Below are 56,999 nucleotides of genomic sequence, written 5' to 3'. Positions count from 1 at the left end.
GCGGACCGCCAAGGTGGTCCTGGCCGCGGTCTTGTCCTATCTGATCGCCGAGGCCCTGCACACGACCGCGGCGCCCGTGCTCGCACCGCTGACCGCGATCCTGGTCGTCCAGCTCACCGTCTACGAGACCGTGGCCCAGGGCTTCCAGCGGATCCTCAGCGTGATGGCCGGTGTGCTGATCGCGGTCGTGCTCGCCACCTTCGTGGGCCTGTCCTGGTGGAGCCTCGGCGCGGTGGTCGCGGTGTCGCTCGTGCTCGGTCAGCTGCTGCGGCTCGGCGCCCATGCCCTGGAGGTGCCGATCAGTGCGATGCTGATCCTCGCCGTCGGCGGCGCGGCTGCTCCCGGGGCCGGCGCCGGCCGGGTGTACGAGACGTTGATCGGTGCCGCGACCGGCGTGGCGGTGAACTTCGCCGTCGCCCCGCCGGTCCACGTGCAGACCGCCGGCGAAGCGATCGGCAAAGTGATCTCCCGCCAGGCCGAGTTCCTCCGCGGCCTCGCGGGCGACCTGCGAGGGGAATGGTCGCGAGCCACCGCGGAACGGTGGCTGGGCGCCGCCCGCACTCTGGCGGCGGAGGTCCCGGCGGCCGACCGGTCGCTGGCCCGGGCCGAGCAGAGCGCACTGCTGAACCCGCGCGGCGCCGAGGTGCGGGCCGCGCAGCCCCGGCTGCGCACGGCCCTCACCGGGATCGAGTACTGCTCCATCGTGCTGCGCACGCTGTGCCGGGAGATCTTCGACCGGACGTTCTACCTGCCTCCCGAGCAGGCCGGCCAGGCGTACGCCCCGGAGGTACGTGGCGTGCTCGCCGGCGTGCTGGACAGCGGCGCCGACGCGTTGTGCGCCGTTGCGGAGGTCACCGCGGGCACCGGACCGGCCGACGAGGCGCGCGCCCGGGTTCACGAGCACCTCGCCGAGCTGCACAACCGGCGCGAGACGCTGGGCGGGCTGCTGCTGGTCGACCCGTACGCCGACGCCGCGGCCTGGCAGCAGCACGGAGCGCTCCTCGCCGCCGTGGACCGGTTACGGGTGGAGATCGAATCGTCCGTACGGCCCGTGTCCGAACAGTGGCGCCCACCGCCCATCGGTGAGGGAACCCGTCAGGCGGTGCGGCGCGTCATCGACACCGCGGCCGACGAGACTTTGCCCCGCATCGCCAACCGGCAGCGCCAGGTCGCCCGCCGGGTGCTGGACGTGGCCGCCGAGGCGGCGGCCGAGGCCGCGGCGAACCTGGCCACCCCGGATCCCCGCGCGCCCGGCCGCCGGACGTCCCCGCCGGATGCCGCCGCCCGGGCCCGCGAGGCAGCGGCCGCCGCAGCGGTCGCGGGCGCCGCGGCGGAGGTGCTCGCGGGCGCCGCGGCGGACGTGCTCGCCGGGGAGGCGATGACCGAGGCCGCCGAGGCCGAGGAGAACCCGCGCGCGACGGAGGCCTGACCGTCGCCGGTCACCTACGCCGTGGTGGCCGGGACGCTCGGGGTGAACGGCCGAAGGTCGTCGCGACCTTCGCTGATGACCACGCAGGTCGCCTCCGGGACCTCCTGCCAGGCGCCCTTGAGATCGCCGAGGGGCTCGGACACCACCAGCCGGGTCCGGTCGGAGAGGCCGTGCAGCACGGGGTTGTCCGGGTACTGGTGGCGCAGGGTGCTGACGTCGGTGTTGTGGAACAGCGAGCGGGACCGGCCCTCGCTGGAGTACCGGAACGCCCAGAGGCGCCTGCCGTCGGTGGTGGCGACGGTCATCTGGATCGGGTGCTCCACGCCGTGGCGCCTGCCCGTCGCCTCGACCAGGCCGACGGCCCGTTCGACGGCCTGGAGCGGGTCGTCCTCCAGCCCGAAGGTGAGCGCCAGGAAGAACAGCAGCTCGGAGTCGGTCGATCCGTCGATCCGGGGATACAGGTCCGGGTCGACCGCCAGGGCGAGGTCGCGCTTGACCGCCGGGAAGTCGCGGATGAGGCCGTTGTGCATCCACAACCAGCGGCCGTGCCGGAACGGATGACAGTTCGTCTGCTGGACCGGGGAGCCGCTGGAGGCGCGGATGTGGGCGAAGATCAACGGCGCGGCGACGTGGGTGGCCAGTTCGCGGAGGTTGCGGTCGTTCCAGGCGGGTTCCACGCCGTGGAAGACTCCGGGCGTGGGCACGGGGCCGTACCATCCGACCCCGAAGCCGTCCCCGTTGGTCGTCTCGGCACCGAGACGCGAGTGGAGGCTCTGCACGATCAGCGAGTACCGGGGCTTGTAGAGCAGCTCGTCGAGCAGGACCGGATCGCCGGTGTACGCGAGCCAGCGGCACATCGGAGCCTCCTTCGCCGGTGCGTCATCCCGGCCGGACGACGCGGTGGACTTGTCAGCGACGGCCGTTGCGCCTGCGGAGCAGAACGACGGTTCCCGCGACCACGAGCAGGAGGGGAAGAACGAGTCCCCACATCAGCAATCCGTTCACTTCAGGACCCCTACGCTCGGCGGACCGGTCACGAGGAAGCGTCCACGCCCCTCGCCCGCGGCGCATCATCCACCCCGGGTGAGGGCGGAAATGGTGGATCCGGCGGGTCCCTCGCCGGCGCGCAAGGGTTTTCCCCGATTCGCTGAGGGTCGTCGATGCATAGCGTCACACCTCAAGTGATCCAGGTGTGGCGGTGTCGTCCCACCGGACGTGGAGCCCGCCTCGTACGTGGGGCGGGGAAGGAGTACCCGCGTGACATATCGCATCCCCCTCGTGGTCGCTCTGGCAGCCGGTACCGCGGCCGCCGGGGCCATGGTGGGCCTCGCCGGACCGGCGACCGCCCAGCCCGGTGACCCGGCACCCGCCCGGGTCGCTGCCCAGTCGGCGTCCGCGCTCGTGGCAAGCCGTCCCCAATACCTCTACGCCGGCGCCGACGACTCGTTCGTGCAGCAGCCGGTGATCTCCACCGGTGACCTGCACTTCGTCCCGTACAAGCGCATGTACAAGGGCCTGCCGGTGGCCGGCGGCGACTTCGTCGTCGTCACCGACGCCGCCGGGCACACCAAGTACACCTCCGTCGCGCAGACCCGGACCATCGGCGACCTCTCCACGACGCCGGCGCTCACCCGGGCCGCCGCGCTCGCGGTGGCCAAGCACCAGCTCACGAAGGTCACCACCGTCGAGGGCTCCGAGCTCGTCGTGGTCGCCACGGCGGGCGCGCCGAAGCTGGCCTGGGAGTCGACCATCAGGGGTACGGGCGCCGAGGGCGTGAGCCGGCTGACCGTCGACGTGGACGCCGCCACCGGCAAGGTGCTGCGTACGCAGGAGCACGTCACCGACGTCACGGGCACCGGCACCGGCTGGATCAACGGCTCGGTGTCGCTCAACACGACGCAGTCGGGCAGCACGTACACCATGAAGGACCCGAGCGTCACCGGCCTGAGCTGCCAGGACGCGGCCAACAACACCACGTTCAGCGGCTCCGACAACGTGTGGGGCAACGGCAGCGGCACCAACAAGGAGACCGGCTGCGTCGACGCCCTGTACGTGGCGCAGCGGCAGACCGCCATGCTGTCGAGCTGGCTGGGACGTAACGGGCAGAACGGCAGTGGCGGCGCCTGGCCGCTGCGGGTCGGCCTGAACGACCAGAACGCGTACTACGACGGCACCCAGGTGCAGATCGGCAAGAACACCGCCGGGCAGTGGATCGCCTCCGCGGACGTGGTCGGCCACGAGCTGGGCCACGGTATCGACGACAACACCCCGGGCGGCATCTCGGGCAACGGCACCCAGGAGTTCGTCGCCGACACCTTCGGCGCGGCGACCGAGTGGTTCGCCAACAACCCGAACGACGCCCCCGACTACCAGGTCGGCGAGGAGGTCAACCTGGTCGGCAGCGGCCCGATCCGGTACATGTACAACCCGTCGCTCGCCGGGGACGACAACTGCTACTCGAGCTCCACGCCGGGCCAGGAGGTCCACGCGGCCGCCGGACCGGGCAACCACTGGTTCTACCTGATGGCCGAGGGCACCAACCCGACCGACGGCCAGCCGACCAGCGCCCGGTGCAGCGGCAGCGGCGCCATCACCGGCCTCGGCATCCAGAACGCGATCAAGATCATGTACAACGCGATGCTGATGAAGACCTCCAGCTCGTCGTACCTGAAGTACCGCACCTGGACGCTCACCGCGGCGAAGAACCTGTTCCCGAACAGCTGCACCGAGTTCAACACGGTCAAGGCGGCCTGGGACGCGGTCAGCGTTCCCGCCCAGTCGGCCGACCCGACCTGCACCGGCGGCCCGACCACGCCGCCGACCACGCCCGCGGGCTGCACCGGCACCAACAGCACGGACGTCACCGTCCCGGACGCCGGCGCGGCGGTCTACAGCGACATCACCATCAGCGGCTGCAACCGCAACGCCTCGGCGAGCTCGACCGTGGCGGTCAACATCGTCCACACCTACCGCGGTGACCTGAAGGTCGACCTGGTGGCCCCGGACGGCACTACGTACAACCTGAAGGCCAGCTCCTCGTCGGACGGCGCGGACAACGTGAACACCACGTACACCAAGAACCTTTCCAGCGAGGCGGCCAACGGCACCTGGCGGCTGAAGGTGCAGGACGTGTACTCGCAGGACACCGGCTACATCAACAGCTGGACGCTGACCGTCTGAGGTCGGCACCACCACCCACTCGGGCCGGCGCCTCGCGCCGGCCCGAGTGCCGTGCGCCCCTATGATCGACCGGTGCGAATCGAGTTCACCTTCAGCCGCGACGGCGACTACTTCCGGAGGCAGCTGACTCCCGGAGCGCGGCAGGCCACCGTGCCGCTCCTGGCGGGCGGGGGCGCGCTGGTGGTGGCGGGAGTTGTCGTGGCGGGCGCGCTGCATTTCACGGCGGCCGTCACGGTGATCGGCCTCGCGCTGACGCTCGCCGGCCTCGCGCTGCTCGTGGTGCGGTCGAGGCGGGTGCGGACCATGGTCACCGTTCCCGGGTCCTGGCATTCCCCGCGGCGATGGCTCCTCACCGACCAAGGACTCGAGTCCAGCACAGCGCTGACCTCCGCCGCGCATGCGTGGTCGACGTTTCGCGGCGGCAAGGTGCGCGACAACGCCTACATTCTTGTTCAGGACGGCCCGGTGATCGTCGACATCCCCCGGCTGCCGCTCACGCGCGAGCAGGACGAGGAACTGTGCGCCTTCCTCACGGCTCGCGGCCTCCTGACAGGCCAACGGTGACCGATGCTGATCGAACTGCAGTCCGGTCGCACGCCGCACTACGGCTACGGACGTCGCCGCCGGTTGCGGACCATGGCCGCGATGCCGTGGTGGCGGCTCGTCGGCGGAACCGTACCGATCGTCCTGGTGGCGTTCGCCGCCTGGTGGTGGGAAAGTACCGGTCTCGCGGTGTTCGCCGCCGCCGGATTCGGCTACGCACTGCTCGGCGGTTGGCTGACCTGGCGTCGCATCGCCGCCGCGATTCCGGCGGCCCGGCCGCTCGACCGGCGTTGGACGATCACCGAGGAGTCCATCCGGGTCGCCGACGGCCGGTCCGCGTACACCTGGCGCTGGGCGGCCGTCGTCGCGGTCGAGGTGCGCCCGGACGTGTATCTACTGCGACAGGACGGCGGGATCGCGCTCGATGTTCCCCGCGCCGCGCTGACGGCTGCGCAGGACGGCGAACTACGGCGGTTCCTCGGTGGACGCGGGCTGGTGGTTTAGCTTCTCCGTCAGGCGGCCACCGGCCTCGGCGTACTCGGCGCCGGTCTCCGGGCACACCCAGGCACCGTCGCCCGTGGCGGTCAGCGGGCGCCCCGCGCGGCCGACCCAGCCGACCCGGCGGGCCGGGACGCCCACGACGAGGGCGAAGTCCGGGACGTCCTTCGTGACGACGGCGCCCGCCGCGACCAGCGCCCAGCGACCCACCGTCACCGGTGCCACACACACGGAGCGTGCGCCGAGGGCCGCGCCTTCGCCGATCGTCACGCCGACGGCGGTCCAGTCGTCGCCGGTCTTGAGGCGGCCGTCGGGGGTGACCGCGCGCGGGTACTCGTCGTTGGTCAGCACGGCGGCCGGGCCGACGAACACGCCGTCGCCGAGGCGGGCCGGTTCGTAGACCAGCGCATGGTTCTGCAGCTTGACGTTGTCGCCCGCGACCACGCCCGGGCCGACGTACGCGCCGCGGCCGACGTTGCAGTTGCGGCCGAGGGTGGCGTGCTCACGGATCTGGGCCAGGTGCCAGATCCGGGTGCCCGCGCCGATCGTGGCTCGGGCGTCGACGTCGGCGGTCGGCGCGACGGTCACGCCGTCGCCGGCGGGGGTTACGTCGGTCATGCCGGTCCTTTCTGGACAGCTCGCCCGCCCTGCAGGGGGCCGGGCCAGGGTAGTGGCCGACGGGCGCGATCCGTGTCGGAATGGCGACCGCGGCGACCAATGTGGCCGAAGGGCGGCGCCGGTGCTGGCCGAGAGGCGTGGCCCGGCAGCCGAAGGTACAGGCTTGCACTCCCGGCTCCGCCGGAATTCCGTCAATGATCTGGCGGCGGCCCCGCCGGAATCGATAGCTTGCCGTCGAACCGGCGTCGGCGCCCGTTCCGCATCCATTCTCGACCGAGCGCCGGCGCGTTCCCGCTTTTCCGGCGAAGCCCCGGCTTCCAGAACGAAACGGATGTTCTGTGACACCCATCGGAATAGCCGTCGTCGGTGCCGGTTACTGGGGCCCGAACCTCGTCCGCAATTTCCAGTCCGCCCCGGCCTTCCGGCTGCGCTGGCTGTGCGACCTCGACGTCGAGCGGGCCGGGCGGGTGCTCGGCAGCTACTCCACCGTGCGGGTCTCCGCCGAGCTGGACGAGATCCTCGCCGACCCCGACGTGCACGCCGTCGCCGTCGCGACCCCGGCCGGCACGCATCTGCCGGTCGCGATGGCCGCCCTGCGGGCCGGCAAGAACGTACTCGTCGAGAAGCCGCTCGCCGCCACCCACGAGCAGGGCCGCCGGCTGGTCGAGGAGGCCGACCGGCGTGGCCTGACGCTGATGTGCGACCACACCTACTGCTACACCCCGGCGGTGCTGCGCATCCGCGAGCTGCTGCATTCCGGCGAGCTGGGGGAGCTGCACTTCCTGGATTCCGTACGGATCAATCTCGGGCTGGTGCAGCGCGACATCGACGTGGTCTGGGACCTGGCGCCGCACGACCTGTCGATTCTCGACTTCGTGCTGCCGCCGGGCGTGACCCCGGTGGCCGTCGCCGCGCACGGTGCCGACGGCATCGGTGCCGGCCGGGCCTGTGTGGCATACCTGACGCTGCAGCTCAACACGGGCGCGATCGCGCACGTCCACGTCAACTGGCTGTCGCCGGTGAAGGTCCGTACGGCCATCTTCGGCGGCTCGAAACGCACCCTGGTGTGGGACGACCTCAACCCGGGTCAGCGGCTCGCCATCTACGACCGGGGCGTCGACGTGGCGTCGCCCGAGGAGCTGGGCGACGAGCAGCGGCGGGACATTCTGGTCTCGTACCGCTCCGGTGACATGGTGGCGCCGGCGCTGACCGAGCGGGAGGCGCTCAGGACGATGGTGGACGAGTTCGCGCGCGCCATCACCACGGGGACGCCCGCGCTGACCGACGGGCGGTCCGGGCTGCGCGTCCTGGAGATTCTGGAGGCTGCGTCGCGCAGCCTGGCCGGGGGAGGAACCATGATCGAACTGGACGAGAGGCGCACGGCGTGACGGGCGTGGACATCGAGGGCGTGCGCGCCCTGGTCACCGGCGGGGCGGGCACGATCGGCTCGCACGTCGTCGACGAACTCATCCGGGGCGGGGCGGCGGAGGTCGTCGTGCTCGACAACTTCGTGCGGGGCCGGCGGCAGAATCTGGCCCAGGCGATCGAGAACGGCCCGGTGCGCCTGGTCGAGGGCGACATCCGGGACCGCGCACTGGTACGCGAGGTGACCGCCGGCAAAGACCTCGTCTTCCACCTGGCGGCCATCCGCATCACCCAGTGCGCGGAGGAGCCCCGGCTGGCCAACGAGGTCCTGGTGGACGGCACGTTCAACGTCCTGGAGGCCGCCGCCGCCGAGAACGTCAGGAAGGTCATCGCCTCGTCGTCGGCGTCGGTGTACGGCCTGGCCGAGGAGTTCCCCACCACGGAGCGGCACCACCCGTACAACAACGACACCTTCTACGGCGCCGCGAAGGCGTTCAACGAGGCCGCGCTGCGCAGCTTCCATTCCATGTACGGTCTCGACTACGTCGCCCTGCGCTACTTCAACGTCTACGGCCCCCGGATGGACATCCACGGCCTGTACACCGAGGTGCTGATCCGCTGGATGGAGCGCATCGAGTCGGGCGCCGCGCCGCTGATCCTGGGCGACGGCCTGCAGACCATGGACTTCGTCCACGTCGCCGACATCGCCCGCGCCAACATCCTGGCGGCCCGGGCCGACGTCACCGACGAGGTGTTCAACATCGCCAGCGGCACCGAGACCAGCCTCAAGGAGCTGGCGCGGGCGCTCAGCGAGGTCATGAAGTCCGACCTGGCCCCGGAGCACGGCCCGGCCCGGGCGGTCAACGGGGTCACCCGCCGCCTGGCCGACACCGCCGCGGCGGAGCGGGAGCTGGGGTTCCGCGCCGAGATCGGCCTGCGGGAGGGCTTGCAGGGACTGGTGGACTGGTGGCGGGCGTCCCGGTGAGCGGGCGCAGGATTCCGGTGATGGTTCCCCTGCTGGGGGAGGAGGAGGCGCAGGCGGCGGCCGACGCCGTCCGGTCCGGCTGGGTCGCGCAGGGCCCCCGCGTCGCCCGCTTCGAGCAGGAGTTCGCGGCGGCCGTGGGCGCCGCGCACGGCGTCGCCGTCAGTTCCTGCACCACGGCACTGCACCTGGCGCTGGTGCTGCTCGGCGTCGGGCCCGGCGACGAGGTCGTCGTGCCGTCGCTGTCGTTCATCGCCACCGCCAACGCGGTCCGCTACGTCGGTGCGACGCCCGTCTTCGCCGACGTCGACCTCGCCACCGGCAACCTCACCGTGGACACGATCGAGGCCGTCCGCACGCCGCGTACGCGGGCGGTCATCGCCGTGCACCAGGGCGGCGTACCGTTCGACACCGCGGCGCTGCGCAAAGCCGCCGACGGCTGGGGTGTGGGCCTGGTCGAGGATGCCGCGTGCGCGGCCGGTTCCACCGCGTACGGCCAGCCGGCCGGCGCCGGCGCCGCGATCGCGGCGTGGTCGTTCCATCCGCGCAAACTCATCACGACCGGCGAGGGCGGCATGGTCACCGTCGACGACGCCGGACACGCCGCGCGGCTGCGCCGGCTGCGCGAGCACGGCATGAACGTCTCGGCCGCCGACCGGCACGCCAGCGCCCAGCCGGTGCTGGAGGCGTACCTGGAGACCGCCTACAACTACCGGATGACCGACATCCAGGCGGCGGTCGGCCTGGTCCAGCTCGGCCGGCTGCCCGGCCTGGTCACGCAGCGCCGGGCGCTCGCCGCCCGCTACCAGGAGCTGCTGGCCGGCGTCGACGGCCTGGTGCCGGTGCGGGACCCGGCGTACGGGCACACCAACTACCAGTCGTTCTGGGTGCTGCTGAACCCCTCGTTCGGTACGAGCCGGGACGAGGCGCTGGCGGAGCTGGCCGCCCGCGGCGTGTCCGCCCGCCGGGGCATCATGGCCGCGCACCTCGAACCGGCGTACGCCGACGTGACGCCCGGGCCGCTGCCGGTGACCGAGCGGCTGACCCGTGACTCGCTGATCCTGCCGCTGCACCACGCGCTGACCGAGGACGACCAGGACCACGTCGTCGGCGTCCTGCGCGACCTGGCCCGCCGGTGAGAGACCTCGTCATCGTCGGTGCCGGCGGCTTCGCCCGCGAGACGGCCGCGGCCGCTGAGGCCACCTGGCGGGTCCGGGGTTTCGTCGACGACGACCCGGCGCTGCACGGCACCGAGCGCTCCGGGCTGCCGATCCTCGGTGCCGTGGACAGCGTGCTCGCCATGCCGGACGCGGCGGTCGTGGTCTGCGTGGGCAATCCGCGTGCCTACGACGTCCGGCAACGCATCGTGCAGCGCCTCGGCCTGCCGGGGGAGCGGTACGCCACGGTCGTGCACCCGGCCGCCGAGATCGGTGCCGGCAGCGTCGTCGGGCCGGGCAGCGTCGTGCTCGCCGGCACGGTGCTGACCGCCGACGTCGCCGTGGGATCGCACGTGGCGGTCATGCCTCAGGCCGTACTGACCCACGACGACCGGGTGGGCGACTACGCGACCGTGGCCTCGGGCGTACGGCTGGGCGGCGGCGTGGTCGTCGCAGCCGGCGCGTACGTGGGAGCCGGTGCCCTCGTCCGCGAGGGAGTGACGGTGGGCGCCCGGTCGCTCGTCGGCATGGGAGCCGTGGTGCTCGAGGACGTACCGCCGGATGAGATCTGGGCCGGCAATCCGGCCCGCAAGCTACGGAGTTGACGACCATGACCCGTATCCCGCTCGTCGACCTGGCCGCCGCGCACGCGGAGGTGGCCGAGGAGGTCGAGGCCGGCTTCAAGCGCGTCCTCGCCGAGACCGCATTCGTCGGGGGTGCGGAGGTGGCCGCGTTCGAGCAGGAGTACGCCGCGTTCTCCGGCGTACCGTTCTGCGTCGGCGTGGCCAACGGCACCGACGCCCTCGAACTGGCCCTGCGGGCCGTCGGTGCCGGCCCCGGCGCCGAGGTGATCCTGCCGGCCAACACGTTCATCGCCACCGCCGAGGCGGTGGCTCGCGCGGGCGCCCGGGTGGTGCTCGTCGACTGTGAACCCGGCACCTACCTGATGGACACCGAGGCGGCGCTCGCCGCCGTCACGCCCGCCACCCGGGCCATCGTGCCCGTGCACCTGTACGGACAGATGGCACCGATCGAGCGGCTACGATCGGGACTCCGCGGGCGCGACGTGGCCGTCGTCGAGGACGCCGCCCAGTGCCAGGGCGCCACCCGGCACGGCAGCGGCGCCGGGTCGGGCGGGATCGCCGCCACCAGCTTCTACCCCGGCAAGAACCTCGGCGCGTACGGCGACGCCGGCGCGGTCGTGACCACGTCGCCGGAGCTGGCCACCACGGTACGCACCCTGGGCAGCCACGGCGGCCTCACCAAGTACACCCACGACCTGATCGGGATGAACAGCCGCCTGGACGGCGTGCAAGCGGTCGTTCTCCGCGCGAAGCTGGCCCGCCTGGCCGGCTGGAACGAGCGCCGCCGCGCGGCCGCGGCCCGCTACGACGAGCTGCTCGCCGGCCTCGACGTGGTTCTCCCGCAGACGCTCGACGGCAACGAACACGTCTGGCACATCTACTGTGTCCGCATTCCGGGCGACGGTACGCCCGCCCGGCGCGACGAGGTGCTGGCGCGCCTCCACGCGGCCGGCGTGGGCGCGGCTGTCCACTACCCGGTGCCCGTGCACCGTACGGGTGCGTTCGCCGCGCTGGGAGGATCGTTCCCCACCGCCGAGGCCGCCGCGCCCGAGCTGTTGTCCCTGCCCATCTACCCGCAGATCACCGCGGCCCAGCAGGAGGCGGTGGCAGCGGCGCTGGCCGTCGCATTGCGCTAGGCGGCGATTGCGCATTTGCCCGACTTCGGCGAATGGACCCGGTCCGTTATCCGACATTCCCCGGACCTGTCTCTGGCCTATCGGTGGAGTACGAGCAATGGGCACCCGATCTATTGTCGGTTGTGGACCGGTCACGTCGGCCGTGCAATTCTGCGACACCTGCCTGAATGGTGGAAACGCACCCTCCGATCGGCGGAGGAAAAGGAATTCCTCAGCGGAGAGGCGCGACATCATGGACATTGCAGGCCCCCTGCGCAGGCTGGTGGCGATGGGCGCCACCTGCGCGCTCATCACGGCCGGCGCCGTCGGCAGCGTGTCCGTGGCCGCGTCGGCGGCCACCTGCTCGCCGAACCCCGTCGTGTGCGAGAACGCCAAGGCCGGCACCGCACCGGACGTCTGGCAGATAACCGGCGCGGGTGACGAGACGCTGCAGGGCTTCGCGACGGACATGAGCGTCAACGCGGGCGGCACCGTGAGCTTCAAGGTGCGGGCGGAGCACGCGTACACCATCGATATCTACCGGCTCGGCTACTACGGCGGCAACGGCGCCCGTAAGGTGACGTCGTTGTCCGGCACGTTCCCGGCCCAGAACCAGAACACCGCCTGCGTGACGGACGTGCCGACGCAGATCTACGACTGCGGCACCTGGGCCGTGTCGGCGAGCTGGCCGGTGCCGGCGACCGCCGTCTCCGGCGTCTACTTCGCCCTGCTGACCCGCACGGACGACGGCGGCGCCAGCCACGTCACGTTCGTGGTTCGCGACGACACCAGCACGTCCGACGTCATCTTCAAGACGTCCGACGCCACCTGGCAGGCGTACAACAACTACGGCGGGGCCAACTTCTACTCCGGGCCCAACGGCCGCGCCACCAAGCTCAGCTACAACCGGCCCTTCGCCACCAGGGGCGCCTTCGACGGGCGCGACTTCCTGTTCAGCACCGAGTACCCGGCGATCCGCTTCCTCGAGCGCAACGGCTACGACGTCACGTACACCACCGACGTCGACGGCGACCGGCACGGCGGCCTCATCGAGAACCACAAGGTCTTTCTCTCCGTCGGCCACGACGAGTACTGGTCGGGCCCGCAGCGCACGGCGGTCGAGGCCGCCCGCGACGCCGGCACCAGCCTCGCCTTTCTCAGCGGCAACGAGGTCTACTGGAAGACCCGGTGGGAGACCAGCAAGGACGGCGCGAACACCGACCACCGCACGCTGGTCTGCTACAAGGAGACGTGGGACAGCCGCAAGAGCGACCCCACCCCGGAGTGGACCGGCACCTGGCGCGATCCGCGCTTCAGCCCGCCGGCCAACGGCGGCCGGCCGGAGAACGCGCTGACCGGCACCGCCTTCATGTCCAACAGCGACGACCTCACGATGCAGGTGCCGGCGGCGCAGGGCAGGAACCGCTTCTGGCGCAACACCTCGGTGGCGAACCTGGCGGCCGGGTCCACCGCCACGCTGGCCCCGCACACCATCGGGTACGAATCGGACGAGGACCTGGACAACGGGTTCCGCCCGGCCGGCCTGATCCGCCTGTCGACGACCACCGGCGACACCCCCGAGTACCTGCGCGACTTCGGCGAGGTCGTCACCCCCGGCACCACCACCCACCACATGACGCTCTACCGGGCACCCAGCGGCGCGCTGGTGTTCGGCGCCGGCACCATCCAGTACGCCTGGGGGCTGGACGCCGATCACGACAGCTCCTTCGACCCGGTCGCGCCCGCCGACATCCGGATGCAGCAAGCCACGCTGAACCTGCTGGCGGACATGAAAGTGCAGCCGGCGACGCGGATGAGCGGGCTCGTCGCCGCCACGGCGTCCACCGACACCGCCGGGCCGGCGGTCACCATCACCTCGCCGGCCTCGGGCGCCTCCGCCGCGAACGGCGCGAAGGTCACCGTGTCGGGCACGGCCACCGACGCCGGCGGCGTGGTGGCGGGCGTCGAGGTCTCGCTGGACAACGGCACCACCTGGCATCCGGCCGCGGGGACCACGAGTTGGTCGTACAGTGGCATCGTCACCGGCGACGGCGGGACGACCATCAAGGTGCGGGCCGCCGACGACAGCGCCAACCTCGGCGCGGCCGCTTCCCGCACGCTCGCGCTGACCGGCTCGACCAGCCTGTTCGGCAACCGGGTCCCCGACACCCCGGCGTCCGGCGACACCTCCGCCGCCGAGCTGGGCGTCAAGGTGGTCCCGCAGACCGACGGATTCGTCAAGGGCGTGCGGTTCTACAAGGGCACCGGCAACACGGGCACCCACACCGGCAGCCTCTGGTCGGAGAACGGCGATCTGCTCGCCGGCGGCACGTTCAGCGGCGAGACGGCGACCGGCTGGCAGACGCTGGTGTTCTCGCCCGCCGTCCCGGTGGTCGCGGGCACGACGTACGTCGCGTCGTACAGCGCGCCGAACGGGCACTACGCGGCGGATCCGTGGGCGTTCTCCTACAACCCGTACGTGGCGTCGCCGCTGAGCTCGCCGCGCAGCCAGGACTCGGCCGGCAACGGTGTGTACGGCGCGCCCGGCGACTTCCCGGTGCGCTCGTACAACGCCACCAACTACTACGTGGACGTGTTGTTCGACTCGTCGGCGCTGACGATGCCGACCGTCACCTCGGTCACCCCGACGCCGAACGCTGTGTACGTACCCGTCTCGGCGCAGCCGACCGCGACCTTCAGCAAGCCGATCAACGCGTCCAGCGTGCAGTTCTCCGTGAAGGGTGCCGGCAACGCCTCGGTCGCCGGGTCGACGGCCTACGACGCCACTACGAGGACGGCCAGGTTCGCCCCGGTGGACCCGCTCGCTGCGGGCCAGCAGTTCACCGCGGAGGTGACCGCCTCGGACACCAACGGCAATGCGATGGCGGCCCCCCAGACCTGGACGTTCACCACCGATCCGGCCTCGACCACGGTCAGCAAGCTCTTCTCCGCCGTCGACACGCCGGCGACGCCGGCGGTGAAGGACTCCGGGGCCATCACGCTGGGCGTGCGGTTCACCCCGAGCGTCAACGGCTCCGTGATCGGCGTGCGGTTCTACAAGGGTACGGGCAACGGCGGCACACACGTCGGCAGCGTGTGGTCGTCGACCGGCACCCGGCTGGCCTCGGCGACGTTCGTCAGCGAGTCGTCGAGCGGCTGGCAGACGGTGTACTTCACCGATCCGGTGCAGGTGACGGCGGGCACGACCTACCTGGCGTCGTACTTCGCCCCCCGCGGCAACTACGCGGCGACCGGTGGCTTCTTCACCTCGAAGTGGACGAACGGCCCGCTGAGCGCCTCCGCCGGCAACAACGGCGTGTACGTGTACGGCTCGGACGCCTTCCCGACGACCTCGTACGGCAGCACCAACTACTGGGTCGATCCGCTGTTCGTCGCCGCCCCGACCGAGCCGCAGCCGCCCCAGCCGACCGTTCCGCCCGGCGCCGTCACCGTGTTCCCCGCCTCGGCCACCCCGGTGAACGCGCAGTGGAACGACCCGGCGGCCATCGAGGTCGGCGTGGCCTTCACCTCCGACGTCGCGGGCACGGTCAACGGGGTGCGGTACTACAAGGGCTCCGACAACAGCGGCACCCACACCGGCTCGCTGTGGTCGAACGCGGGCGTGCTGCTGGCCACCGGCACCTTCGTGAGCGAGTCCGACACCGGCTGGCAGACGATGCTGTTCTCGTCACCGGTCAGCATCACGCCGGGTACGACCTACGTGGTGTCGTACGCCATGACGGACGGCCACTACGCGGTGGATCTGAACGGGCTGTCGTCCGGGGCGAACAACGCACCGCTGCACGTGCCGTCGCAAGGCGGGCGCTACAAGTACGGAGCGGGGTTCCCGTCGGGCACGGCGAATCACAACTTCTGGGTCGACCCGATCTTCATCGCCGCGTGAACAGGTGTCGGCTGTCCGATCCGATCGAGCCCGATGACGGATGGCTGACGCCCCGGTTCGCGGCTAGTGTCGGCCGTAATTCCTGGAGAGACGGTCGGTCGGGCGCGCCCGGCAGAGGGGAACGGCATGGACTTCTGGGACCTCACCAAGCTCCTGGTCCGCCGGTGGTACATCTCGGTAACCCTGCTGCTGCTGACGATCGCCGGAACCGCGTACACCGCGGTGGCGGTCGAACCCGACTACTCGATCACCGCGTACGTGCAGCTGATCCCGCCCACCGCGGTGTCGGACCCCGCCAAGGCGGCCCAGGCGCAGAATCCGTGGCTCGCGCTCGGCATCACGTCGCTGAGCAACGCCGCCATGGTGGCCACACAGGACCAGACGTTCCTCGACCAGCTGAAGGTCCAGGACGACAGCGCGAGCTTCGAGATCACCATCGGTGACCGTAACCCGGTCGCCATCGTGGAGGTCATCGCGCCCACCCTCGAGCAGGCGGAGTCGGCCACCGGGCTGATCACCAGCCACTACGAGCAGTCCGTGGAGATGCTGCAGAAGCAGTACGGCGTCAAGGTCGCCGACATGATCACCGCCTACCGGCTCGACAAGGGCGAGAACGTCAAGCGCCCGGGCGGGAAGGTCAAGCGCGCGGTGGTCGTGGTGTTCGCGATCGGCATCCTGATGACCGGCGGCGTGACCATCCTGTTCGACGCGCTGCTGCGCCGTCGCCGCCGCCCCAAGCCGCCCGCTGCCGGCGGTCCCGCCCCGCAGGTGGTGCGCCAGCGGACCGGCCCGGACGTCTCCGTGCCGGAGGACTGGGAGAAGACCAGGCCACTGACGCCGCACGCCTCGGCCGCGAACGGGAAGAACGGCGGCACCGTCGTGATCTCGTCGTCCGCCATGTCGGCGGACGCGACCATCCTCCTGCCCCGCACGCCCCGCGCAGGTGAGGCGGGGGCCGACGACGACCGCGGCAGATGACGGTGACCGCACCGGCCTTCCACGCGGACCTCGAACCGGCGCTCTTCGGCGAGCAGACCTACGCGACGCGGCGCAGGCCGGTGCGCCTGGACGCGGCGCTCGCGTTCGGGCTGACCATCTGCCTGCTCACCCTGATCCCGTCCCGGCTCATCGTGCCCGGCACGTCGGCCGACGTCGGCCGGCCCGGCACGGTGGTCTGCATGGTGATGTTCTGCTGGTGGGTCGGGACCCGGGGTAATCCCCGGCTCGCCATGCCCGGACCGCAGCCGGTGCGCTGGGCCGTGCTGCTCTACCTGCTGTCCATGCTGATCTCGTACGTGATCGGTTTCGAACGCGGGCTGACGCCGTTGGAGGCCAACGCCGCGGACCGGGCCCTGCTGGCGGGCGGCGCGGCCTTCATCGGCGCGATCCTGGTCGCCGCGGACGGCATCTCGAACTGGGACAGGCTCCGCGTCGCCCTGCAGGTCTTCGTCTGGTGCTGCGTCTACATGTCGGTCATCGGCCTGCTGCAGAAGGTGCTGCCGGTCAACATCGTCGAGTACATGACGGTGCCGGGCCTGTCCAATCTCGGCATCCCGGGATACCAGGAGCGCGGTGGTGGCCTGCGGGTGGCCGCCACGACCACGCACTATCTGGAGCTCGCCGCGACGTTGTCCATCGCGCTGCCGATCGCCATCCACTTCGCCAAGTTCGCCGCCACCCGCCAGAGCCGCCGATGGTTCGGGCTCGCCGCGTTCATGATCGTCGCCGGCATTCTCGTCACGATCTCGCGTACGGGAATCATCTCGGTGGTCATCGCGATCCTGATCCTCATGCCGCTCTGGACCTGGCGAACCCGCTACAACGTGATCGCCATGGGCGTGACCGCCGTCGTGGCGATGTCGGCGGTGCAGCCGTCGACGGTGCGCACCTTCTACGACATCTTCGCCAACGCGAGCGACGACTCGAGCATCGAGGTCCGCACCGAGCGGTACGCCATGGTGGGCTACTACTACAGCCAGCGCCCGTGGTGGGGCCGGGGCACCGGCACCTGGGAGCCGCCGATGTACCAGTTCCTGGACAACCAGTGGTTGCGCACCGCCCTCGAGGCGGGAGCCGTCGGCGTGGCGGTGCTGGCCGTGCTGCACCTGACCGCGATCGTCCTCGCCGGCATCGCGCTCCGCCGGGCGGGCGACCCCGCCGACCGCCACCTCTGCCTGGTGCTGATCTCGACTCAGGTGGTGGCCCTCTTCATCGCGTACACGTTCGACTCGCTGACCTACACGACGTATTCGCTCACGCTGGGAATGCTGATCGGGCTCTGCGGGGCCGTATGGCGATTCACCCATCCGTCCCGGGAAGTGCGCACCTCCACGCCCCGCTGGTTCGGTTCCTAGCGGAGTTGTCGGTTATCGGCAGTCGTGGATACGACGCGGCAACCCGTACGCGGAAAAGCGTTGCCTGCCGGGCGCGCAAGCACGACTGAAAGGCCGAGGAATCCCCGCGAGGGTCTCTGTATCTTGCGAGGGGAGAGCGAGGGGGACCTATGAAAGACAGCGCGACGGCGTCGATAGTGGACCGTTTGATGACCGACGGACCGGTGTTCCACGCCGGCGGAACGCGGACCTGGAACGCTCTCCCGGACACGCTGGGGCTGCTGGCCGCTCACGTCCGGGCGGGGGACCGGACGATCGAGACGGGTGCCGGCGCCTCCACCGTCGTCTTCACGGCGGCGGGCGCGGAGCACACCGCGATCAGCCCCGCCCCCGACGAGCACCAGCGCATCCGGGCCTACTGCGAGTCCGTCGGCCTGGACACGAGCCGGCTCTCGTTCGTGGCCGAGCCCAGTGACGCCGCGTTGCCGGCGCTGAAGCTCGACCGGCCGGTGGACCTCGCCTTCATCGACGGGAAGCACTCGTTTCCCCATCCCACCATCGACTTCCACTACGTGGAGCAGATGCTGGCCGTGGGCGGCGTGCTCGTCCTCGACGACGTCCCGATGCCCGCGGTGGCGGTCGTCTTCGGATTCATGCAGGGCTCGGCCGACTGGGAGCTGCTCGAGGTCGCCGACAACCGGGCGGCGGCGTTCCGCAAGCGGGCAGACGCGGACCCGGACGACAACTGGCATCTGCAGCCGTTCAACCGCGGCTATCCGGACTACTCGTTCGCCCCGCTGTCGCAGCGCATCCGCCTCAGCGCCCACCACCGGGTGCGGCAGGGCGCGCGCAAGCTCCGGGCCCAGCTGCCGGTCGGACGCCGGCGCGGCACGCCTGGCCGGTGACCACCGCCGAGGCCACGGAGGAGCCGTTCGGCACGGTGGTCCGGCGGGGGTTGGGCTGGAGCTTCCTCAGTAGCGTCGCAACCCGCGCCGGCACGGTGCTGAGCGGCATCGTGCTGGCGCGGCTGCTGTCGCCCGAGGACTACGGGCGGTTCACCGTCGCCCTGGTCGTGCTGCTCATCCTGGCGAACGTCAACGACCTCGGCCTCGAGCCGACCCTGGTGCGCTGGCCGGGCCGTATCCAGGAGATCGCGCCGACCGCGACGAGCATCATCCTCGGCGCGAGCTTCGTGCTGGCCACCGGGACCTTCCTCGGTGCGCCCGCGATCGCGACCGCCCTCGGCGCTCCCGACGCGGCCGGCATCGTGCGCCTGATGGCGGGCTCGGTGATGGTCAACGGCCTGTTCGCGGTCCCGTCGGCGATGCTCACCCGCTCCTTCCAGCAGGGCCGGCGGGCCACGGCGGACCTGACCGGCATGGTGGTGACGCTCGGGCTGTCGATCGTCCTGGCGTTGCTGGGCTTCGGCGCCTGGAGCCTGGCGTGGGGGCGTTTCGTCGGCAACATCGTCAACGGCGTCCTGCTCTTCGTCTTCGCCCCCGCGCGTTTCCGGCCCGGCTGGTCCCGGTCGGCGGCCCGGCACGTGCTGACCGCCGGCCTGCCCATCGCCGGCACGCTGCTGCTGGCGGTCGGCCTCATGAACGTCGACTACATCATGGTCGGGCGCCTGCTGGGTCCCGAGGCGCTCGGGCTCTACCTGCTGGCCTTCAACCTGTCGAGCTGGCCGGTGAGCATCCTTTCCGTCGCCGTCGCCCGGGTCTCCGTGCCGGCGTTCGCCCGGCTGCAACACGATCCGGGTGCCCTCAAAGCCGCGTTCTGCCGCTCGCTGACGCTCATCCTCGCCCCGACGACGCTGGCCGGCGCCCTGCTCGCCGTCTACGCCCTGCCGGCCACCCGGTTCGTCTACGGACCGAGGTGGGCGGCCGCCGCCGGGGCGCTGACCTTCCTGGCCGTGCTCGGGGCCCTGCGGGTGGCCATGCAGCTCGCCGCCGACGTGCTGACCGCCGCCGGCAAGGCCCGGCTGACCCTGCTCATCCAGGGCGGCTGGGTCGTCGCCCTGCTGCCGGCCCTGACCGTCGGCGCCCTGCACGGCGGCATCCGCGGTGCGGGAATCGCCCACTGCCTCGTCGCGCTGGGAGTCGCCGTCCCGCTGCACCTGGCGGCGCTCGTCACCCTGGGCATCAGGCCGCTGGACGTGCTGCGCTCCGCCGGGAGACCGGTGGCCGCCGGAGCGGTGGCGGTGGCGGTGGCGGTGGGCGTGCACCGGCTCGTCGGCGGTGACGTGGCCACGCTGCTCGTGGGCGGCCTGGCCAGCACGGCGGCGTTCGGCGTCGTCGCGTGGCCCCTGGTCCGGCTGGTCAGGGTCACCCGGCATCAGGCGGAGCCGACGACGTCCGCGGTGTAAGCGGCTGCCGTACGGCTCTGACCCGCCGGCTGGCGCCTGCCGGGCCGGAGGCGGCGTGCTTTGGCATCCCGGCACGCCGGCTGCGCGCTCGTTCGCTGATCAGCGGCGAAACGACTATCTCACCGGCTACGGCGGCGTTGTCGGCTTCGGATGGCTGGTCCTGACGCCGTCTTGAGGGACCCGGCGGCCCGAACTGCTGCGGTGCGTACGCCGTCCGCGGCCCGAACCCGCAACGCCGGCCGATCCGCGGCGGCCTCGCGGCACAGACCGTCGAGCTGCCGCGTCACGGACTCCAGGGAGTAATGGCGGACGACGAAGTCGCGGGAGAGTGCGCCCAGCTCGGCGAACCGCTCCGGCGCGCCCACGGTCCTCCGCACTTCGGCGATGAGCCGGTGGTCCGTGTCGTTGCCGTCGCCGAGGCCGTACATGCCCTGGTAGAGGAACTGATCGGCGGTCTCCGGGGTGAAGGCGGACACGAAGCCCTGCTCACCCACCACGATCGTCGGCTTCGCGAACGCCAGGGCGCGCAGCGAGGACCCGCCCATGCCGAGGACGACGTCGGCCGCCGCGTACGCCGGACGGGGATCGACGAGCGCCCCGGTCAGGACCACGGCGGGACGGCCGAGCGCCGCGTTGGTCTGCGCGGCGAGGTGCTCGAGGTGCTGGCGCGCGGTGCCGTCGCCCACGACGACGAACCGGAGGCGAGGCAGCTCGCGCCCGAGCACGGCCATGGCGCGTACGGTGCGGAGCAGCCCTTCCAGCTTCAGGTGCTCCACGAGGCGCGAGACGGTCACCAGCACGGTGTCGCCGGGGTCGAGGCCGTACCGGGCCCGGAACTCCCCGCCGTCCGCGGCATCCGGAGCGTTGTGGTGCACGTCGACCGGGGGCAGGAGCAGGCCGAGGCGGTCCCGGCCCGCCGAGCGCGCCCGGTCGACCAGCTCGGGAGTGCCGAAGGTGGTGAGCACGGCGCGGGGGATCAGCCGGGGCACCGTCATCGACATGACCGTGACGAGCAGCGGCACCCTCCGGGTGAGGTGCACCCCGTAATAGGAGTCGAGGCACTGTGGCCAGTCCCAGGCGTGCACGAGATCGGGCTTCTCGCGGCGGACCGCCTCCCGCAGGGCCCGCATGCGGCCCCACGACGGGTTCCAGGAGGGCTCCGGGGCCGGGAGGAACCGCAGGCCCTTCGCGGTGGCCAGCTCCACCATCGGACCCGGCGTCGCGAACAGCACCGGGTCGTGCCCGTGGGCGTCGCGCAGCTCGGCCGCCAGCTCGATCGCGTTCACCTGCGTGCCACCGACCTCCAGCCGGTGCGCGAAGACGAGGATCCTCATCAGCGCCGCACCTCCGCCGCACCGACACCGAGCAGCCCGGCGAACTGACCGGCACGCCGGTCCCAGCTGTGCTCGCGGGCGAAGGCTCGCCGGCGGGCGGCGAGTTCGGCCGTACGGGGTACGGCGAGAGCCTCCCGCACCCGCGCCGCGAACGCTTCCGGTGTCGGCGCGGTGCTGACCAGGTCGGTGCCCAGCCAGGTCACGGCGGGCAGCGGAGTGGCCACCACTCCTCGCCCGGCGGCGAGGTACTCGAGGGTCTTGAGCGGGAAACTGGCCCGGTTGAACGCGGTGTCCGCGTACGGCGTGAGGCCCACATCGATGAGCCGCAGGTACGACGGCATCTCCTCGTACGGCTTGGGCCCGGTCCAGCACACGTTGGGGCGTGCGGTCAGCGCGTCGAAGCGGGTGGTGTCGTAGCCGGGCGCCACCGGCCCCACGATCAGCAGCGACGACCCGGTGTCGGCGACCGCCTCCAGCAGGGCCAGGTCGATGCGGTCGTTGACGTGGCCGAGAAGCCCGGCGACCGGCCCGGGCAGGGACACTCCGGACGGGATCGGCGCGTCGTCGACCCGGGCGTAGGCGTCCGGCCGGCATCCGTTGGCGACGAGCTGCGCGTGGACACCGTTGCGGGCGTACCGCTCGCGGATGGCCTCGGAGACGACCGCGACCGCGTCCGCCCGGCGCAGGGAGGCGGCCTCCTCCCGCAGCAGCCAGTCCCGGGACAGCCCCACCATGCCCGCTCCGGCCACCAGGTCGTCGGTGACGTAGAAGACCCGGCGTCGCACCGGTAGCGGAGTGCCCGGATCCCCGAAACGGCTGCACACGACCGCGGCCAGCGGCTCCCGCGACGCCGGCCCGTACAGTTTCCGGACGGCCCGGCGGGTGGCCCGGCGGACCATCGGGGGCACCAGGCGGTGGACGGCGGGCCGGCTGAATCCCGGCACGACCGGGGTGACCAGGTGAGCCAGCCGCGGGGACAGCACCTGGAGCCGGGGCCGGTCCAGCAGCCCGGCGAGTTCCGGACGGTTGAAGCCGGTCAGGGCGGACACGATCGGTTCGACGAAGAGCACCGGAGCGAAGCGGCTGAGGGCCTCGGCCATGTTGCGGTCGTGCCCGGGCGGGCCGTCCCAGCGGCTGCCCGAGAAGTAGACGATGAGGTCGCCGCGGTGTCCGTCGAACATGGGGGAGGGCACTCCGTCTCTCATCGGTCCGCCGTGACCGGCCGGCCGGTGTCGGCCCAGACGTTGTCCTGCCAGACGTTGCCGCTGCCGCCCTTGTCCCAGTAGGCCACCGGGCCGTACTGGCCACTCTTGCCGAACACCTCGCGGCTGAACACGTTGCCGACCACTCTGATGTTGTACGAGGTGCCCTTCGCGCCGGAACCCGCGTACAGCGCGTACCCGCCGCCGGCCAGCAGATTGTGCTCGATCGTCGCGTCGTGCTGGACGCCGAAGTCCTGGAACAGCGCGACCGCCGCGGTCTGTTCGAGGGTGTTGACGACCGTGTTGTGGCGGATCACCAGGCGTTGTCCCGCCGGCGGGCCGGAGTTCGACTGGATCATGTCCGTGTGGTCGCCGTCGAAGTAGACCGGGTCGTGCAGGTAGTTGCCCTCGATCAGGCCGACGTTCGTCGACAGGGCGTCGGAGACCTTCGAGATGTCGTTGCGCAGGACCGAGATGTCGCCGCTGCCGAGGTTCAGGATGGCGTACTGGAGCCGGTCCTTGCCGTTGCCCCGGATCTCGCTGTCCTTGACGACCAGGCCCTTCGCCTCCGGCCGCTGCACGATGCCCCAGTTGCCGGCGTTGACCACCCGCGAGTTCTTGATGGTGACGTCGTTCGCCTCGACGCTGATCTCGCCGCGGATGTCGGCGCGGTCGATCACGGTGCCTGCCCTGCGTACGCGCAGCGAGGTGGTCGTTGCCGCCTTGAGCGTCACGCCGGCCGGCACACCGGTGCTGCCGTCGTCCGGGAAGGAACCCCGTGCCCGGGAAACGCCGCTGGTCGCCGGCCGGGCGGTGGTGGTCGAGCTGACGCTCACCGGCGGCCGGGAGTTCGGTGCGGACGCGCTGGGAGGCGTGCCGCTGGAGGAGGCGGACGGCGGCGCGGCCGGCGCAGGCGTACCGCTCGGCGGCAACTGCGCCGCGGCCGGCCGCCGGTCGTCGTTGCGCCCGGCCATCCACCAGGTGGCGGCGGCGAGGAGCGCTACGAGAGCGACACCGAGGAAAGCCCGCACTGCTATCGGCTTGTGCACACGAGCGGACTGTACCGGCGCCGCACCGCTCGCAAGAGAACCGTGAGTACCGATCGATGTGCCACTTTGGCCGGTCCGCCGCACCGGCCGGACGAAAAGTGGCGCCACGGTGTCGGATCGGCGACCGGAGGCACGGCGGCCCCTTGGGGCACGGTCCGGTGCCGGGCTAGGGTCCGCGGATGGGTTCACAGTCCATTCGGGAACGTGTGGTCGACCGCAACGAGTCCTGGGGTGGCCGGCGCCGGGCGCGCCGGTGGGAGTGGCTGGTGCGGGTCTTCCCCGACCTCGCCCGGATGTCGGTGATCGACCTCGGCGGGGACGCGGGGACCTGGACGCGGTCGCCGCTGCATCCGGAGCATGTGCACGTCGTCAACATCGACACCCCGCCGGCCGACGTGCCGAGCTGGATCACCGTCGACAAGGGCGACGCGTGCTCGCTGCCCGAGCGCATCGCTTCCGGCCGCTACGACCTCGTCTTCTCGAATTCCGTCATCGAGCACGTCGGCGGGCACGAGCGGCGGCTGCGGTTCGCCGAGTCGGTGCATCGGCTCGCGCCCGCGCACTGGGTGCAGACGCCGTACCGGTATTTCCCGGTGGAGCCGCACTGGATCGCGCCCGGGATGCAGTTCCTGCCGGTACGGGCCCGCGCGGTGCTCGCGCGCCGCTGGCCGCTGGCGCACGTGCGCTCCGCCGACCTGCGCGACGCCCTGACCGGGGTGCTCTGGACCGAGCTGCTCGACCGCAGCCAGATGCGGTACTACTTCCCCGATTCCGAGCTGCTCAGCGAGCGGCTCGCCGGACTGACCAAGTCGCTGATCGCGGTCAGGAAGGGCTGACGACCGCGGGGGACCACGCGTCCGGAACGAGCACCCGTGGCCGGCCGGTGCCGTCGGCCGGCACGGCCCAGACGTCGCTGGTGGCGGCGCCGGAGCCGGCGGTCCGCGGCAGCCCGTAGAGGATGGTCGCGTCGTCGAGCCACACCACCTGGTCGTCGACGCTGCGGGTCTCGGCCAGCACCGTCTCGGCCCCGGTCCGCAGGTCGTACACGGCCAGCCGCCACTGCCCCGCCGGCAGGTCGCCGTGCTTCTTGAAGCCGATGCGGGCGCCGTCCGGGGACAGCGACGGGCACTCGACGTCGGCTCGCACGGCCGTCATCCGGCGGCCGGAGACGGTGCCGCGGACCAGCCAGGTCCGGCCGCCTGTCGCCGCGGTGGCGTAGAAGGTGTCGTCGTCGCCGGCGAACGTGACGCCCCAGAAGTTGCGGTCCGCGCTGGTCACGGCGTGGCCCTCCACCTCGAGCCGGAACTTCTCCAGGTCGGTGTGCCGGCCGTCCGCGATCCTGGTGACGGTGGTGCGGGTCGAGAACTGGCCGGGGCTGGCGTACGAGTCGCCGTAGACGAACGTCGTCGTGGCCGCCAGGGCGCCGTCGCGGGACAACCGGGCCCGGCTCGGCAGGCCGGTCAGCGGCAGGTCCCCGCCAGGTGCCCAGTCGGCGGCGAGCACCTGCGCCCGGTACGTGTTGGTGATGCCCCGGCGCGCGGACAGGCACACCGAGCGGGCGGTGACCGCGTACACCCGCTCGCACGACACCTCGGTCACGGCGCGCGGGCCGTTCGGCGCGGTCAGCGGCACAAGGGCGAGCCGGCCGTACCCCTCGCCGAGGGCGGTGTTGCGGAAGACGAGATGGGGAACCGCCGCCACCGTCGCGAGGTCGGCGCGTGGCGCGCCCGGCGCTGAGTTGGCCGCCGCCTGCCGCTGGTGCACGCGCAGGACGTACGCTCCGGCCGCGACGACGGCGAGCAGTACGACGCCGAGCAGGACTGCCGTCCGCCTCCACCCGCTCGTCATCCGCGGACCTCCGCCGGACGCAGCAGCCACCAGGCGACCGGCAGGGCCGCGGCGAGGAGGGCGGCGACGAGCAGCAGGGCGTGACCCCGCCCGATCAGGACCCAGAGGCCGCCGAAGCCGAGCGCGGCCACGAAGCGGGTGAGCGCGACGACGGTCTGGGCCGCCGCGATCCCGCTGCCTCTGGCCTCGGCGCTGACCAGCCGGCTGACGAGGGCGGCGAGGACGCCGTCGGTGGCCGCGTAGAAGGTGCCGAGCAGCAGCAGGACGACCACCGTCCCGGCGGCGCCGCCGAACGGGCCACCGGCCGCCACGTACGCGGCGACCAGGGCGACGTGACCCCCGACGAGCACCCGCGCCCGGCCGATGCGGTCGGCCAGCCGGCCCAGCGGCAGCGCCAGTGCGAGGTACGCGACATTGGTACCCACGTACAGCAGGGGAAAGAAGCGCGCGGCGAGGTCGTCGCGTTGCTGCACCGCGAGGTAGAGGAACCCGTCGCCGACCGTCAGCACGCCCAGCAGGGCGGTCGCGGCCAGGGGGCGCCGCAGGCGGGCCCGGCCGACCTCTCGGACCATCGCGCGCAGCCGCAACCGGACCGCGGCACCGGTACGCAGATCGGGCACGAACAGGACCAGGACGACGAATCCGACGGCGCCGAAGGCGAACGACGTGACGAACACCGAGCCGTAACTGCCCGGCACGACCATGAGGAGCGCGAACGCGGCCAGCGGGCCCAGCACGGCGCCGACGGTGTCGAGGGTGCGGTGCACACCGAACGCCCGCCCGAGCACGGCGGGGTCGGACGCCCGGGCGATCAGCGCGTCGCGCGGCGCCGTGCGCAGCCCTTTGCCGAGCCGGTCGGCGGTGATCACAGCGGTGACGGCGGCGAAGCCGTGGGCCGGCAGCAGCGCGATCCGGCTGAGCGCCGAGACGCCGTACCCGGCTGCGGCGATCCATTTGGGACGCCCGCCGCGATCACCGGCGTAACCGCCGGCGATGCGGACCACCGCGCTCACGCCTTGGTAGAGGCCGTCGACGAATCCGTACGCGACATAGCCGAGCCCGACCTGGGTGGTGAGGTACAGCGGCAGCACCGCGGCGACCATCTCCGAGGACACGTCGGTGAGCATGCTGACCACGCCCAGGAGCAGGACGGTCGTCGCCACCCGGCCGGCGTGCCGGTCCGCCGGGGACCCGGGACGGTCGCGCATCGAGACGTACACGTATCGCCCCGCCTCTCTCTGCTGACTCGTCGGACCCCCATCGATACGCGCGCGAGGTGGTCGCCGCACTCGTCCGTGCGGACGATGCGCCACTCCCGACGGTCCTTCCACGATGGCCGTACGGCGCGTCCTGGGACCGGGATCCGACAGTCGGTGGTGCGCGTGCGGGCTCACGGAGATACTTCGTGCGTGATCAGCGTAGTGGTCCCCGCACACGACGAGGCGCCGGTCATCGGGCGGCTCCTGCGCGGGCTGCTGGCCGGTGCGCTGCCCGGCGAGCTCGAGATCGTCGTCGTGCCCAACGGCTGCACCGACGACACCGAGCGGGTGGCCAGGTCGTTCGGCGATCCCGTCCGGGTGGTGCCGCTGACCCGCGCCGGAAAGTACGCGGCACTGCGCGCCGGCGACGACCGGGCCACCGGCGCGGAGGTCGTCTACGTCGACGCCGACGTGGAGATCGGCGCGGCCGACGTGCGCCGCCTCGCCGCCGTCCTGCGGGAGCCCGGAGTGCTGGCGGCCGCCCCGCAACGGGTGGTCGCGACCGGGCGCTCGTCCTGGCCGGTGCGCTGGTACTACGACTTCTGGCAGGAGCTCCCGGTCGTCCGGGACGGGTTGTTCGGCCGCGGTGTGATCGCTGTCGCGCCGGAGGCCAGGCGGCGGCTGCGCGCCCTGCCCGACGTGATGGGTGACGACCTCGCCGCGTCGGTCGCATTCACCCGAGCCGAGCGGCGGGTGGTTGCCGAAGCGCGGGTGGTGGTGCACCCGCCGCGGACCCTGGGCGATCTGCTGCGTCGCCGCGTACGGTCGGTCACCGCGACCACCCAGCTGCAGCAGATCTCGGGAGGCGCGGTGGATTCGGCGCGTACCACCCGTGCGGACCTGATCCGGGTCGTGCGCGGGCGGCCGTCGGCGGCGCCGAAGCTGGCGGTGTTCCTGGCCGTCACCGCGGTCACCCGCTGGCGTGCGCGCCGTCCCATCCGCTCCGGCGACTTCACGACGTGGCTGCGCGACGAGAGCAGCCGCGCGGCATGAGGGTCGCCGTGGTCGTCGTGAGCTACAACAGTGCTGCTGTCCTGCCGGGTCTGCTGAACTCGCTGGACGACGGCCTGCGGGGTCTGGCCTGGCACCTCACCGTCGCGGACAACGCCTCGGCCGACGACAGCGTGGCCGTCGCCCGCCGGATGGTGCCCGGGTGCCGGATCGTGCAGACCGGGCGCAACGCCGGCTACGCGGCCGCGTTCAACGCGGCCGTGCAGGTGGCCGAGCCGTACGACGCGGTGCTGCTGCTCAACCCGGACGTACGGCTGAGCCCCGGATCGGTGGCGGCGATGACGGCCCGGCTCGGCGGGGACGGCCCGCGGCGGATCGGCATAGCCGTGCCGCGCATCCTCGACGAGCAGGGCGGTGTGGCGCTGTCGCTGCGCCGCGAGCCGACCATCGCCCGGGCCTTCGGCGAGGCGGTGCTCGGTCAGCGCGCCGGGCGGTTCGCGAGGCTCGGCGAGACGGTCGTCGACCGCGAGGCGTATTTCCGCGCCGGCACAGTGGACTGGGCCACCGGCGCGGTCATGCTGATCTCCCGTGAGTGCCTGGAGTCCTGCGGGCTCTGGGAGGAGCGGTTCTTCCTGTACTCCGAGGAGACCGAGTTCGCCTTGCGGGCCCGCGACCGCGGCTTCGGCACCGCCCTGGTGCCCGGCGCCGAGGTGGTGCACATCGGCGGGGAGTCGCGGGTGTCCCCGGCGCTCTGGAGCCTGCTGACGGTCAACCGCGTCCGGCTGTTCGGCATGCGCCACTCCCGGCCCGCCACGGCTCTCTTCTGGTCGGTGGTCCTCCTGCGCGAGGCCTCCCGGGCGGCGCTGGGGCATCCCCGCAGCCGCCGCGCGGTCGCTGCGCTCGTGCGCCCGAAGCGACTGCCGTTCCCGCCGGCCTCCTGACCGGCTTTTTGTTCGCGCGCCGTTCACGCGCCATTTCCACGACCATTCCCGGCGGTCGCCGGAAGGGTGACCCGCGCCGATCCGGTACGCCCGGCGCACATTGGCCGTTCCGAGGAGCGGAACCGACCCGGTCGGTCGGAGATATCGGAAGGCGCCGAGCGAAACGGTCAGTACGTCATGTCAGCTAGGCGTCACACCTTCCGGCGGCACGACCGTCCTCAGTAGCCTCGCAGTCGGCTCCTCGGTTTCCGTGGCGGGCCGGTGCTCCCGCGCCTGCCCTCGCTGCCGATGCCGTCTGCCCTAGTTGCCGGAATCTCTTACCAGCCAACGGGAATGCGGCTTTTCCACCTTCGCCGCCCGGACGTCACTCGGATGTCCTTCATGGACACCGGTCACGCCCTCCGCCGCCCTCCGGAAGGACGACATGACGCCAGCACCCGCGAGATTCACCCACCTCGACGGTGAGACCGGCGAGCTGACAAAACGCCTCATCGCACTCGCTTCACGCGGACTGCCCAAAATGTATCGCGCGGATTCCGACGAATTCACCTTTACGCGTACGTTCACCACAACGAATGGTGGCGTGACCTCGCAACTGGCCGGCACGAGCCTGCGCTATGCCGCAATTGTGGCGCTGGGGGCGTCCGGGTTGCCGGTCGATGCGCAGCCCGCATTGCTGGGCGGCCATCGGCTCGACGATTTCATCGCCCTGCTCGTGAAGCGGCAGGCGGCGAGCCGCAACCTGGGCGACATCGCGCTGATCGCCTGGTGCGCCGCCCAGGCCGGCCACGCGCTGCTGCCCGACGCCGTCCGGCGGCTGCGCGAGTTCGACCGGCGGACCGCCCCCGAGTACGTCGTGGAGAGCGCGTGGGTCGTCTCGGCGCTGGCCGAGGCCCGCGCCCGGCTCGACGTCGAGGAACAGCTGGCTCACGCCCGGCGGCGGCTGCTCGGCAGCGTCGTCCCGGGCAGCCCCGTGTTCCCCCACGTGACCGGGCCCGGGCTGGTGAGGTCGTACCGCCGGCACGTGGCCTGCTTCGCCGATCAGGTCTACCCGGTGCAGGCGCTCGCGCGGCTGCACCGCTCGGGTGACGACCCCGCGGCCCTCGCGGCGGCCCGTACCACCGCGGAGCAGATCTGCCGGCTGCAGGGGCCGGGTGGGCAATGGTGGTGGCACTACGACGCCCGCACCGGCGGCGTCATCGAGGGCTACCCGGTCTACTCGGTGCATCAGCACGCGATGGCGCCGATGGCGTTGCTCGACCTCACCGAGGCCGGGGGCGGCGACTACGCCGAGCCGATCCGCCGGGGGCTGCGCTGGCTGCTGCGCCCGGACGAGCTGGGCGACACCGGCGAGCCGATGCTGCTCGACGACGAGGGGCTGACGGTCCGGAAGGTGTACCGCGGCGACCCCCGCAAAATCGTCCGGGGCCTGCACACGGTCACGACGCGCGCCCGCTCCGGGCTGCGCCTGCCGGTCATCGACCGGGTGTACCGGCCCACGTCGCTCGACCGGGAGTGCCGGCCGTACGAGTTCGGCTGGCTGTACTTCGCGTGGGGACGGTGACGGCCATGGAGACCACAGACCTGACCGGACGGGAACGCCCCCGGCAGGACCTCTTCGGCGTACCCCTCGATGCGCTCACCCTCGGCGAGACCGTGCAGCTCTGCATGGATGCCGTCGAACGCGGCGAACTCCTCGAGGTCGGCGTGGTCAACGCCGCGAAGATCGTCAAGATGCGCCACGACGCGGCCCTGCGCGACGCGGTGCTGGGCTGCGACCTCATCGTCGCGGACGGGCAGTCCGTGGTCTGGGCCGGCCGGGTGCTGCGGCGCCGGCTGCCCGAGCGGGTGGCCGGCATCGACCTGTTCCAGCGCCTGCTCTACATGGCCGAGCTTCAGGGCCGTTCCGTCTACTTCCTCGGCGCCCGCCCCGAGGTGCTCGAGCGCATGGTCGAGCGCATCCGGGTCCAGCACCCCGCCCTGCGCATCGCCGGGAGCCACCACGGCTACTACACCGACGACGAGACCCCCGCGGTGGCCGACGCCATCAAGGGCAGCGGCGCCGATCTGCTGTTCCTCGGCATGACCTCGCCGAAGAAGGAGGTCTTCGTGGCCACCCACGGAGGCCGCACCGGCGCCAAGGTGGTGCACGGGGTGGGTGGGTCCTTCGACGTGCTGGCCGGGGTGGTCAAGCGCGCGCCCCTGGTCTGGCAGCGGATGGGCTGTGAGTGGCTGTACCGCGTCCTGCAGGAGCCGCGCCGTCTCGGCGGCCGGTACCTGACCACCAACGTCGCGTTCATGCGGCTCGTCGCGCGCGAGTGGGCGCGTTCCGTGCGGTCCGCGCCGGTCGGCAAGACCAACTGAGGGAGACAGCCATGCGAGTCGTCATCGCCGGCCAGGGGTACGTCGGGCTGCCGCTGGCCGTCCGCGCCGCCGAGGTCGGCCACGAGGTCGTCGGGTACGACCTCGACACGGTACGCGTCGGCCGCCTGACGCGAGGCGAGTCGTACGTGGAGGACGTACCGGCCGACCGGCTGCGCGCCGTCCTGGCCGCGGGGTCGTTCCGCCCCAGCACCGACCCGGGGGACTGCGCGGGGTTCGACGTAGCCGTGATCGCGGTGCCCACCCCGTTGCGCGACGGCGTCCCGGACCTGTCCTGCGTCGAGGCGAGCGCCGAGATGATCGCCGGCCACCTGTGCCCGGGCACCACCGTCGTGCTGGAGTCGACCACCTATCCGGGCACCACCGAGGAGGTGGTCAGGCCGATCCTCGAGAAGCTCTCCGGCCTGACCGCCGGCACCGACTTCGCGCTCGGCTTCAGCCCCGAGCGCATCGACCCGGGCAACCCGACCTGGAACGTCGTCAACACGCCGAAGATCGTCTCCGGCGTGGACGACACCTCGCTCGAGCGCGTCAAGGCGTTCTACGACACGGTCGTGGACACCACGGTCACGGTGTCGTCCACGCGAGAGGCGGAGCTCGCCAAGCTCATCGAGAACACCTTCCGCCACGTCAACATCGCGCTGGTCAACGAGATCGCCATGATCTCCAACGATCTGGGGATCGACGTCTGGCAGGCGATCGACGCGGCGTCGACCAAGCCCTTCGGCTTCATGCGGTTCACCCCCGGCCCCGGCGTCGGCGGTCACTGCCTGCCGGTCGACCCGTCGTACCTGTCCTGGCGGGTGCAGCGCGCCCTCGGGCAGAGCTTCCGGTTCGTCGACCTGGCCAACGACATCAACAACCACATGCCCGACTACGTGGTACGCCGGCTCAACGACGTGCTCAACCGCCGGCAGCGCTCGGTCTCCGGCAGCCGGGTCCTGCTGCTCGGGCTGGCGTACAAGAAGAACACCGGGGACGCCCGGGAATCGCCCGCCCTGCGGATCGTGCAGCTGCTGCGGCAGATGGGCGCGGAGGTACGGGTGGCGGACCCGCACGTGGTCGAGGCGGTGCACGGGGCACCCGAGCTCACCATGGTGGCGCTGACCGTCGAGGAGCTGCGCAGCGCCGACGCCGTGGTGCTCCTCGCCGACCACGACGAGTTCGACTACGACCTCATCGGCCGCGAGGCGAAGTGCCTGCTCGACACCCGCCGGCGGCTGCAGGGCCCCGCGGTCGAGGTGATCTGAGCGTGCCGCGGATCATCTGCGTGGCCGGCGCGCGGCCCAACTTCATGAAGGTGAAGCCGGTCATGGACGCGCTCGAGGCGCGCGGTGCGGAGGTGGTGCTGGTCCACACCGGCCAGCACTACGACGCCGCGATGAACGACGTGTTCTTCCGCGACCTCGGGCTGCGCCCGCCGGACCGCCACCTCGGCACCGGATCGGGCACGCACGCGGAACAGACCGCCCGGGTGATGACGGCGTTCGAGCCCGTCGTCGGCGAGCTCGCCCCCGCCGCGGTCGTCGTCGTCGGCGACGTCACCTCGACGTTGGCCTGCGCCCTGGTCGCCGCCAAGGCCGGGGTGCCGGTCGGCCATGTCGAGGCCGGCCTGCGCAGCCGCGACTGGAGCATGCCCGAGGAGGTCAACCGGGTCGTCACCGACCGGCTCAGCGACCTGCTGTTCGCGCCTTCACCGGACGCCGTCGGCAACCTGCGTGCCGAGGGCTACCACGACGACCAGATCCACCTCGCCGGCAACGTCATGATCGACACTTTGTACGCGAACCTCGAACGGGCGCTCGCCTCCGATGCGCTGCACCGCCACGGCCTCACCGACGGCGGGTACGCCCTGGCGACGCTGCACCGGCCGGCCAACGTGGACGACACCGGAATGCTGAGCGGGCTGCTGCGTGCCCTCGGCGAGGTGGCCCGGAGGCTGACGGTCGTCCTGCCCGTGCATCCCCGCACCGCCGTACGCCTGGAGCAGGTGGGCCTGCCCGGAGGTATCCGGCTGGTGCCTCCCGCCGGATACCTCGATTTCATCGCGCTGCAGGCATCGGCCCGGCTCGTGCTCACCGATTCGGGCGGCGTGCAGGAGGAGACGACGGCGCTCGGCGTACCGTGTCTCACCCTGCGCGACTCGACCGAGCGGCCGATCACCCTCACCGACGGCACCAACGTCCTCGTCGGGCGCGACCCGGATCGGATCGTCGCCACGGCCGCCCGGGTTCTCGCCGACCCGCCGCTCAAGCGGTCCCCGGCGCTCTGGGACGGCCACGCGGGAGCCCGCATCGCCGACGCCCTGCTGGCCCACCTGGCCGCGCCGGTCCGGCCGCGTCCGACCGATGCGCGCGGCGTGCTGACCGTCGCCCTTCAGTAGGCCCCGGAGCTTCGCAGCACCGCGCTGACCGTCCGGGCCAGGATGGCGAGGTCCATGGCCAGCGACCAGTTCTCGACGTACGTCAGGTCCAGCCGGATGGACTCCTCCCAGGTCAGGTTGGAGCGGCCGGACACCTGCCACAGGCCGGTCAGTCCCGGCTTGACGACGAGCCGCCGGCGCATGTCCGCCGGGTACATCGCCACCTCGCCGGCGAGCGGCGGCCGGGGGCCCACCAGGGACATGTCGCCCTTGACCACGTTCACCAGCTGCGGCAGCTCGTCGAGCGAGAACCGGCGCAGCCAGCGGCCCACCGGTGTGACGCGCGGGTCCCGGCGCATCTTGAACAGGGCGCCGTCGGTGTCGTTCAGGTTCCGCAGCTCCGTCAGCCGGGCCTCGGCGTCGGCGTGCATGGTCCGGAACTTGTAGAGGGTGAACGGCCGGCCGTTCTTGCCCACCCGCTCCTGCCGGAAGATCGCCGGGCCCCGGCCTCCCCGAGCCTTGATGAGGACGGCGATCACGCCCAGCACGGGAGCGGCGAGCACGAGCAGCGCGGCCGCCCCGGCCCGGTCGAACGTCGCCTTGACGAAGCGGGCGCTGCCCTTGAGCCGGGGATGTTCGACGTGCAGCATCGGCAGGCCGTCCACCGGGCGGATCGTCGTACGGTCGCCGGCCACGTCGACGAGGGTGCTCGCCACGATCAGGTCGATCTCGTCGCGTTCCAGCCGCCAGGCCAGCTGGCGCAGCGCCGTGCCGTCGATCTCGGGGCAGGACAGGACGACGACCGTGTCCGCGCCGGAGCGGTTGACCGCCGAGGCGACGCCGTCGAAGGTGCCGTAGACCGGTGGCAGTCCCACGGAGAGGCTCCCGGGCCGGCCGGGCGGGAGGCACACGCCGACGACGCCGAGGCCGTGATGCCGCTCGCGGCGCAGCCGGCGCGCCATGTCCGCGACGGCGCGCTCGTGGCCCACCAGGATGACCCGGTGCAGCCGCTGCCCGCGGGCCCACGACCGGTGCAGGCTCTGCCGGAACACGTACCGGGCGGCGAGGTCCACGACGACGGCCAGCGGCATCGCGATGATCACGTAACCCCGGGCCAGCCGCAGATCGAACGAGAAGGAAACAATGGCGAGGCCGGCGGTCAGCGCCAATCCGGATCGGAACACCCGGGCGTACTCGTCGGTGCCGACGAACAGATGCCGCGGCTCGTTCGCCCGGTTGATCGCGAGGCAGGCGATCCATGCGACCGGTACCAGCAGCGTGAGGGCCAGATATCCGCGCATGTACGATTCGCGGCCGGTGGACCCGAATCGCAGGATCAGGGCCAGGGTGGACGCGCAGAGACCCACCAGGAAGTCGATGAGGTAGAGCGTCAGGGCGTACCGGTTCTGCCAGCCGGCGCGGGTGCGGCCGGCTTCATTGTTGCTGTGCAGCGGTAAAAATGAATTATCGGTGTCCAGTGCCGACACCGGACCGATCGTCTGCACGCTTCCCCCGTCATTGCTCGCAGCCACAGGAGAAGACTCCCCAACCGGCACCGCTTCGCGCCTCACCTTTCCGTTCCGGGGAATCGGCGAATCGGATGAGGGGCGAAGCGATAAGGGTGCAAGATGGTCAGAAGGTGCCAAGGACATTCGACGTCCAAAGGCGCACACGACGGCGTGAATGGACCGCCCGCCGCCACCGTCTACTACGGAGACGGTGGGGCGTCAATCGGCTGCGGCGGACGACTTGCGTCCACATTCCGACGACGCGTTTCGACATATGCCGAACATTCGTCGAGGCGGGGCAGCAGACCGGCGGCGCGGGCCTGCGCGAGCGTCGGCGCGGCCGCGTCCTTCGTGGACAGCTCCGGGACGGCGACGGGCCAGGGTATGCCCAGCTCCGGGTCGAGCGGGTGAATGCCGTGCTCGTGGCCGGGCCGGTAGGTGGACGAGCACAGGTACGCCACCGTGGCGTTCTCGGTCAGCGCACAGAACCCGTGCCCGAGCCCCTCGGCGAGATAGACCGCCCGCCGGTCCTCGTCGTCGAGCGGCACGGCCTCCCAGGCGCCGTACGTCGGCGAGCCGACCCGGACGTCCACCACCACGTCGAGTACGGCCCCCGCCACGCAGGTGACGTACTTGGCCTGTCCCGGCGGCACATCGGCGAAATGGATGCCCCGGACGACGCCCCGCGCGGAGGCGGAGAGGTTGGCCTGGGCGAGCTCCAGCGGATGGCCCACGGCGGCGGCCAGCTCGTCGAACCTGTACCACTCCAGGAAGGTGCCGCGGCAGTCGCGGTGCTGCACCGGGGTGACCTCGTACGCACCCTCGATGCTCAGTGTACGGATCTTCACCGGGCACCGCCGAACCGGCCGCTGTCCAGCAGTCGCACCAGATATTCGCCGTACCCGCTCTTCAGCAGCGGCCCGGCCAGCTCGCGCAGCTGCTCGTCGGAGATGAATCCCAGCCGCCAAGCCGCCTCCTCGACGCATCCGATCTTCAGGCCCTGCCGCTCCTCGATGACGCGTACGTACTCGGACGCCTGCACCATCGACTGGAAGGTGCCGGTGTCGAGCCACACCGTGCCCCGGTCCAGCACGGTCACGGCGAGCCGGCCCTGGCGCAGGTACTCCTCGTTCACCGCGGTGATCTCGAGTTCCCCGCGGAGACTGGGCTCCAGCTTCTCCGCGATCCGGACCACGTCGGCGTCGTAGAAATAGAGGCCGGGCACCACATATGTGGATTTGGGCCGCTCCGGCTTCTCCTCGATGGACAGCACCCGGCCGGTGTCGTCGAACTCGACCACGCCGTACCGTTGCGGGTCGGCCACCGGGTAGGCGAACACGCGCCCGCCGGCCGGGTCGCCGAAGCGGGCGAGCTGCCGGCCCAGGCCGACGCCGTGAAAGATGTTGTCGCCCAGAATGAGGGCGACCGGCTGGTCGCCGATGAAGTCGGCGCCGATCCGGAACGCCTGGGCGATGCCCTCCGGTCTGGGCTGCTCCGCGTAGGACAGGGACACCCCGAAGCGGCTCCCGTCCCCGAGCAGCCGCCGGAAATGCGGCCGGTCCCCGGGCGTCGTGATGACCAGGATCTCCCGGATTCCGGCGGAAACCAGCGTTGTCAGCGGGTAGTACACCATCGGTTTGTCGAAGATGGGCATCAACTGTTTCGACATCGCCATCGTGATCGGCCAGAGCCGTGTGCCGGTGCCACCGGCGAGCAGGATTCCACGCACGACGGAAGACTAAGCAGAGCGGCCGTGCGACTACACTCGCCAGCCGTGCGGATTTTTGTCACCGGCGGCGCCGGATTCATCGGTTCGGCCTATGTCCGGGCCCTCCTGCAGGATGAGTACGCAGGTGCCGCCGGTGCCTGCGTGACTGTTCTGGACCTGTTGTCCTATTCCGGAAATCGCGCCAACCTACCCGTGACGGACTCCCGGCTCCACTTCGTGCAGGGCGACATCGGCGATTCCGCCCTGCTGCGCGAACTGCTCCCCGGCCACGACGCGGTGGTCCATTTCGCCGCCGAGTCCCATGTCGACCGTTCGATCGCCGGTGCCCTCCCGTTCGTCACCACCAACGTGCTGGGCACCCAGACGTTGCTCGACGAGGCGCGGGCCGCCGGGATCGGCCGGTTCGTGCACGTCTCCACCGACGAGGTGTACGGCTCGATCGAGCGGGGCTCGTGGACCGAGACCTGGCCGCTCGCGCCGAACTCGCCGTACGCCGCCTCCAAGGCCGCATCCGATCTGCTGGCGCTCGCCGCCCACCGCACCCACGGCCTGGACGTCGTGGTGACCCGCTGCTCGAACAACTACGGTCCGCACCAGTTCCCCGAGAAGGTCATCCCGCTGTTCGTCACCAACCTGCTGGACGGCCTGCAGGTGCCGCTCTACGGCGACGGCGGCAACATCCGCGACTGGCTGCACGTCACCGACCACTGTCGCGGCATCCAGCTCGTGCTCGAGAAGGGGCGGGCCGGCGAGGTGTACCACATCGGCGGCGGCACCGAGCTGACCAACCGCGAGCTGACCGGCCGGCTGCTCGACGCCTGCGGCGCGGGCTGGGACATGGTCCGGCCGGTTGCCGACCGCAAGGGACACGACCGCCGGTACTCGCTGGACATCACCAAGATCAGCGAGGAGCTCGGGTACGCGCCCAGGATCGGCCTGGCGGAAGGGCTGGCGTCCACGGTCGCCTGGTATCGCGAGAACCGGGACTGGTGGGAGCCGCTCAAGGCGCGGGACGCCGCCTGATGCGCTGGCTCGTCACCGGCGCCGGCGGCATGCTGGGCCGGGATCTGTGCACCGTCCTGGCCGAGGCGGGGGAGCGTGACGTGCTGGCAGCGACCCGGTCCGAGCTGGACGTCACCGACCCGGCCGCGGTCCGTGCGGCGGCCGCCGGGGCCGACGTCGTGCTCAACGCCGCGGCCTGGACCGACGTGGACGGCGCCGAGACGGCTGAGGAAGCGGCCACCGCGGTCAACGGGCACGCCGTCCGCAACCTCGCCGCGGCCTGCGGCACGCGGTTGATCCACCTCTCCACCGACTACGTCTTCGACGGCACCGCCTCCTTCCCGTACGCCGAGGACACCGCTCACGCGCCGGTCAACGCGTACGGCCGGGGCAAGGCGATCGGCGAGCGGGCCGTCCTCGCAGCCGGCGGGTACGTCGTGCGGACCGCATGGCTCTACGGGGAGCACGGCCCCAACTTCGTGCGTACCGTGCTGCGGCTGGCCGCCGAGCGCGACACCCTCGACGTCGTCGACGACCAGCAAGGGCCGCCCACGTGGTCGTACGCCCTGGCCCGCCAGCTGATCGCGCTCGCCGCCGCGGCCAGGGCCGGTCGCGCCGCGCCGGGGGCGTACCACGGCACCGCCGCCGGATCGACCACCTGGTACGGCCTCGCCCGCGCCGTCCTCGCCGAGGCGGGCCTCGATCCGGACCGCGTACGCCCGACCACCAGCGACCGTTTCCCGCGCCCGGCGCGACGGCCGGCGTACAGCGTGCTCGCCCACGACCGCTGGTCGGGAACCGGCGTGGCGCCGCTGCCCGGCTGGCGCGCGATGCTGGCCGAGGCGATGCCGGCCCTGCTGCGAGCTACGGCTCGATGAGGACCTTCAGCGCCTGCCGGTCCGCCATGGCCCGGTAGCCTGCCGGCACGTCGTCCAGGGCGACGGTGCGGTCGAACACGCGCCCGGGCTGGATCGTGCCCTCGAGAATGTCCGGCAGCAGCGTCTCGATGTACGCCCGGGCCGGTGCGACGCCGCCGGTCAGGGTGATGTTGCGCCGGAACACCCCGAAGCCGGCCGGCACGTCGGGATACTGCGGCGCGCCGACGCGGCTGACCGTGCCCCCGTCGCGGACCACGCCGAACGCCGTCTCGATGGCGGGCCTGAGGCCGACGCATTCCAGCACGGCGTGGGTGCCGTCGCCGCCGGTCAGCTCGCGCACCTTCGCGATGCCCTCCTCGCCGCGCTCCGCCACCACGTCGGTGGCGCCGAACTCGCGGCCCAGATCGGTGCGGTCCTTGTGCCGTCCCATCAGGATGATCCGTTCCGCCCCGAGGCGCCTGGCCGCCAGCACGGCGGACAGACCGACGGCGCCGTCACCGATCACGGTCACCGTCGTACGCGCGTCCACCCCGGCCGTGACGGCGCAGTGATAGCCGGTGGGGAAGACGTCGGACAGGGTGAGCAGCGACGGCAGCAACGCGGAGTCCTCGCCCACCGGCAGCTTCACCAGCGTGCCCTGGGCCTGCGGGACGCGGACGGCTTCGCCCTGGCCGCCGTCGACGCCGTCGCGCCCCCAGTTCCCGCCGTGCCGGCAGGAGGTCTGCAACCCTTCCCGGCAGAAGTCGCAGGTGCCGTCCGACCACACGAAAGGCGCCACGACCACATCGCCGGCCTTCAGCCCCGACACGTCGGAACCGGCCTCCTCGACCACCCCGAGGAATTCGTGACCGATCCGGTCCGGCGTTCCGGTCGCCGGGCGTTTCCCGTACGGCCACAGATCGCTGCCGCAGATGCAGGAGCGCAGCACCCGTACGAGAGCGTCGGTGGGTTCGCGCAGGGCGGCGTCGGGCACATTCTCGACCCGGACATCCCCGGCGCCGTAGATCACAGTTGCTCGCATCCCTCGACGCTACGGCCGCGCTTCAGCCGTCTGGGAGGTTCTGCCAACACCGGTTTCATCGGGCCCCGTCCGGCGCATACGCCGCCGGCCCAGCGGCGGCAGCAGGGCGGTGACCCGCTTCACGGCACCGCCGTAGAGCACGCCGGCGACCAGCGCGGCGACCAGTGCCAGGACCCGCGAGTAATCGTCGAGGAGCGGGTAGACGTGCCAGTGGGTGAGGTAGATCGACAGTGACGCGCCGGCCAGGGCGCCGGCGCCGCGGCGCAGCGGCGGCGGGCTCGGCAGCTTGGGCACCCAGATGAGCAGCAGCAGCCCCAGCGCGACGACCGCCACCTGGAGTTGTTCGCTGTCGTAGCCGATGACGGCGGCTGCGGTGATCGCGGTGACCAGGCAGCGTTGCCAGGCGAGGCGGGCCTTGCCGGCCGTCCAGCCGAGCGCGAAGAGCCAGAGCAGCTGGACCGGCGTGGCCATGTTGTCCACGGGCGAGACCGGGACGAGGCCGAACCGGACGGTCAGCGCGAGGCCCAGGATCGCCGCGGGCACGCCGAACGGGAAGCGTCGCTCCCAGCGGTCCACCGCGGGCACGGTCAGGGACAGGATCAGCGCCAGCAGGATGTAGACGTACGTCTCGATGAACCACAGATTGCGCTCGTCGCCGTAGCGCGATCCGATCGCCTCGTTGAGCAGGAGGACGTTCTTCCAGGTGTACGAGTAGCCGGTGAGGACGACGACCGCGGCGACGAAGATCGACGTGGGGACCGCGACGCGGGCCACCGTGGCCGCGATGTGCCGGATGCGGGTGGTGCGGGCCGCCGGCGTGAGGTGGAATCGCGCGACGTTGAAACCCGCCACCGCGAGCAGCAGATGCGCGCCGCCGTGGACGGTGAAGAGGCCGATGTGGGAGCCCACGATGAGGACGATCGACATCGCGCGGAGCACCACGGTGGTGTCGATCATCGGCTGCCGCGCCGGGGGCGGGGCGGGGCTGGCGCGCAGTTCCCGGATCGGCATCGTGTGCCAGCCCGCCGGGAGCCGGCCGAGCAGCTCCTCCAGGCGCACCGACATCTCGACGTACGACAGGGAGTCGCCGCCGAGGCTGACGAAGCTGTCGTCGTCGGTGACCTCCGGGGTGTCGAGGATCTCGCCGTAGAGCGCCCGCAGGTCGGTGGGTGCGGACGCGGGGGCCGGGGGCGCTTCGGCCAGTGCGGCGGCGGCTCGGTAGTCCGGCTTGCCCGAGGGCAGGCGGGGCAGCTCCGGGACGGTGATGAGGCGTACCGCCCGTGCCGGGAGTCCGCAGCGTGTGGCCACCAGCCGGTCGGGGTCGTGCCGGCGGTGCCCGGCTTGCGCCACGACGACGAGCTGGTCGTCGCGGGCGACGCAGTACGCGCTCACGCCGTCGGCTTCGAGTGCTGCTTCGATCCGCTGGAGGTCGATGCGGAGGCCGAACACCTTGGCGAACCTGCTCCGGCGGCCGACGATCTCGTACAGTCCGTCGGCGGTGCGCCGGGCGACGTCCCCGGTGCGCAGCTCGTCCGTGGTACGGCCCAGGGCGAGGTCGGCGGGGCGTTCGGCGTACCCGAGCATGACGTTGGGGCCGGTGTAGACGAGCTCCCCGCTGTCCGGATCGGGGACCCCGTCGACGGGCTCGAGCCGCAGCTCGCCGCCGGGGATCGGCAGCCCGATGGCGCCCGGGTGGGCGGCGGCGAGGTCCGGGGGCAGGTACGCCATCCGCGCCGTGGCCTCCGTCTGCCCGTACATGACGAACAGGTCCCACCCCTGGCGGTGGCCGAGCGCGGCGTAGCGCCGTACCCGTTCCGGCGCCATCCGGCCACCCGCCTGCGTGACGTAGCGCAGGTGGGGGAGGTGCATGGTCTCGAACCCGATGCGGTCGAGCAGCGTGAACGTGTACGGCACCCCGGCGAACGTCGTGCCGCGGGCGCGCTCGAACAACTGCCAGAAGGAGGGGTCGGCGACCGACAGGTCGGTCAGGATGACTGCGGCCCCGCTGATCAGGTGGCTGTTGAGCACGGACAGCCCGTAGCAGTAGTGCATGGGCAGCGTCGTCGCCGCCCGGTCGGTGGCTCGCACGCCGAGGTAGGTGGCGATCGACTCGGCGTTCGCCCGCAGGTTGTGGTGCGACAGCCGGACCAGTTTCGGCGAACCGGTGGATCCGGAGGTGGTCAGCAGCAGGGCCAGCTCCGGATGCAGGACGTGCGCCGATCCGGGGCGGCGCTGCTCGTAGCGCCAGCGTCGGCCCGTCCGCCGGACGACGACGTCCGGGTCGTACGCGGCCGTCAGGGCGTCGATCGTCGCCGGGTTGTCGCCCGGTGCCAGCAGCACCGGATGCCCGGCCGCCAGCGCCCCCAGGTAGGCCACGACGGCTTCGACCTCGTTCGCGCCGGCGATGAGCACGAGGCGCCGCCCGTCGCCGAGCCGGCGGGCCGCCCGGGCGACGCGGTTCGCCAGCTCGCCGTACGAGATCGTTCCGCGCCGGGTGATCAGAGCGGGTCGATCCGCGGAGGCCCGCAGATCACACCCCAGGGGGCGGACGGCGTCGGAGCGAGGGTTCACGGGCGGGAACAGTAAGGTAAGGCCAACCTAACTGTCCACTCGCCGGCGCCCGGCAGTAGCTCGTCAGGGGTGGGAGACGTCCGTCACTTGCCAGCCAAGGAAGGGGCCCGTCTAAGGTATCCCTAACCTAACGACAGCTCGGTGGAAGGCGAAGAACGGCATGCGTCAGTGGAGGCGGCTCCTGGCCGTGCTGGTGATCGGAACCCTGGTCGCGTGCGGCAGCGGGTCGGGCGACGACAAGGACACCCTGGTCGTGTACGGGGCGCCGCACGGCGAACTGCTCTCGACGATGGTGGAGAAGTTCACCCAGCAGACGGGCATCAAGGTCAAGGTCCGTCCCGGCGCCGACTCCGAGCTCGCCAACCAGATCGTGCAGGAGGGCAAGGCGTCGCGGGCGGACGTGTTCATGACCGAGAACTCGCCGGCCATGGGCCTGGTGGACGCCAAGGGCCTGTTCGCCCGCGTCGACGACGCGACGGTCGCGCAGGTGCCGGCGGGGTTCGTCCCGTCGAACCACAACTGGGTGGGGTACGCCGCCCGCTCCACGGTGCTCGTCCACAACGCCAAGGCGCTGCCCGACGACCAGCTGCCCGCATCGCTCATGGACCTCGCGCAGCCCGCGTGGCAGAACAGGGTCGGTATCGCGCCCTCCGGGGCCGACTTCCAGGCCATCGTCAGCGCCGTGCTGGCCCTGAAGGGCACCGCGGCCACCGAGCAGTGGCTGGCGGGGCTCAAGCGGAACGCCAAGATCTACACGAACAACATCGCGATCCTGAAGGCCGTCGACACCGGTGAGGTTCCGGCCGGGATCAGCTACCACTACTACTGGTACAAGGACCGCGCCGCGGGCGGCACCGGCAGCGCCAACGCCGAGCTGAAGTTCTTCGGCAAGGCCGACCCCGGAGCGTTCCTGAGCGTCTCGGGCGCGGGCGTGCTCGCCTCGAGCCCGAAGAAGGCGCAGGCTCAGAAGTTCCTGGCGTTCATCACCAGCAAGGCCGGCCAGCAGGTGCTCGCCGACAGCAAGGCGATGGAATACCCGATCGCCGACGGAGTGGCCAACCCGGCGCTCAAGCCGATGGCCGAACTGGATCCGCCCGCGGTGGACCCGGCCAAGCTCAACGGGCCCGAGGTCATCCGGCTGATGCAGCAGGCGGGTCTGCTCTGAGCAGCTCCCTCCCGGCCACCGCGACGCCCCTGCCCCGGTTTCTCGGCAGGAGGCGGTACCCGGCCGTGGTCCCGGTGCTCGCGCTGCTGGTCGCCCTGCTCGTCCTGCTGCCGCTCGGGTTCGTCGTGTTCTACGTCGCCACCACGGGCTGGGCCGACATCGAGCGGCTGGTGCTGCGACCGCGCACCGCCGAGCTCCTGGGCAACACGGCGCGCCTGCTCGGTGGCGGCGTCCTCGCCTCCGCCGTGCTCGGCATCGGCGCGGCGTGGCTGGTGGAACGCACCACCGTGCCGGGGCGGCGCCTGTGGCGGGTGCTGCTGGTCGCACCGCTGGCCGTCCCGGCGTTCGTGAACAGCTACGCCTGGGTGTCGCTGCTGCCGGGGGCCACCGGCTACGGCGGCGCCTTGCTGATCGTCACGCTGTCGTACTTCCCGCTGGTCTACCTGCCGGTGGCGGCGGCACTGCGCGGGCTCGACCCGGCGCTCGAGGAAGCCGCGTGCACGCTGGGCCGGGGCCCGGTCCGGGTGTTCCTCGCCGTGGTGCTGCCGCAGCTGCGGCCCGCCGTGGCCGGCGGCTGCCTGCTGGTGGGGCTGCACCTGCTGGCCGAGTTCGGCGCCCTGCAGATGCTGCGGTTCCCGACCTTCACCGTGGCCATCTACGAGCAGTACCAGTCGTCGTTCAACGGCTCCGCGGCGAACATGCTCGCGGCCGTCCTGCTGCTGTGCTGCCTGCTGCTCCTCCTCGCCGAGGTGCGGCTGCGCGGCCGGGCGCGGTACGCGCGGGTCGGTTCGGGCACCGCCCGCCCCGCGCCGCGGGCACGCCTGGGTCGTACCACCCTGCCCGCCGTGGGAGGGCTGGCGCTGCTGACCGCGCTCGCGCTCGGCGTACCGCTGGGCAGCCTCGGATACTGGCTCCTCAAGGGCGCTTCGGTGCACGTCGCGGTGGGCCCGCTCGGCGCGGCCGCGGCCACCTCGCTCGGGCTCGGCGCGGTCGCGGCCGTGGTCACCGTGGGGCTCGCGCTGCCGCTGGCGTGGCTGGACGTACGCCGTCCCGGCCGGCTGACCACCCTGCTCGAGCGCAGCACGTACTTCGGCAACGCGCTGCCCGGCATCGTGGTGGCTCTGGCCCTGGTGACCGTCAGCATCCGGGTCGTCCCGGACCTGTACCAGACCTTCCCCGTCGTGGTGGCCGCGTACGTGATCCTGTTCCTGCCGCGTGCCGTGGTCAGCGTACGGGCGGCGCTGGCCCAGGCGCCCCCGGTGCTCGACGACGTCGCGCACAGCCTGGGCCTGTCCCCGGCCGCGAGCCTGCGCCGGGTCACGCTCCCGCTGATCACCCCGGGCCTCGGCGCCGGCGCCGCGCTGGTGTTCGTCGCGGCGGTGACCGAGCTCACCGCCACGCTCCTGCTCGCCCCGACCGGTACGCAGACCCTCGCCACCCAGTTCTGGGCGTACAGCGACGGGCTGGCGTACGGTTCGGCAGCCCCGTACGCCGCCGTCATGGTGCTGTTGTCGGCGCCGGCCACGTACCTGCTCACCCGCGACCCGGAAAGGACGGCCGTCGCATGACCGCGCTGACCGTGCAGGGCCTGACCAAGTCGTACGGGACGACGCGGGTGCTCGCCGGCATCGACCTGCACGTGCCCGCCCAGACCTTCACCGCGCTGCTCGGCCCCTCGGGGTGCGGCAAGAGCACCCTGCTGCGCCTGATTGCGGGCTTCGCCGACCCGGACGCGGGCACCATCCGGATCGGCGAGCACACCGCGTACGCCGACGGCCGTTCGATCCCCCCGCAGCGGCGGCGGATCGGCTACGTACCGCAGGAAGGCGCCCTGTTCCCGCACCGCGACGTGGCGGCCAACATCACCTTCGGCCTGTCCCGCCGCCGGCGGCGGTCCGCGGACCGGCTCCACGAGCTGCTCGATCTGGTCGGGCTCGACCGGGCGATCGCCGGCCGGTTCCCGCACGAGCTGTCGGGCGGCCAGCAGCAGCGGGTCGCCCTGGCCCGGGCGCTGGCTCCCGAACCGGAACTCGTGCTGCTCGACGAGCCGTTCAGCGCGCTCGACGCGGGCCTGCGGGAGGACACCCGCCGTGCGGTGCTGGCCGCTCTGCGCGCCGCCGGCGCCACCGCTGTCCTCGTCACGCACGACCAGGCCGAGGCGCTGTCGCTGGCCGACCAGGTCGGCGTCATGCGCGACGGGCGTCTCGCCCAGCTGGATCCGCCCGCCACCATCTACCGGCGACCCCGCGACGCCCGGATCGCCGGTTTCCTCGGCGAGGCCGTGCTCCTTCCCGCCGAGGTCGCCGACGGCGCGGCGACGTGCGCGCTGGGCACCCTCGCCGTTCGCTCGTCCGGCGTGACCGGCCCGTCCTACGTCCTGATCCGTCCCGAGCAACTGCGATTGCACCGCACCGGCGAGGGGCGCACGGCTACAGTGCAGGAGATCAGCTTCTACGGCCATGACGCCGCCGTACGGCTCTCCCTGCAGCCCGAGGGCGTGCCGGTCATCGCCCGCCTGCCGGGCACCGAACTGCCCGAACCCGGAAGCACGGTCGGGGTCAGCGTGAGCGGCGACGTCCTCGCCTACCCCCGCGACCAGGCCTGACTGTCGCACCGCGTTCATCACATTGACGCGAACGACGACATCGATCATCGTGGATCCCAACGTCCCGGTGCACGGTGACGCCGGGCCACCCCATGATCGAGGTACCGAATGACCAGGTTCGTGCCCTCCCGCCGGTCGCGCCTCCGCAGACTGCTCGCCGCCGCATCGGCCGTCCTGCTACCCCTGCTCGGCGCGGGGCTGGCGGTCCCCGGTGCCGCCGCCGCGGCCCCCGCCTCCGCCGAACCGGCCTACTACGACGTCACGTCGCCCGCCACGACCGCTGCCGGCCTGGCCACCGACCTCACGCGGCGCGGCTACGACGTGCTGGAAGGGCCGCTGGCCCACGGCGTACCGATCCTGGCGACCGCGGCCGACGCCCAGCGATTGCGGCACCGCGGCCTGACCGTGCGCTATGCCGGGCCTCTTTACCAGCCGGTTGCGGCGACGTTCCGGGCAGCGGCCGGGACCTACTACGGCGGCTATCACACCACCGCCGGGCACGAGGCCCACAACCAGCAGGTGGCCTCCGCGCATCCCGACCTGGTCGTCCTGCGCAGCATCGGCCAGTCGTGGTTGAAGACCCAGGGCCGGGGCGGCCACGACATCCAGGCCCTGTGCATCACCAAGATCCGGGCGGGGGACTGCGCGACCACCAGCAGCGGGTCGAAGCCGAAGTTCACCCTCATGGCGCAGATGCACGCGCGCGAACTCGCGACCGGCGAGCTCGCGTACATGTGGATCGACTACCTGGTGAACAACTACGGCACGAACGCCGACGTGACCCGGCTGATGGACAGCACCGAGCTCTGGGTCATCCCGATCGCCAATCCTGACGGCGTCGACATCGTCTCGTCGAACTCGACCCGGCCGGTCTCCCAGCGCAAGAACGCCCACGACAACGGCTGCTCCGGCACCGGCCGGGGCGTCGACCTCAACCGCAACTCCAGCTACCACTGGGACGTCAACCAGGGCACCAAGTGCAGCGAGACCTACCCCGGCACGAGCGCGGCCAGCGAGCCGGAGACGCAGGGCATCCAGAACTTCCTCGCCGCCATCTACCGCGACACCAAGCCCAGCGCCGACTTCTCGCCGGCGACCACCGACACCACCGGCACGTTCCTCACCCTGCACAGCTACGCCGAGCTCGACATCTACCCGTACGGATGGACCAACTCGCTCGCGCCGAACAACAACGACCTCCGGACCATCGCCACCGCCATGAGCCAGTCCAACCACTACGACGTCGTGCACGGTGACGGGGGCCTGAACTACTTCGCGCCCGGTGCCACCGACGACTGGATCTACGGCACGCGGGGCGTTCCCGGCTACACCATCGAAGTGGGCCCCGACACCTCCGGCTGCAGCGGCTTCTTCCCGCGCTACTCGTGCATGTCGTCCTTCTGGAACCTCAACCGGCCGGCCTTCATCACCCTGGCCAACGCGGCGGCGCACCCTTACCCGACCGGGCACTGACCGCGGCTTTCCGGTGGCCCTCCCTTCCGCGTCAGCGGCTGCGTTCACACACGCCGCACCGAGTGGCGCAGGGGAGGGCCCGCAGCCGGCCCAGCGGTATGGGCCGGCGGCAGTCCGCGCAGACGCCGTACGAGCCCTCGGACATGCGCCTGAGGGCGTGAGCCGTCTCGGCGATGCGCCGGCGGGCGGACGCGGCGAGCATCTCCAGGGTGTGCGGGTCGTGCCCGCCGTGCCGGGGCAGCCGGGCGTACACCGTCAGCTGCGTCAGGCGGGCCGTCTGCGCGGCGAATTCCTCCTCCAGCATGCCGCGGAGCAGCTCCATGGGCTCGGCGGAGTGCGGGGCGGGGTGGTGCGCCGTGCTGGTCATGACGCCTCCGGTCGGTAAGGGTCCGGTCAGACTCCGGCGGGGTGGCGCGACAGCGATGTCGCGGCCATGCCGGCGCCGCTGAGTGCGGCCGTACGGGGAGCGGCGGCCCGGTGGACGCGTGCGCCCAGCGCCCCCGAGACAGCCGGCACGAGCCCGGGTTGCACAGCACCGTCACCCACGAGCAGCAGGCCCCGGGCCATCGCCGTGAGCACGTCCGGCATCTCGGGGCCGGAGCGCAGGTCGTCGACGTGACGTACGACGATGTCGCCCAGTTGATCCACGGTGGCGCCGCGGGAGAGGTCCCCGGTGCCGATCTCGGTGCGGCGGGCGGCGACGACGTGGCCGTTCCTGAGCAGCGCCACCTCGGTGAGCCCGGCGCCGACGTCCACGATGAGCAGGGTGCCCGCGGCCGAGCCCGAGCCGATCGCGGCGGCGCGGACGGTGTCGACGAACAGGACGCGGCGGGGCGCGAAGGCCAGGCCGAGCACGCGGCGGACGGCGGCCTGCTCGTCCTCGGAGGCCAGGACCGGGCGGCATGCCACGACGACACCGCCCGGGCGGACCGGCTGCTCGTACTGGCGCACGAGCCGCGACAGCACTGCGGCGCACCCGTCGACATCGACCACCCGGCCGCGGGACGCGTACGGATGACCGAGGGGACCGGTCACCGTGCCGCGGTGTGCGGCCCACACCCCGGCGGTGCAGCTTCCGAGGTCCACGGCGAGCGTGGTCGTGGTCGGCCACATGGTCACGCCTCCGGGCGCAGCAGCGCCCTGCGCCGGCGGGACCGGCCGGGACCGAACGGTTCGGCACTGAACGGGTGGGTGCGGTTCGCCCTGGACCGGACGAGGTCGGCGTCGTCGAACTCGTACCCGATCCGGTCGACCACGTGGGCGACCCCCGGCACGGCCGCCACGAGCCGGGTGGCGATGCCGGCGGTGGAGCGCCGCCCGACCCGGCCGGTCAGCTCCGCCGTACCGTCGTCCATGCGGACCCGGATCTGCTCCGGATCGATCCACAGTCGCCGCCGCAGCAGCTCTTCGGCCTCGAGGCCGATCTCCGCGTCATTGCGGGCGTACGGCCGCAGCAGGTCGCTCCGGGACACGACGCCGAGCAGCCGGTCGTGCCCATCGGTCACGAGCAGCCGCCGGACGCGGTGCGTGTGCATCGTGCGGGCGGCGTGCACCAGCGATGCCTCCGCGCCGATGCACACCGGCCGCACGGTCATGAGGTCCCCGGCGCGGGTCGCGCGCCGGCGGCCCCGGTCGCCGTCGGTGACCCGGGTGAGCAGGTCCGCCTGCGAGACGACACCCAGGACGGTGCCGCCGGCCGCGGTGACCGGGACCGCGCTGATGCCGTGGCGATCCAGGAGGGCCGCTACGTGCCCGACGGGGGCGTCGGCGCCCACGGTGATCACCTCCCGTGTCATCACGTCCTCGACCTGCCACTGCATGACGGCACCTTCCCGGGCTGCAGGGCAGCCCTTACGTGTCGGAGATGTTTTTGCCGATCGTCGGCAACGGGTGGTCAGCCGTCGGACGACATGACGGCGCCGGGCCGGCGGCCGGACGGGACCGGCAGATCGGCAGCCTCGGGAGGCACCACGACGACCGGGCAGGCAGCGCGCTGCACGCACTGGTGGCTCACGGAGCCCAGCAGCAGTCCCGCCACCCTCCCGTGGGCCGGGCCGCCGAGGACGAGCATCTGTGCCGACTCGGCGGCGCGGAGCAGTTCGTCGGCGGGGCGCCCCTGGACGACGCGGGGGCGCACCGGCACCGACGGGCCGTACTCGCGGAGAACGTCGACCAGGGTGTCCAGCAGAACGCGCTCGGCGTCGGCGGCGAGATCATGGATCGGGCACGCCGCGGCGGCCCACTCGGCGCCGTAGAAGAACGCCGACGGCAGTCCCCACACCCAGACCGCCTCCACCTCGGCGCCGGTCCGGTCGGCCTGCCGCAGCGCCCAGCGCAGCGCGGCCCGGGAACCCGGCGAGTCGTCGACGCCGACGACAATGGGAACGTGCTGCATTCTGTGCCTCCTCACCGCTCGTCACTACGAGCATGCGGGAGCCGGTGCGCGGCGGGTAGGGCGGCCGACGGCCAAGAGGCAGGCCCCAGATTGCCGGAAGCCGGCAATCAGGCCGGTGCTCAGGCCGGTCCCGGAAACGGCCGGCGCGGCCAGTCGAGGGCCCGGGCGCCGAGGACCGCGGCCTGCAGCGTGAAGCGGTGCCCCGGATCGGCGGGGTTGAAGCCCGTCAGGACGTTGATGCGTTGCAGGCGGTAGGTGACGGTGCGGACGGACACGTGGATCCGTTTGGCCGTCTCCGTCGCCACCGCGCCGGTGTCGAAGTAGGCCTGCAGGGTGCTCAGAAGAGGCTCCGGTCCGCCTCGTGCCTGCTCGAGCGGGGTGAGCACGGCCTGGACCAGCTCCACCATGGCGGGTTGATCACGCAGCAGCACGCGGTAGATGAGCAGATCCCGGGCGTTGACGACGGGCGTGTCCAGCCGCAGCCGCGTCGCCATGGTCAGCGCCTCGCGCGCTTCCTCGTAGGAGCGTGCGATGCCGTACAGGCCCGAGTGCGGCTGGCCGACGGCGACCCGCCACGGGCGTCCCCGCGGCAGCCGGCGCAGCTCGTCGTGCATCAACCGGCCCAGCTCGGTGCCGGCGGCCCGGCCGGTGGGTGTTCCCGCCGCGGCGGCGGGCTCGGCCGGCGCCAGCACCACGAGCAGCCCGTCCTTCGTCGCCACGAGCACGTCCCGGTCGCCCATCCGGTCGAAGATGACCGCCTCCAGCGCCGTGATCGCCGCTTCCGAGTCGGGCAACCGGCGGCCGGGCGCGGCCAGGGCGACCTGGTGCGACCGCGTCAGATCGAGGCCGAACGGCTCCGCCCGGTCCACCAGCGCGCCGGGGTCGGAGTCGCCCCTGAGCAGGTCGTCGACGAGTTCCCGGCGCAGGGTCTCCTCCCGGCGTACGAGGTCGCGGCGCGCCATCGCGTACCCGTCGGCGAGCGTGGCGACCGCGTCGTCGATCACGTGCAGGACGGCCGTGGCGGCGGCGCGTACGGCCTCACGGTCACGGCTGCGCACCACGTCCGGAAGGTCCTGCCACAGGCGGCGCGCCGCGGAGAGGTAGAGCTGCACCGCCCGTCCGGCGGACACGCCCTGCTCGGCGGCGCGCCGGCCCAGCGTCTCCACGGCGTCCAGCTCGGCCCGCCGGGGACGGCGACCGGTGATCGCGGCATCGGCCAGCAGCGGCAGGTAGTCACCGAGCAGCTCCACCGGAACCCCGCCGGCGTCACGGCTCGCCCCGGAAGCCACCTCGGCGAGCCACCGGTCGTCGGGCGCGGCGCCCCGCCCACCCTTCATGAGCTGGAGCGTACGCGCACACGATCTGTCAGACGCATCACCGACTCAAACGCCCGCCCCCTCAGCCGAACAGAACTACGTGCGGAAACGTCTCTTCGACATGTCCGTCGGCAAGCGCCTGGGTGCGGCTTTCCTGGCGGTCTCCGCTCTGCTCGTCGCGGTGGCCGGTACCGGCGCGTGGGGAGCGCAGCGGCAGCGCCAGCTGCAGGCCGACCTGACCCGGCTGCGCGCGCTGGCGGACCAGATCCAGGAACTGCGATACCTGGATGCGGACATCAGCGGCTGGCAGGGGTACGTCTACTCCGAGGCGCTGGTGAGCGGCGGTGCCGAGGCGGTCAAGCCGGATGCGTACAACCGTGCCGGACTGCTGAAGTCCAAGGCCGCCGTCTACGACCTGCTGCCGAAGCTGGACCGCGGTGCGATGACCGCCGCGGAGCGGACCGAGTTCGACCGGCAGCGGGGATTGTGGGACACCTACTTCTCGTTCGACGACAAGATGGTCGCCCTCATCGCCCAGAACACGCATGCGGCGCTGGTCAAGGCGTACGACATCCTCAACGAGCCGCTCGACACCGCGTGGAGCGACCTGCTCGACTCCACCGAGAAGATCCTGGCCTCGGTCGCCAAGCGGGTCGCGGCGCTGACCGCTGAGGTGGATCGGGTGGGTCACCTGGTGATCACCACGGTGATCGGGGCCGGCGCCCTGGCCGTGGCGCTCGCCCTGCTGCTGAGCCGCCTGGTGACCCGCTCGGTGGTCCGGCCGCTGCGGCACAGCATCCGGACGCTGCGGCGAGTCGGCGCCGGTGACCTGACCGCTCGGACGGGTCTGACCAGCATGGACGAGACCGGCCGGCTGGGCCGCGCGGTGGATGCCATGACCGCGGATCTGCGCCGCACGGTCCAGGCGCTGGCGGAGAGCGCCGACACCATGGCCGAGGCGTCCGCGAATCTGTCCGCGGCCGGCGACCGGCTGGCCGTCGGCTCCGCGTCGACCGCCGGCGAGGCGGGCCGGGCCGCCGGTGCGGTGGACCAGATCGCGGAGCACATCGAGAACGTCGCCGGCGGCGCGGTGCAGATGGACGCCGCGATCGCCGAGATCGCCCGGAGCGCCTCGACGGCCGCCCGCGTCGGGCTCGAGGCCGTGCAAGCCGTCGAGGCCAGCTCGGCCACGGTCGCCGAACTGGGCACCTCGTCCGCCGAGATCGGCGACGTGGTCAGGGCGATCACCGCCATCGCCGAGCAGACGAACCTGCTGGCCCTGAACGCCACCATCGAGGCCGCCCGCGCCGGGGAGGCCGGCAAGGGCTTCGCGGTGGTCGCCGGGGAGGTCAAGGATCTCGCCCAGGAGACCGCCCGGGCCACCCAGGACATCGTCTCCCGGGTGCAGGCCATCCAGGACTCGAGCCAGGCGGCGGTGCGGGCGATCAACCGTATCCGGGACGTGGTGACGGAGATCGACTCCTATCAGTCGGCGATCGCCGCTGCGGTGGAGGAGCAGAGCTCCACGAGCCGGGAGATGAGCCGGAGCGTGACCGAGACCGTCGGCGGCACCACCGAGGCCGCAGCCGCCGTGCAGGCCGTGGCGGCCGCGGCGCGTACGACCGACGCGGACGTCGCTCAGGCGCGTTCGTCCGCCACCGAGCTCGCCGCGATGTCCGGTGAGCTGCGCGACCTCGTGGCGCGTTTCCAGCTCTGAAGCGTCGCCGGCCAGCTTTTCGGGTGACTCCGGCCGGCGGCGCGCGGGCGTAGCGTGAGGTGGTCTCCGGTCGCCGGCGCCAGGGAGGAACCATGCTGGACCAGAGCGCGGTGGAAGCCAACATTCCCGCAGCCGACCTCGACCGAGCCCGCAGCTACTACGCCGACAAGCTCGGTCTCACCCCCGTCGCGGAATACGGCGGCGAGTCCCTGCGATATCGGACCGCCGGCGGAACGTTCTTCAACCTCTACCGGACCCGGTACGCCGGACAGGCGGGCCACACCATCGCCCAGTGGCACGTCGACGACGTCGACGAAGAGGTTCGCAACCTGGTCGCCAAGGGTGTCGTCTTCGAGGTCTACGAGGACATGCCCGGCGTCGAATGGCACGGTGAGGTCGCCACGCTGCCGGGAATGGGCAAGGCAGCGTGGTTCAAGGACAGCGAAGGCAACATCATGTGCATCGACGAGGGGGAGCCCCGCAGCTGACGCGGCGGTGCATCGGTCAGGCCGCTGCCGCGCGCTGCGGGCCGCGGCCGGGGCGGCAGCATGCGGCGATCAGCACCGCGATGCCGAGGGCCACGCCGGCCAGGACGGCCAGGCCGCCGTACGTGCCGGCCGGCACCAGGCCGCCCCAGAACGGGACGTCCGGTGAGTAGTCGCCGGTGAGCACGTTCAGGAAGATCAGGCCCAGCGACAGGGCGGGCGCGAGCAGTGTCAGGCCCAGCACGGCGGTGAGGCCGGCTGCGGTCGTGGCCCGCGTACGGTGCTCGGTGCGGCGGCTGGCCCAGCCGAAGGTCAGCCAGCCGAGCAGCGCGCCGAGCAGGCCGGCGGCGAACGTCAGCACGGTGATCCACGGTGGCTCGGTGCGGGAGACCCGGATCTCCAGCCGGCCCTCGCGGCCGGTCGCGTCGTGCCCGTCCTCGATGCGCAGGAGCAGGTGGCCGTCGCGGGCGAGCAGGCCGGTCGGTGAGATGTCCAGGACGTGCCAGCCGTGCGCTTGCAGCCGTGGGGTCAGGCCGGCCAGGTAGCTGCCGGCGTCGCCGGCTTCGGTGGTGCGGGCGACGCCGGTGAGGTGCCGCGCGCGAACCGCTCCGTCGACCACGTGGAAGGGCGCGCCCTCGGCGTCCGGTGCCCACTGCACCGGCCGGCCGGCGGCGACCAGCTCGCTCAGCGCGGAGCGGGCGGCGCCGTCCGGCAGGTCGGTGGCTGCTTCCCAGGCGAGCCGGTTGGCCGCCGAGGCGAGCAGGAAGCCGGCGACCAGTGAGACGATCATGGCCAGCGCCACGACGCCGGCGCTGCGAGCACGGCCGAGCCGGGCCCGCAGGCCGTGCCGCATCAGGTCGGCCGTGCCGCGGACGCCGATCCGGGCGCGGCCGTCGGCGGCGGCCATGAGCAGCAGGTCCTCGATCTCCGCGCGGCGGGGACCCTTCGGGTACGCGGCCAGAACGAAACGGTTCCTCATCCGGCCGTCACCGCCGCCGGGCCGCGACCGGTCACGAACCCCCGTGCCCGCAGTCGGCGCGATGCCGTGCCGGCGTTGCGGGCGAGGCGCTCACTCTCCGCGGTGAGGGCGGCGGCGCCCGCTTCGGTGAGCCGGTAGTACCGCCGCGGCCGACCGTCCACGATCTCCTCGTGGTCGATCTCGAGCAGCCCTTCGGCGGTGAGCCGGTCGAGGGCGGCGTACAGCGTGCCGGTCTGCAGCCGGACCTGGCCCGCGGAGAGGGTTTCGGCCTCCCGCATGACGCCGTACCCGTGGCGCGGCCGGTCGACCAGCGCGGTGAGTATCCAGAACGTGGGTTCTCGCATGCTTGTCGCCATGCCGGCAATATAGAGATCATCTGACTATGTGGCAACCGCCGGTGCTCGCCGGCCGTCCCTCTAGGGTGGCTTCCATGGACAACACCGCAGACCTTGTCGACAAGTACGGCGAAGAGCTCGGCTCCTGCGACACCCAGCTGCGTCAGTACGGCGCGGCGCCCGCCTTCCGGGGCCGGGCGGTCACCGTCTCCTGCTTCGAGGACAACGCCCTGCTCAAGTCCGTGCTGGGTGAGCCCGGTGCGGGCCGGGTCCTCGTGGTCGACGGCAAGGGCTCCCTGCACTGTGCGCTCATGGGCGACGTCATCGCGGGCCTCGCCGTGGACAACGGCTGGGCCGGCGTGATCATCAACGGCGCCGTGCGGGACGTCGCCGCGCTGCGTACGCTGCCGATCGGCATCAAGGCGCTGGGCTCCAACCCCCGCAAGAGCACCAAGACCGGCGCGGGGGAGCGCGACGTCGTTCTCGAGTTCGGCAACTGCCGGTTCGCCCCGGGTGCCGAGGTGGTCAGCGACGATGACGGCATCGTGGTTCTCCCGCCGTCACAGGGCTGATCGGGGCCGAGTGTCAGACGAGGCCCAGGCTGGCGGTGAAGGAGGGATTGTCCTCCACGACCACCTCACCCGGCGGCGGCGCTGTGATCCCGGCAGGCACGCCGAAATCCGAGAACGTGAACACCATGATGTCCTTGCCGATCCTGATCTTGGTGAACCGCCCCTGTCCGTCGAGGTCGACGCTGAGCGGCACCTTCTTGCCGTTCGTGAGGGAGGCCGTGCCGGAGAACGACCGGCTCCCGGTGCGGTGCATACCGGTACCGCGGCTTGCGGACTCGGCCAGGTTCCACGGGAAGTCGTCGTTCCACACCGTCATGAGCTCGTGGCCGTTCGGCAACCGGGTGCGGACCCAGCCACCGGCCGCGAGGTGGTCGGCCGTGGGCGCCGGCACCATCAGGGACGCCAGCGTCCTGCCGCTCGCCCGGATGTAGACGTCCGTGCCGACCCGGCGAACGACGTACTCCTTGCCGGTGATCTCCCAGTTCCCGGTCTGTGCGTTCACCACGCCGGCGAAACCGAGCGGGCCGCCGCCCGCGTCGTACGCGAACCGGAGGTTTTCCCTGCCCAGCTGAGCGTGGGCCGCGGTCAGTGCCTGCGCTGGGTCGGAAGGGATCGTGGCCGGCGGTCGAGGGGCCGGACTCGCGGTGGCGCTACCGCCTCCGGAGGTGGAGCAACCGGCAGCCGCCGCCATGAGAATCACTGCGCTGACGATCAGTCGCCGTGTCCGCATACCGCGGTCCCCCTAACGATGATCATGCGGATAAAGAACCGCGAAGATCCGCCTGAACCTGAGGATCATGTCATCCGCGGTCTGCGCCGGATGATGCCGCCACCACGAAACCGCGGCGCTCACGGTGCCGTACCAGAGGTGGGTGGCGAGGTCGGCATCCAGCGGCTCGTCGACCTGTGACGAGCCGAGGACCTCCGCTACGCCGACCGCACCCAGCCGGTTCAGTTCTCGCCGGTACACGGCCGCGGCATCGTGCAGCCGGCCCTCGCTCGGCAATGTCGAGTCGTAGACGAGTGCCCAGTCGTGCACGCGCGACTCGAGGGTCCGGAAGATGGCCTCCAGGGTGCGTGCGCCGCGGGTGATGTCGGACGGTCCGTCCTGCGCGGCCCGCACGGCAGCCACGAGGCGGGAGCCGGCGCGGTCCACGCAGGTGAGGTAGAGGCCGTCCTTGGACGTGAAGTACTCGTAGATCATGGGCTTGGTGATCCCGGCCCGCGCCGCCACGTCGGCGGTCGACCCGCGCGCGTGCCCTTTGCGGCCGAATTCCTCCGCCGCCGCGTCCAGGATCAGCTGTTCGCGTTCCTTGCGGGGCATCCCTTTGGTGCCGACAGCGCGCGTGCGGTTCTCCTGCTTGCCCATACCTCCACCCTATGCCAAAGTGACCGCCAGGTAACTTACCGAGCGTTCAGATTGGCGGTCCGGCGGTGAGCGGCAAGACGCGTTCGTGGTGGGGATGGGGTTACGTCGAGGACGCGGTGGCCGGCCGGGAGCGTGAGGCACTCACCCGGCGTACCGCGGAACTGCTGCCGGGCGCGGACCTCACCGTGCATCAACCGCCGCCGGTCGAGGCGTTCGGCGTCGGCGCGGCCCGGGTCAGCGCCCCACGGGCGCTCGCGGCGATCGTCTCGCAGGACGTCCGCGATCGCCTTGCGCACAGTCACGGGCAGGCGTTCCGCGACGTGGTGCGGGCGTTGCTGGGCAAGCTTCCGCACGTACCCGACCTGGTCGTACGCCCGGCCACCGAGGACCAGATCGTCGACGTGCTGGACTGGTGCACCGGCGCGAACGTCGCGGTCATCCCTTTCGGCGGAGGCTCCTCGGTCGTGGGCGGCGTCGA

At 72.0% G+C, this 56,999-nt stretch carries 52 protein-coding genes (2 of these 52 only partly in view); 31 read left to right on the top strand and 21 right to left on the bottom strand.

The genetic code is table 11. From position 1 onward, the window contains the following. A protein-coding gene (locus ACIBO8_RS30775; RefSeq protein ID WP_396118879.1) for an aromatic acid exporter family protein crosses the window boundary here: on the top strand, positions 1-1,429 show its 3' portion. It extends 38 nt beyond the left edge of the window; only the last 1,429 of its 1,467 coding nucleotides appear in the window; the start codon falls outside the window, past its left edge; it ends in the stop codon at positions 1,427-1,429. A gap of 14 nt (positions 1,430-1,443) precedes the next feature. On the opposite strand, the gene ACIBO8_RS30770 is transcribed toward ACIBO8_RS30775, so the two are convergent. Beyond that, positions 1,444-2,286 (bottom strand): class II glutamine amidotransferase, encoded by an 843-nt coding sequence (locus ACIBO8_RS30770; protein ID WP_396118878.1) that lies wholly within the window; start codon positions 2,284-2,286, stop codon positions 1,444-1,446. A gap of 460 nt (positions 2,287-2,746) precedes the next feature. On the opposite strand from ACIBO8_RS30770, the gene ACIBO8_RS30765 reads away from it, so the two are divergent. The 3 genes from ACIBO8_RS30765 to ACIBO8_RS30755 all read left to right on the top strand — a co-directional run bounded on the left by ACIBO8_RS30765 (position 2,747) and on the right by ACIBO8_RS30755 (position 5,656). After that, on the top strand, positions 2,747-4,609 hold the full coding sequence (locus ACIBO8_RS30765; protein ID WP_396119181.1) for a M4 family metallopeptidase: 1,863 nt from the start codon (positions 2,747-2,749) through the stop codon (positions 4,607-4,609). A 72-nt stretch (positions 4,610-4,681) separates the two neighbouring features. After that, positions 4,682-5,173 (top strand): hypothetical protein, encoded by a 492-nt coding sequence (locus tag ACIBO8_RS30760; protein ID WP_396118877.1) that lies wholly within the window; start codon positions 4,682-4,684, stop codon positions 5,171-5,173. Between the two features lie 3 nt (positions 5,174-5,176). After that, the gene (locus tag ACIBO8_RS30755; RefSeq protein WP_396118876.1) at positions 5,177-5,656 is read left to right on the top strand and encodes a YcxB family protein; all 480 of its coding nucleotides are present in this window, start codon (positions 5,177-5,179) and stop codon (positions 5,654-5,656) included. Here the strand turns inward: ACIBO8_RS30755 and ACIBO8_RS30750 are convergent. Beyond that, on the bottom strand, positions 5,618-6,268 hold the full coding sequence (locus tag ACIBO8_RS30750) for an acyltransferase (RefSeq protein ID WP_396118875.1): 651 nt from the start codon (positions 6,266-6,268) through the stop codon (positions 5,618-5,620). The genes ACIBO8_RS30755 and ACIBO8_RS30750 overlap by 39 nt on opposite strands. Before the next feature lie 338 nt (positions 6,269-6,606). Here ACIBO8_RS30750 and ACIBO8_RS30745 point away from each other — a divergent pair, with 338 nt between their 5' ends. The 10 genes from ACIBO8_RS30745 to ACIBO8_RS30700 all read left to right on the top strand — a co-directional run bounded on the left by ACIBO8_RS30745 (position 6,607) and on the right by ACIBO8_RS30700 (position 20,073). Beyond that, the gene (locus tag ACIBO8_RS30745) at positions 6,607-7,656 is read left to right on the top strand and encodes a Gfo/Idh/MocA family protein (protein WP_396118874.1); all 1,050 of its coding nucleotides are present in this window, start codon (positions 6,607-6,609) and stop codon (positions 7,654-7,656) included. Beyond that, complete coding sequence (locus ACIBO8_RS30740; RefSeq protein WP_396118873.1) at positions 7,653-8,618, top strand: NAD-dependent epimerase/dehydratase family protein; 966 nt, start codon at positions 7,653-7,655, stop codon at positions 8,616-8,618. The genes ACIBO8_RS30745 and ACIBO8_RS30740 overlap by 4 nt, the downstream gene beginning before the upstream one ends. 20 nt (positions 8,619-8,638) lie before the next feature. After that, positions 8,639-9,754: a DegT/DnrJ/EryC1/StrS family aminotransferase gene (locus ACIBO8_RS30735; protein ID WP_396118872.1), complete on the top strand. Its 1,116-nt coding sequence runs from the start codon at positions 8,639-8,641 to the stop codon at positions 9,752-9,754. Continuing rightward, complete coding sequence (locus ACIBO8_RS30730; protein WP_396118871.1) at positions 9,751-10,377, top strand: NeuD/PglB/VioB family sugar acetyltransferase; 627 nt, start codon at positions 9,751-9,753, stop codon at positions 10,375-10,377. Before ACIBO8_RS30735 ends, ACIBO8_RS30730 begins: the two co-directional genes overlap by 4 nt. A gap of 5 nt (positions 10,378-10,382) precedes the next feature. Continuing rightward, positions 10,383-11,492 carry a DegT/DnrJ/EryC1/StrS family aminotransferase gene (locus ACIBO8_RS30725; protein WP_396118870.1) on the top strand — a complete coding sequence of 370 codons (1,110 nt, stop codon included), beginning with the start codon at positions 10,383-10,385 and terminating at the stop codon, positions 11,490-11,492. A 232-nt stretch (positions 11,493-11,724) separates the two neighbouring features. Beyond that, the gene (locus ACIBO8_RS30720; protein WP_396118869.1) at positions 11,725-15,375 is read left to right on the top strand and encodes a DUF4082 domain-containing protein; all 3,651 of its coding nucleotides are present in this window, start codon (positions 11,725-11,727) and stop codon (positions 15,373-15,375) included. A gap of 126 nt (positions 15,376-15,501) precedes the next feature. Next, positions 15,502-16,353: a hypothetical protein gene (locus tag ACIBO8_RS30715; protein WP_396118868.1), complete on the top strand. Its 852-nt coding sequence runs from the start codon at positions 15,502-15,504 to the stop codon at positions 16,351-16,353. After that, the gene (locus tag ACIBO8_RS30710; protein ID WP_396118867.1) at positions 16,350-17,729 is read left to right on the top strand and encodes an O-antigen ligase family protein; all 1,380 of its coding nucleotides are present in this window, start codon (positions 16,350-16,352) and stop codon (positions 17,727-17,729) included. Before ACIBO8_RS30715 ends, ACIBO8_RS30710 begins: the two co-directional genes overlap by 4 nt. 188 nt (positions 17,730-17,917) lie before the next feature. Beyond that, a complete protein-coding gene (locus tag ACIBO8_RS30705) occupies positions 17,918-18,613 on the top strand; it encodes a class I SAM-dependent methyltransferase (protein ID WP_396118865.1) in 696 nt (231 codons plus the stop codon). After that, positions 18,610-20,073 carry a lipopolysaccharide biosynthesis protein gene (locus tag ACIBO8_RS30700; RefSeq protein ID WP_396118864.1) on the top strand — a complete coding sequence of 488 codons (1,464 nt, stop codon included), beginning with the start codon at positions 18,610-18,612 and terminating at the stop codon, positions 20,071-20,073. Before ACIBO8_RS30705 ends, ACIBO8_RS30700 begins: the two co-directional genes overlap by 4 nt. A 119-nt stretch (positions 20,074-20,192) precedes the next feature. On the opposite strand, the gene ACIBO8_RS30695 is transcribed toward ACIBO8_RS30700, so the two are convergent. The 3 genes from ACIBO8_RS30695 to ACIBO8_RS30685 are packed head-to-tail and all read right to left on the bottom strand — an operon-like array spanning position 20,193 to position 23,658. Further along, positions 20,193-21,407, bottom strand: coding sequence for a glycosyltransferase family 4 protein (locus tag ACIBO8_RS30695; protein WP_396118863.1), 1,215 nt, complete (start codon positions 21,405-21,407; stop codon positions 20,193-20,195). After that, complete coding sequence (locus ACIBO8_RS30690; RefSeq protein WP_396118862.1) at positions 21,407-22,588, bottom strand: glycosyltransferase; 1,182 nt, start codon at positions 22,586-22,588, stop codon at positions 21,407-21,409. The genes ACIBO8_RS30695 and ACIBO8_RS30690 overlap by 1 nt, the downstream gene beginning before the upstream one ends. 20 nt (positions 22,589-22,608) lie before the next feature. Beyond that, a complete protein-coding gene (locus ACIBO8_RS30685) occupies positions 22,609-23,658 on the bottom strand; it encodes a hypothetical protein (RefSeq protein WP_396118861.1) in 1,050 nt (349 codons plus the stop codon). Between the two features lie 179 nt (positions 23,659-23,837). Here ACIBO8_RS30685 and ACIBO8_RS30680 point away from each other — a divergent pair, with 179 nt between their 5' ends. After that, positions 23,838-24,494 (top strand): methyltransferase domain-containing protein, encoded by a 657-nt coding sequence (locus ACIBO8_RS30680; RefSeq protein WP_396118860.1) that lies wholly within the window; start codon positions 23,838-23,840, stop codon positions 24,492-24,494. Here the strand turns inward: ACIBO8_RS30680 and ACIBO8_RS30675 are convergent. Together ACIBO8_RS30675 and ACIBO8_RS30670 are read right to left on the bottom strand one after the other, a co-directional pair. After that, positions 24,481-25,506 carry a hypothetical protein gene (locus ACIBO8_RS30675; protein ID WP_396118859.1) on the bottom strand — a complete coding sequence of 342 codons (1,026 nt, stop codon included), beginning with the start codon at positions 25,504-25,506 and terminating at the stop codon, positions 24,481-24,483. The two genes, ACIBO8_RS30680 and ACIBO8_RS30675, sit on opposite strands and share 14 nt — an antisense overlap. After that, complete coding sequence (locus ACIBO8_RS30670; RefSeq protein WP_396118858.1) at positions 25,503-26,714, bottom strand: MFS transporter; 1,212 nt, start codon at positions 26,712-26,714, stop codon at positions 25,503-25,505. The genes ACIBO8_RS30675 and ACIBO8_RS30670 overlap by 4 nt, the downstream gene beginning before the upstream one ends. A gap of 201 nt (positions 26,715-26,915) precedes the next feature. On the opposite strand from ACIBO8_RS30670, the gene ACIBO8_RS30665 reads away from it, so the two are divergent. From ACIBO8_RS30665 to wecB, 6 genes are all read left to right on the top strand, one after another. Next, complete coding sequence (locus tag ACIBO8_RS30665; protein ID WP_396118857.1) at positions 26,916-27,758, top strand: glycosyltransferase family 2 protein; 843 nt, start codon at positions 26,916-26,918, stop codon at positions 27,756-27,758. Continuing rightward, on the top strand, positions 27,755-28,657 hold the full coding sequence (locus tag ACIBO8_RS30660; protein ID WP_396118856.1) for a glycosyltransferase: 903 nt from the start codon (positions 27,755-27,757) through the stop codon (positions 28,655-28,657). The genes ACIBO8_RS30665 and ACIBO8_RS30660 overlap by 4 nt, the downstream gene beginning before the upstream one ends. A gap of 583 nt (positions 28,658-29,240) precedes the next feature. Beyond that, a complete protein-coding gene (locus ACIBO8_RS30655) occupies positions 29,241-30,221 on the top strand; it encodes a hypothetical protein (protein WP_396118855.1) in 981 nt (326 codons plus the stop codon). A 5-nt stretch (positions 30,222-30,226) separates the two neighbouring features. Then, a complete protein-coding gene (locus ACIBO8_RS30650; RefSeq protein ID WP_396118854.1) occupies positions 30,227-31,021 on the top strand; it encodes a WecB/TagA/CpsF family glycosyltransferase in 795 nt (264 codons plus the stop codon). A gap of 11 nt (positions 31,022-31,032) precedes the next feature. Then, complete coding sequence (locus tag ACIBO8_RS30645) at positions 31,033-32,289, top strand: nucleotide sugar dehydrogenase (RefSeq protein WP_396118853.1); 1,257 nt, start codon at positions 31,033-31,035, stop codon at positions 32,287-32,289. 2 nt (positions 32,290-32,291) lie between these two features. Further along, positions 32,292-33,422, top strand: a complete 1,131-nt coding sequence (gene wecB, locus ACIBO8_RS30640) for a non-hydrolyzing UDP-N-acetylglucosamine 2-epimerase (protein ID WP_396118852.1) — start codon at positions 32,292-32,294, stop codon at positions 33,420-33,422. Here wecB and ACIBO8_RS30635 read toward each other — a convergent pair. From ACIBO8_RS30635 to rfbA, 3 genes are all read right to left on the bottom strand, one after another. Beyond that, complete coding sequence (locus ACIBO8_RS30635) at positions 33,416-34,888, bottom strand: sugar transferase (protein WP_396118851.1); 1,473 nt, start codon at positions 34,886-34,888, stop codon at positions 33,416-33,418. The two genes, wecB and ACIBO8_RS30635, sit on opposite strands and share 7 nt — an antisense overlap. Before the next feature lie 221 nt (positions 34,889-35,109). Further along, positions 35,110-35,757: a dTDP-4-dehydrorhamnose 3,5-epimerase family protein gene (locus ACIBO8_RS30630; RefSeq protein ID WP_396118850.1), complete on the bottom strand. Its 648-nt coding sequence runs from the start codon at positions 35,755-35,757 to the stop codon at positions 35,110-35,112. Continuing rightward, positions 35,754-36,638 (bottom strand): glucose-1-phosphate thymidylyltransferase RfbA, encoded by an 885-nt coding sequence (gene rfbA, locus ACIBO8_RS30625; RefSeq protein WP_396118849.1) that lies wholly within the window; start codon positions 36,636-36,638, stop codon positions 35,754-35,756. Before rfbA ends, ACIBO8_RS30630 begins: the two co-directional genes overlap by 4 nt. 45 nt (positions 36,639-36,683) lie before the next feature. On the opposite strand from rfbA, the gene rfbB reads away from it, so the two are divergent. Further along, positions 36,684-37,661, top strand: coding sequence for a dTDP-glucose 4,6-dehydratase (rfbB, locus tag ACIBO8_RS30620; RefSeq protein WP_396118848.1), 978 nt, complete (start codon positions 36,684-36,686; stop codon positions 37,659-37,661). Next, a complete protein-coding gene (rfbD, locus tag ACIBO8_RS30615) occupies positions 37,661-38,518 on the top strand; it encodes a dTDP-4-dehydrorhamnose reductase (protein WP_396119179.1) in 858 nt (285 codons plus the stop codon). Before rfbB ends, rfbD begins: the two co-directional genes overlap by 1 nt. Here the strand turns inward: rfbD and ACIBO8_RS30610 are convergent. Both ACIBO8_RS30610 and ACIBO8_RS30605 read right to left on the bottom strand, forming a co-directional pair. Next, complete coding sequence (locus tag ACIBO8_RS30610; RefSeq protein WP_396118847.1) at positions 38,505-39,539, bottom strand: zinc-binding dehydrogenase; 1,035 nt, start codon at positions 39,537-39,539, stop codon at positions 38,505-38,507. The genes rfbD and ACIBO8_RS30610 overlap by 14 nt on opposite strands. 9 nt (positions 39,540-39,548) lie before the next feature. Further along, entirely contained in the window at positions 39,549-42,110 is a 2,562-nt protein-coding gene (locus tag ACIBO8_RS30605) for an AMP-binding protein (protein ID WP_396118845.1), read from the bottom strand. A gap of 160 nt (positions 42,111-42,270) precedes the next feature. On the opposite strand from ACIBO8_RS30605, the gene ACIBO8_RS30600 reads away from it, so the two are divergent. The 4 genes from ACIBO8_RS30600 to ACIBO8_RS30585 all read left to right on the top strand — a co-directional run bounded on the left by ACIBO8_RS30600 (position 42,271) and on the right by ACIBO8_RS30585 (position 47,353). Continuing rightward, complete coding sequence (locus ACIBO8_RS30600) at positions 42,271-43,275, top strand: iron ABC transporter substrate-binding protein (RefSeq protein WP_396118844.1); 1,005 nt, start codon at positions 42,271-42,273, stop codon at positions 43,273-43,275. Positions 43,276-43,340: 65 nt separating this feature from the next. Then, positions 43,341-44,843 carry an ABC transporter permease gene (locus ACIBO8_RS30595; RefSeq protein ID WP_396118843.1) on the top strand — a complete coding sequence of 501 codons (1,503 nt, stop codon included), beginning with the start codon at positions 43,341-43,343 and terminating at the stop codon, positions 44,841-44,843. Further along, positions 44,840-45,880, top strand: a complete 1,041-nt coding sequence (locus ACIBO8_RS30590; RefSeq protein ID WP_396118842.1) for an ABC transporter ATP-binding protein — start codon at positions 44,840-44,842, stop codon at positions 45,878-45,880. Before ACIBO8_RS30595 ends, ACIBO8_RS30590 begins: the two co-directional genes overlap by 4 nt. 108 nt (positions 45,881-45,988) lie before the next feature. Beyond that, positions 45,989-47,353: a M14 family zinc carboxypeptidase gene (locus ACIBO8_RS30585; RefSeq protein ID WP_396118841.1), complete on the top strand. Its 1,365-nt coding sequence runs from the start codon at positions 45,989-45,991 to the stop codon at positions 47,351-47,353. Positions 47,354-47,384: 31 nt separating this feature from the next. Here the strand turns inward: ACIBO8_RS30585 and ACIBO8_RS30580 are convergent, their stop codons facing one another. The 5 genes from ACIBO8_RS30580 to ACIBO8_RS30560 form a co-directional block, all read right to left on the bottom strand. Next, on the bottom strand, positions 47,385-47,720 hold the full coding sequence (locus ACIBO8_RS30580) for a TraR/DksA family transcriptional regulator (protein ID WP_396118840.1): 336 nt from the start codon (positions 47,718-47,720) through the stop codon (positions 47,385-47,387). 26 nt (positions 47,721-47,746) lie between these two features. Beyond that, positions 47,747-48,466 (bottom strand): rod shape-determining protein, encoded by a 720-nt coding sequence (locus ACIBO8_RS30575; RefSeq protein WP_396118839.1) that lies wholly within the window; start codon positions 48,464-48,466, stop codon positions 47,747-47,749. A gap of 2 nt (positions 48,467-48,468) precedes the next feature. Further along, positions 48,469-49,173 (bottom strand): CBS domain-containing protein, encoded by a 705-nt coding sequence (locus ACIBO8_RS30570; RefSeq protein WP_396118838.1) that lies wholly within the window; start codon positions 49,171-49,173, stop codon positions 48,469-48,471. A gap of 74 nt (positions 49,174-49,247) precedes the next feature. Then, positions 49,248-49,748 (bottom strand): universal stress protein, encoded by a 501-nt coding sequence (locus tag ACIBO8_RS30565; RefSeq protein ID WP_396118837.1) that lies wholly within the window; start codon positions 49,746-49,748, stop codon positions 49,248-49,250. Between the two features lie 119 nt (positions 49,749-49,867). Beyond that, positions 49,868-51,085 carry a PucR family transcriptional regulator gene (locus tag ACIBO8_RS30560; protein ID WP_396118836.1) on the bottom strand — a complete coding sequence of 406 codons (1,218 nt, stop codon included), beginning with the start codon at positions 51,083-51,085 and terminating at the stop codon, positions 49,868-49,870. Between the two features lie 79 nt (positions 51,086-51,164). Between ACIBO8_RS30560 and ACIBO8_RS30555 the strand changes: the two genes are divergently transcribed. Next, a complete protein-coding gene (locus ACIBO8_RS30555; protein ID WP_396118835.1) occupies positions 51,165-52,781 on the top strand; it encodes a methyl-accepting chemotaxis protein in 1,617 nt (538 codons plus the stop codon). Positions 52,782-52,873: 92 nt separating this feature from the next. After that, entirely contained in the window at positions 52,874-53,269 is a 396-nt protein-coding gene (locus ACIBO8_RS30550) for a VOC family protein (RefSeq protein ID WP_396118834.1), read from the top strand. A gap of 16 nt (positions 53,270-53,285) precedes the next feature. Here ACIBO8_RS30550 and ACIBO8_RS30545 read toward each other — a convergent pair whose 3' ends face one another. Both ACIBO8_RS30545 and ACIBO8_RS30540 read right to left on the bottom strand, forming a co-directional pair. Next, on the bottom strand, positions 53,286-54,245 hold the full coding sequence (locus ACIBO8_RS30545) for a hypothetical protein (RefSeq protein WP_396118833.1): 960 nt from the start codon (positions 54,243-54,245) through the stop codon (positions 53,286-53,288). After that, entirely contained in the window at positions 54,242-54,601 is a 360-nt protein-coding gene (locus ACIBO8_RS30540; protein WP_396118832.1) for a PadR family transcriptional regulator, read from the bottom strand. Before ACIBO8_RS30540 ends, ACIBO8_RS30545 begins: the two co-directional genes overlap by 4 nt. A 74-nt stretch (positions 54,602-54,675) precedes the next feature. On the opposite strand from ACIBO8_RS30540, the gene rraA reads away from it, so the two are divergent. Beyond that, positions 54,676-55,152, top strand: a complete 477-nt coding sequence (gene rraA, locus ACIBO8_RS30535) for a ribonuclease E activity regulator RraA (RefSeq protein ID WP_396118831.1) — start codon at positions 54,676-54,678, stop codon at positions 55,150-55,152. Positions 55,153-55,165: 13 nt separating this feature from the next. On the opposite strand, the gene ACIBO8_RS30530 is transcribed toward rraA, so the two are convergent. Together ACIBO8_RS30530 and ACIBO8_RS30525 are read right to left on the bottom strand one after the other, a co-directional pair. Then, positions 55,166-55,882, bottom strand: coding sequence for a hypothetical protein (locus ACIBO8_RS30530; protein WP_396118830.1), 717 nt, complete (start codon positions 55,880-55,882; stop codon positions 55,166-55,168). 12 nt (positions 55,883-55,894) lie between these two features. Then, a complete protein-coding gene (locus tag ACIBO8_RS30525; RefSeq protein WP_396118829.1) occupies positions 55,895-56,521 on the bottom strand; it encodes a TetR/AcrR family transcriptional regulator in 627 nt (208 codons plus the stop codon). A gap of 65 nt (positions 56,522-56,586) precedes the next feature. On the opposite strand from ACIBO8_RS30525, the gene ACIBO8_RS30520 reads away from it, so the two are divergent. Next, positions 56,587-56,999, top strand: the 5' end (the start) of a protein-coding gene (locus ACIBO8_RS30520) for an FAD-binding oxidoreductase (protein ID WP_396118828.1). Its footprint extends 1,171 nt past the window's final position; only the first 413 of its 1,584 coding nucleotides appear in the window; its start codon is at positions 56,587-56,589; its stop codon lies off the right edge, out of view.

The sequence above is a fragment of the Actinoplanes sp. NPDC049681 genome (assembly GCF_044465265.1).
Lineage (GTDB): Bacteria > Actinomycetota > Actinomycetes > Mycobacteriales > Micromonosporaceae > Actinoplanes.
The sequence above is the reverse complement of the archived record's forward strand: the minus strand, read 5'-3'. Positions and strand labels throughout refer to the sequence as shown.

Coding starts and splice junctions, on each gene's coding strand:
- ACIBO8_RS30715 (WP_396118868.1), top strand. CDS start 15,502: ATGGACTTCTGGGACCTCACCAAGCTCCTGGTCCGCCGGTGGTACATC.
- ACIBO8_RS30610 (WP_396118847.1), bottom strand. CDS start 39,539: ATGCGAGCAACTGTGATCTACGGCGCCGGGGATGTCCGGGTCGAGAAT.
- ACIBO8_RS30770 (WP_396118878.1), bottom strand. CDS start 2,286: ATGTGCCGCTGGCTCGCGTACACCGGCGATCCGGTCCTGCTCGACGAG.
- ACIBO8_RS30585 (WP_396118841.1), top strand. CDS start 45,989: ATGACCAGGTTCGTGCCCTCCCGCCGGTCGCGCCTCCGCAGACTGCTC.
- ACIBO8_RS30720 (WP_396118869.1), top strand. CDS start 11,725: ATGGACATTGCAGGCCCCCTGCGCAGGCTGGTGGCGATGGGCGCCACC.
- ACIBO8_RS30580 (WP_396118840.1), bottom strand. CDS start 47,720: ATGACCAGCACGGCGCACCACCCCGCCCCGCACTCCGCCGAGCCCATG.
- ACIBO8_RS30590 (WP_396118842.1), top strand. CDS start 44,840: ATGACCGCGCTGACCGTGCAGGGCCTGACCAAGTCGTACGGGACGACG.
- ACIBO8_RS30550 (WP_396118834.1), top strand. CDS start 52,874: ATGCTGGACCAGAGCGCGGTGGAAGCCAACATTCCCGCAGCCGACCTC.
- ACIBO8_RS30670 (WP_396118858.1), bottom strand. CDS start 26,714: ATGCGCGACCGTCCCGGGTCCCCGGCGGACCGGCACGCCGGCCGGGTG.
- ACIBO8_RS30710 (WP_396118867.1), top strand. CDS start 16,350: ATGACGGTGACCGCACCGGCCTTCCACGCGGACCTCGAACCGGCGCTC.
- ACIBO8_RS30560 (WP_396118836.1), bottom strand. CDS start 51,085: ATGAAGGGTGGGCGGGGCGCCGCGCCCGACGACCGGTGGCTCGCCGAG.
- ACIBO8_RS30600 (WP_396118844.1), top strand. CDS start 42,271: ATGCGTCAGTGGAGGCGGCTCCTGGCCGTGCTGGTGATCGGAACCCTG.
- ACIBO8_RS30645 (WP_396118853.1), top strand. CDS start 31,033: ATGCGAGTCGTCATCGCCGGCCAGGGGTACGTCGGGCTGCCGCTGGCC.
- rraA (WP_396118831.1), top strand. CDS start 54,676: ATGGACAACACCGCAGACCTTGTCGACAAGTACGGCGAAGAGCTCGGC.
- ACIBO8_RS30765 (WP_396119181.1), top strand. CDS start 2,747: ATGGTGGGCCTCGCCGGACCGGCGACCGCCCAGCCCGGTGACCCGGCA.
- ACIBO8_RS30755 (WP_396118876.1), top strand. CDS start 5,177: ATGCTGATCGAACTGCAGTCCGGTCGCACGCCGCACTACGGCTACGGA.
- ACIBO8_RS30570 (WP_396118838.1), bottom strand. CDS start 49,173: ATGCAGTGGCAGGTCGAGGACGTGATGACACGGGAGGTGATCACCGTG.
- ACIBO8_RS30575 (WP_396118839.1), bottom strand. CDS start 48,466: ATGTGGCCGACCACGACCACGCTCGCCGTGGACCTCGGAAGCTGCACC.
- ACIBO8_RS30650 (WP_396118854.1), top strand. CDS start 30,227: ATGGAGACCACAGACCTGACCGGACGGGAACGCCCCCGGCAGGACCTC.
- ACIBO8_RS30705 (WP_396118865.1), top strand. CDS start 17,918: ATGACCGACGGACCGGTGTTCCACGCCGGCGGAACGCGGACCTGGAAC.
- ACIBO8_RS30540 (WP_396118832.1), bottom strand. CDS start 54,601: ATGGCGACAAGCATGCGAGAACCCACGTTCTGGATACTCACCGCGCTG.
- ACIBO8_RS30565 (WP_396118837.1), bottom strand. CDS start 49,748: ATGCAGCACGTTCCCATTGTCGTCGGCGTCGACGACTCGCCGGGTTCC.
- ACIBO8_RS30525 (WP_396118829.1), bottom strand. CDS start 56,521: ATGGGCAAGCAGGAGAACCGCACGCGCGCTGTCGGCACCAAAGGGATG.
- ACIBO8_RS30530 (WP_396118830.1), bottom strand. CDS start 55,882: ATGCGGACACGGCGACTGATCGTCAGCGCAGTGATTCTCATGGCGGCG.
- ACIBO8_RS30735 (WP_396118872.1), top strand. CDS start 8,639: ATGGTTCCCCTGCTGGGGGAGGAGGAGGCGCAGGCGGCGGCCGACGCC.
- rfbD (WP_396119179.1), top strand. CDS start 37,661: ATGCGCTGGCTCGTCACCGGCGCCGGCGGCATGCTGGGCCGGGATCTG.
- ACIBO8_RS30695 (WP_396118863.1), bottom strand. CDS start 21,407: ATGAGGATCCTCGTCTTCGCGCACCGGCTGGAGGTCGGTGGCACGCAG.
- ACIBO8_RS30690 (WP_396118862.1), bottom strand. CDS start 22,588: ATGTTCGACGGACACCGCGGCGACCTCATCGTCTACTTCTCGGGCAGC.
- ACIBO8_RS30750 (WP_396118875.1), bottom strand. CDS start 6,268: ATGACCGACGTAACCCCCGCCGGCGACGGCGTGACCGTCGCGCCGACC.
- ACIBO8_RS30680 (WP_396118860.1), top strand. CDS start 23,838: ATGGGTTCACAGTCCATTCGGGAACGTGTGGTCGACCGCAACGAGTCC.
- ACIBO8_RS30675 (WP_396118859.1), bottom strand. CDS start 25,506: ATGACGAGCGGGTGGAGGCGGACGGCAGTCCTGCTCGGCGTCGTACTG.
- ACIBO8_RS30660 (WP_396118856.1), top strand. CDS start 27,755: ATGAGGGTCGCCGTGGTCGTCGTGAGCTACAACAGTGCTGCTGTCCTG.
- ACIBO8_RS30725 (WP_396118870.1), top strand. CDS start 10,383: ATGACCCGTATCCCGCTCGTCGACCTGGCCGCCGCGCACGCGGAGGTG.
- ACIBO8_RS30545 (WP_396118833.1), bottom strand. CDS start 54,245: ATGAGGAACCGTTTCGTTCTGGCCGCGTACCCGAAGGGTCCCCGCCGC.